Source organism: Rhodococcus sp. NPDC078407 (assembly GCF_044542515.1).
Classification (GTDB): Bacteria; Actinomycetota; Actinomycetes; order Mycobacteriales; family Mycobacteriaceae; genus Rhodococcoides.
On record NZ_JBITUQ010000010.1, the window covers coordinates 1 to 54,318 of the forward strand.

The 54,318-nt window shown below is 64.2% G+C and carries 58 protein-coding genes, 4 tRNA genes, 2 pseudogenes and 1 riboswitch (1 of these 65 only partly in view); of the genes and pseudogenes, 20 read left to right on the forward strand and 44 right to left on the reverse strand.

Features of this window, described 5'->3' with window-relative positions; genetic code table 11:
- Together ACIGGF_RS12215 and ACIGGF_RS12220 are read right to left on the reverse strand one after the other, a co-directional pair.
- On the reverse strand, positions 1–167 hold a 167-nt coding region (locus ACIGGF_RS12215), incomplete at its 3' end, for an acyl-ACP desaturase (protein ID WP_397521735.1).
- A 443-nt stretch (positions 168–610) separates the two neighbouring features.
- The gene (locus ACIGGF_RS12220) at positions 611–1,390 is read right to left on the reverse strand and encodes a hypothetical protein (protein ID WP_397521587.1); all 780 of its coding nucleotides are present in this window, start codon (positions 1,388–1,390) and stop codon (positions 611–613) included.
- Positions 1,391–2,090: 700 nt separating this feature from the next.
- Here ACIGGF_RS12220 and ACIGGF_RS12225 point away from each other — a divergent pair.
- The gene (locus ACIGGF_RS12225) at positions 2,091–2,336 is read left to right on the forward strand and encodes a hypothetical protein (RefSeq protein ID WP_397521588.1); all 246 of its coding nucleotides are present in this window, start codon (positions 2,091–2,093) and stop codon (positions 2,334–2,336) included.
- Between the two features lie 5 nt (positions 2,337–2,341).
- On the opposite strand, the gene ACIGGF_RS12230 is transcribed toward ACIGGF_RS12225, so the two are convergent.
- From ACIGGF_RS12230 to ACIGGF_RS12300, 15 genes are all read right to left on the reverse strand, one after another.
- A complete protein-coding gene (locus tag ACIGGF_RS12230) occupies positions 2,342–2,605 on the reverse strand; it encodes a hypothetical protein (protein ID WP_397521589.1) in 264 nt (87 codons plus the stop codon).
- A complete protein-coding gene (locus ACIGGF_RS12235; RefSeq protein WP_397521590.1) occupies positions 2,602–4,800 on the reverse strand; it encodes a phage minor capsid protein in 2,199 nt (732 codons plus the stop codon). Before ACIGGF_RS12235 ends, ACIGGF_RS12230 begins: the two co-directional genes overlap by 4 nt.
- A gap of 238 nt (positions 4,801–5,038) precedes the next feature.
- On the reverse strand, positions 5,039–5,662 hold the full coding sequence (locus ACIGGF_RS12240) for a hypothetical protein (protein ID WP_397521591.1): 624 nt from the start codon (positions 5,660–5,662) through the stop codon (positions 5,039–5,041).
- Positions 5,655–5,852 carry a hypothetical protein gene (locus tag ACIGGF_RS12245; RefSeq protein ID WP_397521592.1) on the reverse strand — a complete coding sequence of 66 codons (198 nt, stop codon included), beginning with the start codon at positions 5,850–5,852 and terminating at the stop codon, positions 5,655–5,657. The genes ACIGGF_RS12240 and ACIGGF_RS12245 overlap by 8 nt, the downstream gene beginning before the upstream one ends.
- 8 nt (positions 5,853–5,860) lie before the next feature.
- A complete protein-coding gene (locus ACIGGF_RS12250; protein ID WP_397521593.1) occupies positions 5,861–6,412 on the reverse strand; it encodes a hypothetical protein in 552 nt (183 codons plus the stop codon).
- Positions 6,413–6,446: 34 nt separating this feature from the next.
- On the reverse strand, positions 6,447–10,250 hold the full coding sequence (locus ACIGGF_RS12255) for a hypothetical protein (RefSeq protein ID WP_397521594.1): 3,804 nt from the start codon (positions 10,248–10,250) through the stop codon (positions 6,447–6,449).
- Positions 10,240–10,581, reverse strand: a complete 342-nt coding sequence (locus ACIGGF_RS12260) for a hypothetical protein (protein WP_397521595.1) — start codon at positions 10,579–10,581, stop codon at positions 10,240–10,242. The genes ACIGGF_RS12255 and ACIGGF_RS12260 overlap by 11 nt, the downstream gene beginning before the upstream one ends.
- Positions 10,574–11,188 (reverse strand): hypothetical protein, encoded by a 615-nt coding sequence (locus ACIGGF_RS12265; RefSeq protein WP_397521596.1) that lies wholly within the window; start codon positions 11,186–11,188, stop codon positions 10,574–10,576. The genes ACIGGF_RS12260 and ACIGGF_RS12265 overlap by 8 nt, the downstream gene beginning before the upstream one ends.
- Positions 11,185–11,622, reverse strand: a complete 438-nt coding sequence (locus tag ACIGGF_RS12270) for a hypothetical protein (RefSeq protein WP_397521597.1) — start codon at positions 11,620–11,622, stop codon at positions 11,185–11,187. Before ACIGGF_RS12270 ends, ACIGGF_RS12265 begins: the two co-directional genes overlap by 4 nt.
- Positions 11,619–12,119 carry a WhiB family transcriptional regulator gene (locus ACIGGF_RS12275; protein ID WP_397521598.1) on the reverse strand — a complete coding sequence of 167 codons (501 nt, stop codon included), beginning with the start codon at positions 12,117–12,119 and terminating at the stop codon, positions 11,619–11,621. The genes ACIGGF_RS12270 and ACIGGF_RS12275 overlap by 4 nt, the downstream gene beginning before the upstream one ends.
- A gap of 339 nt (positions 12,120–12,458) precedes the next feature.
- Positions 12,459–13,601, reverse strand: a complete 1,143-nt coding sequence (locus ACIGGF_RS12280; protein WP_397521599.1) for an AAA family ATPase — start codon at positions 13,599–13,601, stop codon at positions 12,459–12,461.
- Positions 13,592–13,792 (reverse strand): hypothetical protein, encoded by a 201-nt coding sequence (locus ACIGGF_RS12285; RefSeq protein WP_397521600.1) that lies wholly within the window; start codon positions 13,790–13,792, stop codon positions 13,592–13,594. Before ACIGGF_RS12285 ends, ACIGGF_RS12280 begins: the two co-directional genes overlap by 10 nt.
- 156 nt (positions 13,793–13,948) lie before the next feature.
- Entirely contained in the window at positions 13,949–14,146 is a 198-nt protein-coding gene (locus ACIGGF_RS12290) for a hypothetical protein (RefSeq protein ID WP_397521601.1), read from the reverse strand.
- A gap of 1 nt (position 14,147) precedes the next feature.
- Positions 14,148–14,555, reverse strand: coding sequence for a hypothetical protein (locus tag ACIGGF_RS12295; protein WP_397521602.1), 408 nt, complete (start codon positions 14,553–14,555; stop codon positions 14,148–14,150).
- Between the two features lie 184 nt (positions 14,556–14,739).
- On the reverse strand, positions 14,740–14,967 hold the full coding sequence (locus tag ACIGGF_RS12300) for a helix-turn-helix domain-containing protein (protein WP_397521603.1): 228 nt from the start codon (positions 14,965–14,967) through the stop codon (positions 14,740–14,742).
- 248 nt (positions 14,968–15,215) lie between these two features.
- Between ACIGGF_RS12300 and ACIGGF_RS12305 the strand changes: the two genes are divergently transcribed.
- Positions 15,216–15,773 carry a hypothetical protein gene (locus tag ACIGGF_RS12305; protein WP_397521604.1) on the forward strand — a complete coding sequence of 186 codons (558 nt, stop codon included), beginning with the start codon at positions 15,216–15,218 and terminating at the stop codon, positions 15,771–15,773.
- A pseudogene (locus tag ACIGGF_RS12310) lies at positions 15,770–16,930 on the forward strand (tyrosine-type recombinase/integrase); the annotation flags it as partial. The gene ACIGGF_RS12305 and the pseudogene ACIGGF_RS12310, both read left to right, overlap by 4 nt.
- Before the next feature lie 221 nt (positions 16,931–17,151).
- Here ACIGGF_RS12310 and ACIGGF_RS12315 read toward each other — a convergent pair.
- Positions 17,152–17,227, reverse strand: a tRNA-Lys gene (locus tag ACIGGF_RS12315).
- Positions 17,228–17,295: 68 nt separating this feature from the next.
- Positions 17,296–18,549 carry a lipase family protein gene (locus ACIGGF_RS12320; protein WP_397521605.1) on the reverse strand — a complete coding sequence of 418 codons (1,254 nt, stop codon included), beginning with the start codon at positions 18,547–18,549 and terminating at the stop codon, positions 17,296–17,298.
- A 592-nt stretch (positions 18,550–19,141) separates the two neighbouring features.
- Here ACIGGF_RS12320 and ACIGGF_RS12325 point away from each other — a divergent pair.
- From ACIGGF_RS12325 to ACIGGF_RS12350, 6 genes are all read left to right on the forward strand, one after another.
- On the forward strand, positions 19,142–19,810 hold the full coding sequence (locus ACIGGF_RS12325) for a TetR family transcriptional regulator (protein ID WP_397521606.1): 669 nt from the start codon (positions 19,142–19,144) through the stop codon (positions 19,808–19,810).
- Positions 19,811–19,889: 79 nt separating this feature from the next.
- Positions 19,890–19,962 (forward strand) — tRNA-Glu (locus ACIGGF_RS12330).
- A gap of 125 nt (positions 19,963–20,087) precedes the next feature.
- A tRNA-Asp gene (locus tag ACIGGF_RS12335) sits at positions 20,088–20,161 on the forward strand.
- 56 nt (positions 20,162–20,217) lie between these two features.
- A tRNA-Phe gene (locus tag ACIGGF_RS12340) sits at positions 20,218–20,294 on the forward strand.
- Positions 20,295–20,409: 115 nt separating this feature from the next.
- Positions 20,410–20,985: a DUF6584 family protein gene (locus tag ACIGGF_RS12345; protein ID WP_397521607.1), complete on the forward strand. Its 576-nt coding sequence runs from the start codon at positions 20,410–20,412 to the stop codon at positions 20,983–20,985.
- An 85-nt stretch (positions 20,986–21,070) separates the two neighbouring features.
- The gene (locus ACIGGF_RS12350) at positions 21,071–21,373 is read left to right on the forward strand and encodes a hypothetical protein (RefSeq protein WP_397521608.1); all 303 of its coding nucleotides are present in this window, start codon (positions 21,071–21,073) and stop codon (positions 21,371–21,373) included.
- Between the two features lie 14 nt (positions 21,374–21,387).
- On the opposite strand, the gene ACIGGF_RS12355 is transcribed toward ACIGGF_RS12350, so the two are convergent.
- From ACIGGF_RS12355 to ACIGGF_RS12385, 7 genes are all read right to left on the reverse strand, one after another.
- Complete coding sequence (locus ACIGGF_RS12355; RefSeq protein ID WP_397521609.1) at positions 21,388–21,687, reverse strand: ANTAR domain-containing protein; 300 nt, start codon at positions 21,685–21,687, stop codon at positions 21,388–21,390.
- A gap of 90 nt (positions 21,688–21,777) precedes the next feature.
- Complete coding sequence (locus tag ACIGGF_RS12360) at positions 21,778–22,362, reverse strand: helix-turn-helix domain-containing protein (RefSeq protein ID WP_397521610.1); 585 nt, start codon at positions 22,360–22,362, stop codon at positions 21,778–21,780.
- 31 nt (positions 22,363–22,393) lie between these two features.
- Complete coding sequence (locus tag ACIGGF_RS12365; RefSeq protein WP_397521611.1) at positions 22,394–23,314, reverse strand: pseudouridine synthase; 921 nt, start codon at positions 23,312–23,314, stop codon at positions 22,394–22,396.
- A 91-nt stretch (positions 23,315–23,405) separates the two neighbouring features.
- Positions 23,406–24,401, reverse strand: coding sequence for an NADP-dependent oxidoreductase (locus ACIGGF_RS12370; RefSeq protein ID WP_397521612.1), 996 nt, complete (start codon positions 24,399–24,401; stop codon positions 23,406–23,408).
- Between the two features lie 11 nt (positions 24,402–24,412).
- Positions 24,413–24,838 (reverse strand): organic hydroperoxide resistance protein, encoded by a 426-nt coding sequence (locus tag ACIGGF_RS12375; protein WP_397521613.1) that lies wholly within the window; start codon positions 24,836–24,838, stop codon positions 24,413–24,415.
- Positions 24,835–25,293: a MarR family winged helix-turn-helix transcriptional regulator gene (locus ACIGGF_RS12380; protein WP_397521614.1), complete on the reverse strand. Its 459-nt coding sequence runs from the start codon at positions 25,291–25,293 to the stop codon at positions 24,835–24,837. Before ACIGGF_RS12380 ends, ACIGGF_RS12375 begins: the two co-directional genes overlap by 4 nt.
- A gap of 99 nt (positions 25,294–25,392) precedes the next feature.
- Positions 25,393–26,439, reverse strand: coding sequence for an ABC transporter substrate-binding protein (locus tag ACIGGF_RS12385; RefSeq protein ID WP_397521615.1), 1,047 nt, complete (start codon positions 26,437–26,439; stop codon positions 25,393–25,395).
- 250 nt (positions 26,440–26,689) lie between these two features.
- Here ACIGGF_RS12385 and ACIGGF_RS12390 point away from each other — a divergent pair, with 250 nt between their 5' ends.
- Positions 26,690–27,781 (forward strand): 3-deoxy-7-phosphoheptulonate synthase, encoded by a 1,092-nt coding sequence (locus ACIGGF_RS12390; RefSeq protein WP_397521616.1) that lies wholly within the window; start codon positions 26,690–26,692, stop codon positions 27,779–27,781.
- A gap of 98 nt (positions 27,782–27,879) precedes the next feature.
- On the opposite strand, the gene ACIGGF_RS12395 is transcribed toward ACIGGF_RS12390, so the two are convergent.
- Positions 27,880–28,500, reverse strand: coding sequence for an alpha-ketoglutarate-dependent dioxygenase AlkB (locus ACIGGF_RS12395; RefSeq protein WP_397521617.1), 621 nt, complete (start codon positions 28,498–28,500; stop codon positions 27,880–27,882).
- A gap of 58 nt (positions 28,501–28,558) precedes the next feature.
- On the opposite strand from ACIGGF_RS12395, the gene ACIGGF_RS12400 reads away from it, so the two are divergent.
- A complete protein-coding gene (locus tag ACIGGF_RS12400) occupies positions 28,559–28,984 on the forward strand; it encodes a VOC family protein (protein WP_397521618.1) in 426 nt (141 codons plus the stop codon).
- Here ACIGGF_RS12400 and ACIGGF_RS12405 read toward each other — a convergent pair.
- Both ACIGGF_RS12405 and ACIGGF_RS12410 read right to left on the reverse strand, forming a co-directional pair.
- Entirely contained in the window at positions 28,977–30,002 is a 1,026-nt protein-coding gene (locus ACIGGF_RS12405; RefSeq protein WP_397521619.1) for an AraC family transcriptional regulator ligand-binding domain-containing protein, read from the reverse strand. The two genes, ACIGGF_RS12400 and ACIGGF_RS12405, sit on opposite strands and share 8 nt — an antisense overlap.
- Positions 29,999–31,102 carry a pyridoxal phosphate-dependent aminotransferase gene (locus tag ACIGGF_RS12410; protein ID WP_397521620.1) on the reverse strand — a complete coding sequence of 368 codons (1,104 nt, stop codon included), beginning with the start codon at positions 31,100–31,102 and terminating at the stop codon, positions 29,999–30,001. Before ACIGGF_RS12410 ends, ACIGGF_RS12405 begins: the two co-directional genes overlap by 4 nt.
- 131 nt (positions 31,103–31,233) lie before the next feature.
- On the opposite strand from ACIGGF_RS12410, the gene ACIGGF_RS12415 reads away from it, so the two are divergent.
- Complete coding sequence (locus ACIGGF_RS12415) at positions 31,234–32,220, forward strand: LLM class F420-dependent oxidoreductase (protein WP_397521736.1); 987 nt, start codon at positions 31,234–31,236, stop codon at positions 32,218–32,220.
- On the opposite strand, the gene ACIGGF_RS12420 is transcribed toward ACIGGF_RS12415, so the two are convergent.
- The 3 genes from ACIGGF_RS12420 to ACIGGF_RS12430 form a co-directional block, all read right to left on the reverse strand.
- Positions 32,201–32,890 carry a DUF3239 domain-containing protein gene (locus ACIGGF_RS12420; RefSeq protein ID WP_397521621.1) on the reverse strand — a complete coding sequence of 230 codons (690 nt, stop codon included), beginning with the start codon at positions 32,888–32,890 and terminating at the stop codon, positions 32,201–32,203. The two genes, ACIGGF_RS12415 and ACIGGF_RS12420, sit on opposite strands and share 20 nt — an antisense overlap.
- A gap of 40 nt (positions 32,891–32,930) precedes the next feature.
- Complete coding sequence (locus ACIGGF_RS12425; protein ID WP_397521622.1) at positions 32,931–34,586, reverse strand: DNA repair helicase XPB; 1,656 nt, start codon at positions 34,584–34,586, stop codon at positions 32,931–32,933.
- An 89-nt stretch (positions 34,587–34,675) separates the two neighbouring features.
- Positions 34,676–36,967, reverse strand: a complete 2,292-nt coding sequence (locus ACIGGF_RS12430) for a helicase-associated domain-containing protein (protein ID WP_397521623.1) — start codon at positions 36,965–36,967, stop codon at positions 34,676–34,678.
- A 61-nt stretch (positions 36,968–37,028) separates the two neighbouring features.
- Here ACIGGF_RS12430 and ACIGGF_RS12435 point away from each other — a divergent pair, with 61 nt between their 5' ends.
- Positions 37,029–37,217, forward strand: a complete 189-nt coding sequence (locus ACIGGF_RS12435; RefSeq protein ID WP_397521624.1) for a hypothetical protein — start codon at positions 37,029–37,031, stop codon at positions 37,215–37,217.
- 78 nt (positions 37,218–37,295) lie between these two features.
- Here ACIGGF_RS12435 and ACIGGF_RS12440 read toward each other — a convergent pair whose 3' ends face one another.
- The 3 genes from ACIGGF_RS12440 to ACIGGF_RS12450 all read right to left on the reverse strand — a co-directional run bounded on the left by ACIGGF_RS12440 (position 37,296) and on the right by ACIGGF_RS12450 (position 38,988).
- Positions 37,296–37,907 carry a transglycosylase family protein gene (locus ACIGGF_RS12440; protein ID WP_397521625.1) on the reverse strand — a complete coding sequence of 204 codons (612 nt, stop codon included), beginning with the start codon at positions 37,905–37,907 and terminating at the stop codon, positions 37,296–37,298.
- Between the two features lie 8 nt (positions 37,908–37,915).
- Positions 37,916–38,123: riboswitch (cyclic di-AMP (ydaO/yuaA leader) on the reverse strand.
- Positions 38,124–38,392: 269 nt separating this feature from the next.
- Positions 38,393–38,767, reverse strand: a complete 375-nt coding sequence (locus ACIGGF_RS12445; RefSeq protein WP_397521626.1) for a YccF domain-containing protein — start codon at positions 38,765–38,767, stop codon at positions 38,393–38,395.
- Between the two features lie 2 nt (positions 38,768–38,769).
- Complete coding sequence (locus tag ACIGGF_RS12450) at positions 38,770–38,988, reverse strand: hypothetical protein (RefSeq protein ID WP_397521627.1); 219 nt, start codon at positions 38,986–38,988, stop codon at positions 38,770–38,772.
- Between the two features lie 202 nt (positions 38,989–39,190).
- On the opposite strand from ACIGGF_RS12450, the gene ACIGGF_RS12455 reads away from it, so the two are divergent.
- A complete protein-coding gene (locus tag ACIGGF_RS12455) occupies positions 39,191–39,607 on the forward strand; it encodes a cold-shock protein (protein WP_397521737.1) in 417 nt (138 codons plus the stop codon).
- A gap of 12 nt (positions 39,608–39,619) precedes the next feature.
- Here ACIGGF_RS12455 and ACIGGF_RS12460 read toward each other — a convergent pair whose 3' ends face one another.
- From ACIGGF_RS12460 to ACIGGF_RS12470, 3 genes are read right to left on the reverse strand one after another with little or no spacing between them, the layout of a single operon-like run.
- Positions 39,620–40,132 carry a DUF2771 domain-containing protein gene (locus ACIGGF_RS12460; protein ID WP_397521628.1) on the reverse strand — a complete coding sequence of 171 codons (513 nt, stop codon included), beginning with the start codon at positions 40,130–40,132 and terminating at the stop codon, positions 39,620–39,622.
- Positions 40,129–41,880: an MFS transporter gene (locus ACIGGF_RS12465; RefSeq protein WP_397521629.1), complete on the reverse strand. Its 1,752-nt coding sequence runs from the start codon at positions 41,878–41,880 to the stop codon at positions 40,129–40,131. Before ACIGGF_RS12465 ends, ACIGGF_RS12460 begins: the two co-directional genes overlap by 4 nt.
- Before the next feature lie 3 nt (positions 41,881–41,883).
- Positions 41,884–42,714: a glutaminyl-peptide cyclotransferase gene (locus ACIGGF_RS12470; RefSeq protein WP_397521630.1), complete on the reverse strand. Its 831-nt coding sequence runs from the start codon at positions 42,712–42,714 to the stop codon at positions 41,884–41,886.
- Positions 42,715–42,755: 41 nt separating this feature from the next.
- On the opposite strand from ACIGGF_RS12470, the pseudogene ACIGGF_RS12475 reads away from it, so the two are divergent.
- The 3 genes and pseudogenes from ACIGGF_RS12475 to ACIGGF_RS12485 form a co-directional block, all read left to right on the forward strand.
- A pseudogene (locus ACIGGF_RS12475) lies at positions 42,756–43,598 on the forward strand (DUF3027 domain-containing protein); the annotation flags it as partial.
- A 332-nt stretch (positions 43,599–43,930) separates the two neighbouring features.
- Complete coding sequence (locus tag ACIGGF_RS12480) at positions 43,931–46,660, forward strand: sacsin N-terminal ATP-binding-like domain-containing protein (protein ID WP_397521738.1); 2,730 nt, start codon at positions 43,931–43,933, stop codon at positions 46,658–46,660.
- Positions 46,650–47,201 carry a phosphatase PAP2 family protein gene (locus ACIGGF_RS12485; RefSeq protein ID WP_397521631.1) on the forward strand — a complete coding sequence of 184 codons (552 nt, stop codon included), beginning with the start codon at positions 46,650–46,652 and terminating at the stop codon, positions 47,199–47,201. Before ACIGGF_RS12480 ends, ACIGGF_RS12485 begins: the two co-directional genes overlap by 11 nt.
- Here the strand turns inward: ACIGGF_RS12485 and ACIGGF_RS12490 are convergent.
- Together ACIGGF_RS12490 and ACIGGF_RS12495 are read right to left on the reverse strand one after the other, a co-directional pair.
- Entirely contained in the window at positions 47,170–47,313 is a 144-nt protein-coding gene (locus ACIGGF_RS12490) for a hypothetical protein (protein WP_155289340.1), read from the reverse strand. The genes ACIGGF_RS12485 and ACIGGF_RS12490 overlap by 32 nt on opposite strands.
- Before the next feature lie 141 nt (positions 47,314–47,454).
- Positions 47,455–47,694 (reverse strand): DUF2530 domain-containing protein, encoded by a 240-nt coding sequence (locus tag ACIGGF_RS12495; RefSeq protein ID WP_397521632.1) that lies wholly within the window; start codon positions 47,692–47,694, stop codon positions 47,455–47,457.
- Between the two features lie 81 nt (positions 47,695–47,775).
- Here ACIGGF_RS12495 and ACIGGF_RS12500 point away from each other — a divergent pair, with 81 nt between their 5' ends.
- From ACIGGF_RS12500 to ACIGGF_RS12510, 3 genes are read left to right on the forward strand one after another with little or no spacing between them, the layout of a single operon-like run.
- On the forward strand, positions 47,776–49,227 hold the full coding sequence (locus tag ACIGGF_RS12500; RefSeq protein ID WP_397521633.1) for an NCS2 family permease: 1,452 nt from the start codon (positions 47,776–47,778) through the stop codon (positions 49,225–49,227).
- Between the two features lie 49 nt (positions 49,228–49,276).
- Positions 49,277–49,708 carry a MarR family winged helix-turn-helix transcriptional regulator gene (locus tag ACIGGF_RS12505; protein ID WP_397521739.1) on the forward strand — a complete coding sequence of 144 codons (432 nt, stop codon included), beginning with the start codon at positions 49,277–49,279 and terminating at the stop codon, positions 49,706–49,708.
- Between the two features lie 57 nt (positions 49,709–49,765).
- Positions 49,766–51,037 carry an MFS transporter gene (locus ACIGGF_RS12510; RefSeq protein ID WP_397521740.1) on the forward strand — a complete coding sequence of 424 codons (1,272 nt, stop codon included), beginning with the start codon at positions 49,766–49,768 and terminating at the stop codon, positions 51,035–51,037.
- 6 nt (positions 51,038–51,043) lie between these two features.
- Here ACIGGF_RS12510 and ACIGGF_RS12515 read toward each other — a convergent pair whose 3' ends face one another.
- The 4 genes in view from ACIGGF_RS12515 to ACIGGF_RS12530 are tightly spaced (at most 37 nt apart) and all read right to left on the reverse strand, a layout consistent with a single transcriptional unit that may run on beyond the window.
- Positions 51,044–51,649 (reverse strand): response regulator, encoded by a 606-nt coding sequence (locus tag ACIGGF_RS12515; RefSeq protein ID WP_397521634.1) that lies wholly within the window; start codon positions 51,647–51,649, stop codon positions 51,044–51,046.
- The gene (locus tag ACIGGF_RS12520; protein ID WP_397521635.1) at positions 51,646–52,782 is read right to left on the reverse strand and encodes a sensor histidine kinase; all 1,137 of its coding nucleotides are present in this window, start codon (positions 52,780–52,782) and stop codon (positions 51,646–51,648) included. Before ACIGGF_RS12520 ends, ACIGGF_RS12515 begins: the two co-directional genes overlap by 4 nt.
- 37 nt (positions 52,783–52,819) lie before the next feature.
- Complete coding sequence (locus tag ACIGGF_RS12525; protein ID WP_397521636.1) at positions 52,820–53,593, reverse strand: ABC transporter permease; 774 nt, start codon at positions 53,591–53,593, stop codon at positions 52,820–52,822.
- Positions 53,590–54,318: the 3' portion of an ABC transporter ATP-binding protein gene (locus ACIGGF_RS12530; protein WP_397521637.1), read on the reverse strand. 207 nt of this gene lie beyond the right edge of the window; only the last 729 of its 936 coding nucleotides appear in the window; its start codon lies beyond the right edge, outside the window; it ends in the stop codon at positions 53,590–53,592. Before ACIGGF_RS12530 ends, ACIGGF_RS12525 begins: the two co-directional genes overlap by 4 nt.

Sequence of the window (54,318 nt, forward strand, 5' to 3'; positions counted from 1 at the left end):
GGGTCGTAGTCCGTGCCGCCGAGGGCGGCGAAGTTGCGGCCTTCGTCCCACGGCACGTAGTCGTGGGGATGCCATTCGCGCGCCATCGTGATGTGACGGTTCACGTTGTCTTCGGCAGTGGGTACCAGCTCCTGCAGAAGCTCGAGCTGTGTCAGATCCCTCGCCATTAGATCGCCTCCATAGATTGCGTACGACCGGTCCAGCTTACGGCACCGTAGGTTCGGTGTGAACCGTGTCGCGCCTGTTCACTTGCTGTTCCGGCGCTCGTGGTGTCCGGTGTCGACCGACGCGACTCCCCGAACGCCGATCGACCGGTCGGCCCGCGCGGCCGTTGCAGTCCCCCTGCACGTCGCTCTGTCTCGGCCGATCGTTACTTCCGAGTGTACGGACCGGACAGGATCGGTCACCGTCGCCCGGAACGTGTGTGGTGCCCCCAGTAGGACTCGAACCTACGACCTGCGGATTAAAAGTCAGAACGAGTCCGTGACACCTGATGACGGTGAAACCCAGTGAGTGACAGTCAGTCCTGGTCGGCGGCGCTCCTCGTGTCAGTTGGTGATGGCTGGTTACGTGGTCACACGGTTCCTCTGTGACCACTTTGAGGACGCGGTCACCAGGTGTGCAACTTGGTTATGTTGTCCACAACAAGCTCTTCGGGAGGGATGACCTGATATCCCATTTTTTGGAGTGCATCAACCGCTTCAGATGGTGCGTCGCGGACAACAGCGCGGGTTTGAATCCGCCGCCAGCGCTCGCGTCCCTCGGTTACTGCGTCTCGCCAATCTGGCTTGTGATCGAAGTTGCAATCTTCGATCAGAAACTGAACAAAGTCTTCCAGGCATGGCCGGAATCGATCGCCCCCCAGGGGCAGATGCAGGGACTCCAGGCTATGTGGGGTCTTGTGTTTCAATCGCGAAAGAATGTGAGAAAACGCGCCGCGGTGTGCATGGACGTGAAGGTGGGCCGCTGGTTTCCGTCGCGACCCTCGCTCGTACTCGACTCTCACCATCGGTGTCTTGTCGATTGATGCAACCAGCCTGTACGTCGAATTTTCGACGGCCAGATACTGCCCTTGTGAGTCGAGGCAGCACTTGATCGTGACGCCCAAGTGCGCGAGCGGATTGGGTGTAGTACCACCACGAGGTGGAGGCTGAGTGAGTGGGACTGTTGCCTGTATGACGCTCCGGGCGCTGTCTGATCGGGCACTCACAGTCACCTCCCACTCTGTGGAAGGGAAGGATTTCTCGATCAACCGTGCGGTTTCAAGACCAAAAGAGTTGGCGCGGTCGTGAAAGTCCGAGATAGCTAAGTTTGGATCGACCGGTTCGCTAGCAGTCGGCGAGGAGGAACTCGATTGATTCGAGGTCTTCCCATGCTTGCCATTCGTCACCCACAAGAGAGTACTGACTGGCCTTCTCTTTGAACTCCGAAAGAGACATTCCGTGCCTGGCGAGAATTGATTCCCGCCGCGCGATCAACTCAGCCGGTGTGTACTTGGTAACTGTCGTCATCGGTTGTCCTTTCCGGTAGTTCGGCAACGCCGATTCTGTCTCGGTTTGCTCAGTGTCGCACGAGCGACGTGAGCGTGTAGACGAAGTATGCATTGTGATACCGACATGTTGCATCGGTGCTGCTCAAGGCCAATTTTCTGCCGGAGGAACGCGCTCAACTTGCCACAATGCTGGCGTATCCCGTGGAGTGGAAACGGCCTCGTCTTGGAGTTACGGTCGCGTCATGACAGAGGAAGAGCAAATGCCAGAGTCGGGTGTTTCGTCTGCGGCGTTAACAATGTCTGTAGCGGAGGGTGCTGAGCGTCTCGGTGTGAAAGAGGGCTGGTACGCGACGCAGTTGCGTGCGAGCAAGCTGCCAGGCCACAAGATGGGGAACCGTTGGCGATTGACTGAGGATGACTTACAGCAGGCTTTGCAGTTGACGTCTCGGCCTGCGCGGGTCGTGCCGCCAGACCCAGCTGGTCTTACTCCGGGCTCGCGGCGACGTCTCAATCGAGGCCGTTGACGAGTCCCTGCTTGGAAGCGTCGCATGTTGCAGGCGGCAGGCGGCAGGCGGGGTAGATGGGCACAATGGCGTCCATGAACATCACATCATCTGTTCGCGGCGATCTCGACCTTCGGGTTACGTCGATTCCGCCGCACAGTTCGGACGGAACCCACTACGACGGGAGCATCACGGTCAACCTGGAGAAGGGAACCAGTAGCGTTTCGATCTCGATGACCGTGGGTGAAGCGCTGGCAGTCGCCGAAGCCCTTGGCGCTACGGCAAAGCGGGCGGCAGACGGGCGTTTCGATGATCGTGGATACGACATTCTGAACAGCTAGAAGGCTCAGTAGATGCGGCCGGGGACGCTGGGGAACGCAGGGTACGGCGGTATCTCGCCAAACAGGTCTGCGCCGGGGATGAGTCGCCTGGCTGCGGCCATGAGGGTGGATTCGTCGCTGATGGCGACGACCGGGCCGGTTGGGGTGAGGGGGAAGGCGTAGCCGGGTTGGGTGAGGTAGGCCGTGGTTTCGGGGTCTGCTTCCCATGTGTCCCCGGTGTGGGTGAGCCAGCGGTCGGCATCGGTCTTCGACGTGATCTTCCAGTTCATAGCAGCGCCAACACTCCTAGTACGAATGCCTGTAGTTGCCCGGTCTCGTCGAACTCACCGCGTGCGTCACTCCGTCCGAGCGTATCTTGTAGGCCGACCTGGAACACCTCTGCTGGTTCTCGTGCTGGGTCGGCCTGTGAGTCAGTGGCGTAGGTCTTGCCGGCGTACTTGTTTCGCCACTGGTCCTCGTAGCCCATCTCGTGTTCGAGACCATCGACACCCTGGTAAATCCCGGCAGGTTCTTCGAGGGTGCCGTTGGTGGTGGATCGTGATCGAACAAGGGCGTATTCGAGCTGGGTGAGTCCGGGGATGGCTTGTTCCATGCGGTGGCCCAGTTCGTGGACCATGACTTCTTCGGGGTAGTTGCTGAATGCGCCGCGGTAGTTCGGGAGTTCGTCGTGGGATGCTGCCGCGAGGGTGTCGTTTTCGGTTCCGCGGCGGAAGAATGCGCGTTCGGCGATTCCGACCCTGAGTGTTCCGCGGCCGGCAGCGGCGACGAGCCAGTCGGTCGGGAAGTACTGTTCCGCGGCCCGGAGTTGAGCCAGCGCGGCGGCTGTACCGGGTTTGAGACCGCCCGTGGCTGTGGTGATGAGAGTGGCACTTTGCGGTGCACCGCCGAAGTCTCGGACCTCGGAGAGCGCGGACTGAATGATGGACTGTTCACGTTGAGCGAGGTCGCGCTGAATCTCGTTGCGGCGCGGGGAGAGCCACTGCGCTGCGTCGGTCAGTTGCTTGTCCTCGGCTCGGAGCTTGAGGACGGTCGTGTCCTTGTCGATGAGCGCGCGGGTGTCTCGTTGGATAGCGGTTCCGACATCGAGAGTGGTGTCGAGGTGGCGCTGTAGCTTCTCTGGGACGAGTTTCGCGCCGTTCTTGTCCTTCGGGTACTTGAGTGTGGTGTCGAGCCATCCAGCGCGGTCCTTTGGGATGGACGATCGCGCATCAGCTATGACGTCACGCGTCGACTGCGACAGGGACGCTGCGGACTCCTGGGCGGCAGGCGAGTCCTGGCGAGTGAGCTTCGGGACGTTGGTCTTCGATGCACTCGCGCGGGTCGCATTACCTGCACCGTAGACGCCCGTAATCTGTTCGCGGTCACGGCGACGGCCAACGCCAGACTTCTCGGTGTGCTCACGGATCTGCTTCTGCCAGTCCTTCACCTTCGCGTCGGCGCGCTTCTTTGCTTCCGGTGTGAGAGAGGTTGCTGCGCGGCGTTTCCACTCGCGAGTCTGACGTTCGAGGTAGCGCAGCTTCTGCGTGTCCTCGTAGCCCTCATCGTTCGCTTTCGTGGGCGTAGTGTCCGTGACACCGGGCAGCCAGATACCGCTCGTGTGCCTACAGTTCGGATGGAAAAGCCCACGGCTCGTAGCGGTTTCGACTGACGCCTTCACGCGGATGCGTGTCATCTTCCCGGTGAGAGCGTTCTCGACTTCAACGACCCCGATGTTTCCGCCGGACAACGACAGAACTTGCCGCTCGTACGGTTGGCATTGCGGTGCCGGCCGCGGATGCGAGGAGATCACCACGAGGTCATATCCACGTTCCAGCAGCCGGTCCTGGTGGGATTGGGTGAGCGCACGCGTAGCTGCTGTCCGCGTTGCCATCTCGGCGTAAGCGGTCATCGACCACGTCCGCCCGCCCTTGTCGGTGAAGCCCTTGATGCCGTGTCTCGCGAACTCGTCGAGGGCACGCTGCGTGGATTTCACGCGCGTCTCCACACCAGAGATGACCGTGGGGACGGTCTGGGCGACTACCTTGCGGTATAGATCTTCGGTCGCGCGGAGGATGCCGGTGTTGAGCGTGTTCAGCGCAAAGCTGGCTTCGTGATGGAGGAGTGCGATTGCTCGGGAGTCGGTTGCGAGCGCAACGCCGGCGGTGTTGAACCGCATGTTTCCGGACGCTCGCTCACCGGCTGCCTCGATGTCCGAGTTCGCTACGGCTACACCCCTGCGCGCGGCTTCGCTGATGGCGTTGTCGAGCGTCCGCGGGTGGCCCTTCACCATCGAACCAATGTGCGCGGCAGCGGCCTTTGGTAAGGCCGTGATCTCGTTGAGTCGTTGGTTGACCCAGTCGGGGGCGTTCTCGTTTTTGCGGAGCCGTGAGGCGACTTCGTCCAAGAGGATCAGTTCGAGGCGTTCGTATTCGGCGATCAGCAGGCGGGTGTGCTCGTTGTCCGCCTGCTGCGCCTGTAGCGGCATCGAGGTCAGATTTCGCGTGTGAAGTACGGGCGGGCTCAGCCTGGGCGTGGACTCGGCGTCTACAAGTTTCGAGTTCGCTGAGACGTATGCTGGCAGTCTCGATCTCGTTGATAGTCACGGACGTATCACCAATGAGAACCCGATCCTCTAGAGCGACAAGTAGCCGCGAAGCTTCCGCGATCTGAGCGTCGATATCGGTGATACGCATCTGCCGACTCCTAGGTTGTGCTGCTGGTGGCTACGCGAGTTCGCTGTGGGTGGTGAACTGCGCCATGTATCGCGCCTGTCGCTCTTCTTCGGCAAGGTGGGTTTCGGCCTCACGCGCTGCGTATTCCTCACGTGTGGCGTCGCTGTGAAGACCGTGCACCTTGGTGACCGCCTGGCCGGAGGCTTCCTGTGTCGCCAGCTTCAGGTAGGCGCTGCCGTCGCTGTCTCGGTAGTGGCTGAAGTCGAACAGCCACCGGACGTCCTGCGGCAGTTCGACGCCCAACTCACCCGCGCGGGTACCGATCGTCGAGTAGGCCGCGTCCATTGCAGCGACCTCGTTCTGGAACGTGCGGATGGCATCGACGAGTCCGGCGTACGCGCGCTGTGCTGGGACCACACCGGCGCTGTAGAACTCCTCACGCTGGGCAAGGGCTTCGTCGTAGGCCGACTGTCGTTCCTGCTGCACGCGGTCGGCCTCGCGCTTCTCAGCGCCCTTACGCCGCAACCGCAGGAAACCGACGTGGTCCTTGGCCTTCTCGACCGCCTCGGGAGTGACATCGGTGTCGCCGTCGATGACGGCCTGCTCCAGGTCGGATACTCCGGCCTCTGCTTCGCGGATCTCGCGGTCGACGTCGTCGATGGTCAGTTCAGGCATTGCGGTTGCTCCTCTTGTAGTCGGCTTCTCGGCGGTTCTGTTCCATTGCTCGTTGGACGCCTTCGCTGAGTCCTATGAAGCCCTCGTGTTGACTTCGTTCGCTGGTGTCTTTCGTTGCTTCGCGGATCTTTTCGGCGTCGGCCTGTTGCTTCTTGTAGTGCTCGTCGAGGGCGTCGCGGAGGTTCGTCATGCGATCTCCTACCGGTATTCGATGGGGGTGAAGGGGTTGTACGGCGAGCCAGGATCGGTGTACGGCGATGTCCCCTGGTGGCGTTCGGGGTGGGTACGCCGGCTCTCTGCGACAGCGGCATCACGCGCCGGGGAGTCGACCTCGTACGCCCTCACTTCCGGGCTGTGCGGGTCCGCACCGAGACCGCCACTCATCGGAAGGATCGGGTCGAAGTCGACCGGTTCGACGACCGGGGGACCACCGACCACTCCGAACTCCGCGAGGTCGTAGGCGTCCTGGCGCTTGGTGTCGACGCAGTGGAGCCGTTGCAGTGCCGAGTCGACGGGGTCGGCGGCATCGGGAGTTGGGATCGTCGAGGGCGACCCGTCTTCACGGACGACCAGCGTCATGCCTCCGAGCTGGTGGGTTCCGTCCGGTGACGTAATGCCTCCGCTGGCGGGCAGGAAGCTGCCGTTCGGGAAGTAGTAGACGCCGTCCTTGTCGACGTAGCCGAGGCCGGTGTAGCTGCGATCGTCGGGGTTGTGGCTGCCGAAGATTCGGCGAACGTTCGGTGGATTCATAGCATGTACTCCTAATGTGTTGTGCTGCTTTGGTTTACGCGATGACCGTCGACAACAGATCGAGGGCAACACTGCCGTTGCTGGTGTCGACGTTCACGTCGGCGGTGATCAGCCCGCCCTTTTGGAGCGTCTTGATCAACTCCTGGTTCTGTTCGACAAGTGTGCTGAGGAATGCGAGGGCGGCTTCGGACCCGGGGATGTCGTTGGAGCCGGTGTCGAACTGCGGCATTAACTGCGACAGATCCACTTGCCCGGACTGGGCCATCGACAGGAACCCGCCGACACCGGAGGCTGCGGTGAACCCCAACCCGGCTGCGAGGGATGCGGCTTCGTAGAGGTTGGTGGGGCGCATGTAGTCGCGGGCCTTCGGTTCGGTGTAGCCACCGAACCCGCCATCAGCGAACTCCGTGACATTCAGGCGCTTGCCGGTCTCACGCCAAATGTCAATGGCGCGTGCACGTTTCCCAGGGTCGCCGGGAATGTATGCCTCCCACGGTCCTGCTTGTGGTTCCGCCCACATGCGGATACCTGCGCTGGTGTCTGCGATCTGTGGGTTCTGGGATTCGATGCCGCCGTTCGCGAACACCTTCAGATTCCCGACCATCTTCGGGGTACGCCCATCAGGTGCCGCGCCACCGAGATCAGAGAAGTTCACGACCCGCACATCCACCGGACCCGACGACGACGAGAGCGTGCCCGCGCGGGTGCTTCCACCCGATCCACCAGCAGTGCCACCACCACCCGCAGTGCCGGCGTTCATTGCCCCGACAGTGCCCGTATCGAAGGTGCCGGGATCGGGGTCGCCCTGCATCGGCAAGTGCATGATGTTCGGGAACGACTTCGCCGACTTCGCTTGCCCGCCGTATTGGCCGTTGCCGCGCGCCCCACCCATCTCCACAGACACACCGTTCGGCTGCGTATAGGTGGTGTGCCCGCCACCGGGGCCACCGTTGAGCCAGCCGACGTTCAGGGCACCGTCCATCCAACCCGGCTGCAAGCCACGCGCGGTCAGTGCTTCCTTCTGATTGCCGGTAGCGAACCTGCCGGGTGCATCAGGGTCGCCCGTCGTCGCATAGTTCACGCCACGCGATGCAGCACCGGAGCAGTCGGTATCCCACGTTCCGTTCCAGCCACCCCACGTGTAGTCCGCGCCTTCGATACCGCGGGAGAACGAGTCCAGATCCTTCGGCGACACAATCCCGCCGTCAGCCATCTGCACCAGCCCATACCCGAACCGGTCAGCGACATCCCGGAGGATGCCAACTGCGCGGGGACGCTTCGACTCAGCCCCAGGGATGAACGCTTCCCACGGGCCTGCGCCTTCCTCCGCCCACTGCACCAACCCTTTACCGCCAGCGGACTTGATGAGTGCTTCCTGCGGGAGTTTCCCGTCAGCGAACCCACCGCCACCAAGCGTGCCCGGTGCAGAGCGAGCGCCGCCGGCTGCATTGACGCCGAGGACCGGAGTCGGACCCTGCATCGACGGCGCATCATCTGGGGAGACTCCCCGCGATTCCCAATACCCGATCTGCCGCTGCCGGAGATCGACGAACATGTCGACGGACTTGCCCTGGTTGGCACCGACGAACGCATCGATAGCGTCCTGACCTTCCGCAGTGTTCGCAGTGACCTTGAACTTGCCGTCAGGCAGAGTCTCGACTTTCAACCCGAGGGCCTTGAGCTGCTCCGTCTGCTCGGGGCTGTTCGACTCAATGACGATCGTCTTGTCGTCGGGAACGGATTCCACCGAGCCACCAAGAGCCTGCATCAGCCGTGCCGATGTCTGCGCCCGATCACCGGCTGCCGCGACATCGTCCCGCAAATCCTGTAGACCGGGCCGCGCATCGTCGATGTCATCTGCGAGACCACGCATCTTGTCGGCCGCGCCCTGCATCCCGTCCTGAAAGCCGATCATCCCTTCACTGACGCCTTCGAGCTTGTCCGCGACACCATCCATACCCAGTGCGCGCGCCACCTTCGAGGAGGCACCGACCAGGTTCCCCATGCTGCCGATCATCAGGCCGACGGATTGCCCGGTACCGGACGCAAGTGTCGCCAGAACCCGCAATGAGGACGACGAGAACGCCATGATCGCGTCGAGGGTGGCAAACCCTGCGTCCGCGAGACCGGTGAAGAATCCGATGATCTCTGGCTTGTTGTCCTTGACCCAGACGGCAAGGTCGGTCAGAACGGGACCGAACGCCCCCGCCAGTGCCAGTTTGATGTCAGCCGAGGACATTTCGATCGAGTTCTTCGCCGCAGTGAATGCGGACGCGGTGTTCGAGGACATGGTGTCACCGGCCAACGCGGCTGCGCCGGCGACGTCTCCGAACTCGGTGACCGCTGTGTCCAGGTTCAGCTTGAATGCAGCGCCTTGGATGTCCTCGAACTTGGTACCGAACAAGGCCAGGGCAGCGGCATTCTTTTCCGTTGGATCGGTGATCGCATTGAGCCCACGGAGCGCGTCGGCCATGGCGTTCCGCGACGCCTCACCACCCTCGTTCATGGCAGTCGTCCAAAGCTCCGAGTTGAGGCTTAGCTTGTCGAAACCATCAGCCGCAGCCGCAGTCCCGTCGGTTGCACGCAGCTTCATCTCTTTCAGTGCGTCGATGACGACGTCGGTGTCGCGGGCACCACCCTTGACGCCCTGCGCGACCAGAGCCCAACCCTCAGCGCCTTCGAGACCCATGGCCCGGAGCTGGGTGGAGTACTCGATCTGGGAGTCGAGAAGATCCTCAGACACGTTGAGACTGCTCTTCTGCGACTGCACCAACAGATCGAACGCGCCGGTGGCATCCTTCGCTATGCCGTTCTTCACCGACTGGCCAGCGGCACGTGCAACCGCGGGTATTTCCTCGCCCATGATCTCGGAGACAATGTTGAGCTGCTCGATCGTCGACTGGAACGTCCCAGTGTCTTCCTCACCTGTGAGCAACCCGGATTGGATCGCCGCTCGAAGACCATCCATGTTCGAGGCTGCCGACTCACCCCACGCGTTCGAGTACGCAGCCCCGGCCGCCTCACCGATCCGACGTGCCGTGGCTTCGTCGATCCCTAACTTCGCCTGGATCAGATCCTGCGTCGCTTCCTGCTCCATCCCGTCTGCGAGGGCGTTCGCAAGAACCGCGCCCGCCGCGAGACCGAGGACGGCGACACCTGCGAGGGCGACTCCGATGGGTCCGGCCTTGGACCCCAGCCCGGCTACCCGCGGCGCGAACCCCGCAATGAAGGAACCACCGGTTGAGCCGCCCGCGTTTTCGGCGGCACCCGACAGACCTTCCAACCCGCCTGAGAAGCGATCTGCGAAGCCCGAACCCGCTGCCTCGCCGGAACGTTCCGCCTCCTGCGCGGTCTCGCGCATGGCACGCTGAGCCCGTTCCATCGCGGTCACCGCATCGCGGCCACCCTGCTCGGCTGCACGAGCCGCACGACGGTGGGATGCCTCCATACGGTCGTTCGCCTGCTCAGCCTGCCGGATCGCGGTCTCAGCGGCACCAGTCGCAGTCGCCACACTTCGCTGTGCCGCTTCGAGCTGATCCGCAGACGTCGTCGAATCCCGCTGCGCCGCATCGAGACGACCCTGAGCCACCCGTACTGCCTCGGTCGCATTCTCGGCGCGGGAGTTCGCCCGCTCCGAAGCCGTCGCATACGTCGTGGCTTCACGCTGCAACTGCTGGTAGCCCTGCGCCATCCGAGCCGTAGACGCCGTAATGCCTGTGGCAGCCTGACTGGTGACCTGCTCCGTACGACGAGCCGACTGCTGCGCCCCATTCAACGCCGTCGTGAGCTGATCCTCAGCCGACAACCGGACAGACAATTCACCGAGATCAAGCGCCATCAGGGGCCTTCTTTCCGAATACGTCCTGCATCCGCACTCGAGCGCTATCGAACTGGTCCGCGGCCGCCGAGACATCCGGCCGCAGAACGCCGAGTTCACGCATCTGAGTCACGAGGGGGATCAAAAGGTTTCCGGCCGCGATGAAGTGCTCCATTGCGGCCTCCTGCGCTGCGTTGAGCGCGTCGAGCAGGGCCAGGGTGACCAACATTCGACTCTCCTCATCCATCGACGCGAGGAGGAAGACCGCCGTGGTGTAGTCGCCGTCGAACAGAAGTTCACGGAGTTTGCGGATCTCTGCCGACACATCGGCGTCGGGGACGGTGCTACTCATGGTCGATCACCTTGGACCTGTGGATTGAGAGTCCGCTGTCCGCCGTATCGCCGCTGGTCAACGCTGGCGTGGTCACACGTTGGTCACCGAACAGTTCTGCTTCGTTCTCGATTGCGTATTTCGCGAGGTCGTTTTGCAGCTGCATGAGCATCGACTTGGCGTGGTCCTGGTTGGACCCACCGCCTAGGCGAGTGAGGTTCTCGTGCGCCTTCACCAAACGCTCTATGCCGGCGGCGATGTCGGCTACACCCTTCGCATCGGGGAGGTCGAGGTAGACGCGTTGGGGGCCAGTGGGGGTGTTGACCACCATCGTGTACTCAGACCAGAAGCGTTCGCGGATCGACTTGACGTCAGCCAGGAACTGTTCGGCCAGCTCGAAACGCGCTGCCTTGATGCGTTCACGGGCAGCGTCGTTGGCCGCAACCGTGCGCTTTGAATCCCAAAGCAGGCCCATTCGCTTGGACCAGCGTGAGATGTTGGGTTGGGGGACACCTAGTTGCTTCGCAATCTGTAACTGGCTGAGGCCCTCTGCGTGTGCGGTGCGGATGGCCGATTGCATGACGTCGGTCAGCTCTGTCGGCGGCGTGTCGGTGTCCCCGCTTGTCATGCAAGGTCCGTGGCGGGCAGGGGGGAGCCGAGTGCCGGCACGGTGACCGGGTGACCGGATGGGGTGAAGGCGTGCTCGATGATGGCCTGCATGTCGAGGAGCCAACGACCGGCGATCAGCTTGCCGCCGAGCTTCGGCGCGAGACGGCGGGTCTGCCGGTTCGATAGTCCGAGCATCATCGCTGCCTCCTCGATCGGGATGGTGGGCCGTTCCTCCAATGATGTTGCCGGATCAGGGTTATCGCGGACGTCCGCATGTCCGCGCACGGCCATGCACGCCTGAATGAGCGCGTTCAGATCACCGGATACCGGCAGTGCGTTGCTGCGCCTCGCCCGTTGGGTGTTGATCGCAGCTCGGAGTGCGACTTCCACTCCCAAGCCTGTGAGGATGACGGCTGTTCCGATGACGGTGATGGGTGGCTGAGGGTTCGTCATGCGCTGACCCCAACCCGTTGGCTCGAAACCGCTCGATAGGCACCATGTTCCGATCGCTGGATGAGTCCGGCTCGGGCTGCTCGTGTCAGCGCAGCCGTGGCCGTGTGCCGACTGATACCTAGTGCATCGGCTACGTCCGAGGCGGTGGTGGTTCGAGCGGCTCGGTCGACGACCACGCGGACGGCAGGATGGTGTCGGTAGCTGACCTCGTAGGGCGAGATCCGAGCCAAGTGCGGCGCGGCTTCTCTGACGACGCCGGCCACAACGCCCGCGAGGACGCCGGGGTCGGTGTCGTTCGCCCACGCGCGGCAGGCTTCGAGAGCTGGGCACTGCAAGCAGATGGCCTTGGCCTCTTCGTGCCGCTCGGCGCGTTGAGTGACCGTCTCGGCCCGGATGTCGTCGAAGTCGGCATCGAACAGTGGCGCGTTGGAATGGCAGCGAGCGCCCGTCAGCGCGGGAGCGGCCGCAAGGGCGGCGACGAGATCTTCCCAGTTCATGAAGTCCTCCTGATGTACCTGCGGATTAGATATCCGATGACATGTGAATTGCTGCTGGTGAACAGTGCTGTGGTCACGCGATGGTCACCGCGCTCGCGCGCATCATTTCCACACATCGACACGTGTGGAGCGACAGACCGATTCCCGCGCGCGTGGCAGGGGACTGCCGAACGTTCGACCTGACTCGGAACACAGGTCGCGTATGCGCACACGCGGATAGATACAAGCCCGCGCGTAATCGGTAATTCCGTACGTCCGCACTCCTTAGGAGTTGGAGTGCGGACGGACTTACGGCTGGGGTCTGGAAATGCCCCGGAATTAGTGCGGAATTAGCGGACATCAGCTCTCTTCCCCTTCGGTCCAGAGAGCGGACGTCCTGACGTAGTGGGTGAGTCTGGCGCTTCCGGTATTTCGGAGTGCGCCACGCTCTACCAGCAGTTTCAGGGCTTCATAGAAGGACGACTTCCTCATGCCTTCTTCTTCTGCGAGGTTGCGGATGGCTGCTCCTGAGAGTCCATCGGCTGTCATCTTTGTCCGCAGTATGTCCATGAGCCGAGAGGCGTTTTTCTCGACTGCGAGGGCGTTATTCCGGACGCCTCCCGCGGACATACTGTCGTTGCCGACGAGGACTAGGGTATGGCGCTGTTGCTCGGATGCTTCCGGCATGTTCTTGCTGGTGACGACGTGTTCGATCAGCTTGAAGTGGTAGTCCATGCCCGCGGGAACGTCCTTGTGCTTCTCGACGTGCATCTTGGCCATGAGTTCGGAGCCTTCGAGCCTGAGATCGGACCAGACGGCTCCGTCCCACGAGTTGCTGCCTCGGCCTGCGGTGCCTGCGCGTGAGCTGTGGTGGACGCCCAGGATGGTGCATCCGGCTGCCGCCTGGATCTTCTCGGCGGCGTGGATAGCCTTCCCCTGTTCGGTTGCCGAGTTTTCTTCGAGGCCGACGGTGCATCGTGCGCGGGTGTCGAGGATGAGGAGGTCGGCGTCGATGTCTTGAACGAGGTCGATGGCGTCGCTGATGTCGAGGAGGTTCCCGAGCTGGATGGGGCACGGGAGGATGTAGAGCCACCCGTCGAGGTCGGTCGGATCGACACCGGACAGTTCGCACCATGCGATGAACCGGGCACGTAGGCCTGTCGCACCCTCTGCCGCGACGTATACGACTTTGCTGCGTCTGGGGATGCGGTGGCCTTCCCAATTGCTCATCCCGGATGCAAGCGCGCATGCCATCCCGCCGGCGGCGAACGATTTGTATGAGCCTGGGGCACCGGAGAGTTGAGCGAGGGTGTCGCGATACAGCACGCCGGAGATGAGCGGCTCGACGGACCCGATCGTGCTGAGATCGGATACGGATAGGAGCCGTTGCCGGAGGGTCGTGCGTTCCAGCTGTCGTTCTTCGTCGTCCGGTGGTTCCGGGGGTGACCCCCAGTCGTCGAATGACGACTGGGGGGACTCCGGTATAAAAACGCTCACGGCCACCTCTGGTCCTGTTTCTCCGCGCGGCTGAGCCGAGCGTCGATGGTGCTCAATGCTTCCGCGATTCGGAACATCGACGTCGTCTTGATCAATTCGAGGTCCGCCCTGTCCCGATGGTCAGGAACGTAGGTGGGGCTCTTGAATCTGCGGTGCATGTTCTGCAAGAGCTCGAAGGATGAGGCATCGTCAAGCACGACCATCACTCCTTGCGCGCAACGGATCTCGGTGGCCGCTTGCCAGTGGGGGGAGACGGACCGCCGCGCTCGCTCGTCGAGACCGTCGCTCGATGTACTCGGTGAATGGGCAGTGGGCAGTGTCCGGGTCTTCCCGGACATCGGAAGTTACGGACATCAGGCCCCCAGAAGTGGGTCGGGTTCGGGAATCGAACCGAGGGTGGTCGCGAGTGCATCGACGAGGTCGACGGCTTCGCTGATCGTCAACGTCAAAGTGGTTGCACCGTAGGAGATTCGGACTGCGTCGCAGAAACCTTCTGCTAGATGCTTGACCGACGGTGGTTCGCTCGTGTGCTGATCGATAGCTGCGTACATGTCAGCCCTCTGTGATTCCGCGTGCGAGATCGATGGCCGCGAGGACGGTGTGCGCCAGTTGCGCGGCCTCGTCGAGGGTGAATCGTTCAGTGCTGGTGACTCCGCCGTCGCCGTCGGGATTCGCCCGCCTGCTAGTGAGTGCAATGTGCAGTTCCGCGTCCCCGGTGAACTGCGAGACGTTCACGGCAGTCGCGGCCGCTCTCAGGATTTCGACACCGTCTTCTTCGACAGTCCAGCCGAATCGGTAGGTGTGCGGGATGTCGACCGCCACCGAATTCCATGAGGAGTTGCGCCGGTTGTCGGCTGCCTCGTTCTTCTGGGTCGCAGCCCAACTCGGCATGTGTGCGTCGAGCCAGAGCAGGATGGCGTCGTACTCGTTGTGCCGGTAAAGGGTTTGGTCGGTGCGCATCTTTTCCCACCTGATGCGAGGGGTGGCGGCGCGAGCGGGCCGGCGACGCGATGCGACGGCAGGGGTGGCGGTCTGTCGTGTCGTGTCTGTAGTCTTCACAATGATTCCGTTCTTTGGCGAGGGTGGGGTTGTTGGCCTCGGTGGGTTTTGTGGCGAAACCCCCGGGCCGTTTTTTCTTTGGCGTTCAAGCAGCCGGAACTGGTTGGCTGGTGGGCAAACCCAGCGCCTCCATGAGGCCGTGAACCGGAACGACATACCTTCTGCCCAGTCGAAGAACCGGGAATGGCAGCTCATCTCGTTTTGCGAGTTCGTAGACCATCGCGCGGCTGATCCCGAGGACCTGTCCTGCGGTGGTGAGGTCGGTTCGGACACCTAGCGCCTGAACTTCATCTTGTGACCATTGTGTTGCCATCGCGCAAATCCCTTCGATGTTGTTTTGTGACTACTCAGTACTACCACGTTAGTTTGCGTCCACGCAATAGTTGACTAAGCTGTGTAACCATGACGCAAAACCGTCCCCGCCAGGCTTCGACGTCAAGTACGTGGGCTATCTCGTTGACCGCTTCCGTCGGAGAGAGAATCCGCGCGCTCAGGGGATCGATGAGCGCGCAAGCGCTATCCGATACATGTGAGGCAATCGGGTTATCGGTACCTCGGAACGTGATCACCAACATCGAGAACGGCCGGCGCGCCGATGTCTCGGTTGCCGAGCTACTCGTGCTCGGGAGAGCCCTCGGTGTTCCCCCGGCGTTGTTGCTGTTCCCCATCGGGGCGGCCGAGGAGGTTGAGATCCTTCCCGGCAAACCGGTTCAGACATGGTCGGCCTACAAGTGGTTCATTGGGAACGAAGCATTCCCGTCGTCTTTCTCGAACGATCTCGAAGAACACGGAACCGGGCCTGTCGACCCCGTAAGCGGGATGCATCGGTGGTACGACGACCCAGAGCAGAACTGGCATGACGGTGCAGCGCCGGTCGCGCTATTCCACCGGCACGAGCAGCAAATGGAGGCCTGGTTCGACGCCAACATTCGAGCGGCTCGGCTGCTGGGAGACGACCCCAGCAGGACAAGCGAAATGGGCGAGCTGGTTTCAACTTGGCGGAAGTCCGCCGAGCGCGAACTGCTCGACGTCCGGACTCGAATTCGAGACCTCGGCTTAACCCCACCGAAGCTCGACGACCGTTTGGAGCAGATCATCGAACAGCTGGATCGACGATGAAAGGGTCGGTGTCGAAGCGGTGCAAGTGCCCGGTCGAGTACGACGCCCGCGGTCGACGGAAGTCGTGCCGGAAGCCGCACGGCTCCTGGACATTCCTCGTCGACATGGGTGCGGACCCGCAGACAGGGAAGCGTCGGCAGGTTCGGAAGTCGGGGTTCAGGACCAGCGACGAGGCGGAAGCGGAACTTGCGAAGTTCCTCGTAGACGTCGGCAATGGGCAGGTGGCCCACGATCGACAGCAGACCGTCGAGCAATACTTGCGGGCCTGGCTCGAATCGAAACGCAACGGCGACACCCGCCCGACGACACTGCGCAGCTACGAACAACACGTCAACGCCTACCTCGTGCCACACCTCGGCCGCATCCGCCTCGGTGACCTCCGAGCGCAGCACATCGAGAACATGCTTGCGGCGATCGCGCAGCCGAAGACCGCACCGACAGATGGGGAGCGGATCGGGAAGGGAAAGCGTCGGCACCCGCGCACGCTGTCGAGCGCGACCGTGCGTCGTGTCCACGCGACCATTCGGAGTGCATTGACGTCGGCGCGCAGGAAGCGCCTCGTGGCGTTCAATGCCGCTGAGAATCTCGAACTGCCTCGGGCATCCCGCCCGAAGGTGAGGCCGTGGGAGGCGGAGGAACTTGGGACGTTCCTGGACGCGGTCGGTACGGAGCGGTTAGGTGCGTTGTTCGAGGTGTCCGCGATGACTGGGCTGCGCCGCGGGGAAGTGTGCGGACTGCGGTGGGACGACGTCGACATGACGAATCGCTCGATCACCGTTCGTCAGCAGATCGTCGAGATCAGCGGCGACGGTATCGAGTGTGAGTATTGCCACAGCGAGCATCGGCAGTTTCAGTTCGGCAAGCCCAAGACGGCATCGGGGGAGGACAGGGAAGTCGACCTCGATCAGCAGACCGTCGGCGTGCTCCTGGCCCAACGGTTCGCCCAGGACGCCGAACGCGCGCAATGGGGCGACGACTATCAGGACCACGGTCTGGTGTTCGCCCGCGAGGACGGATCACCGATACCGCCTCAGAGCGTCACAGAGCGATTCAAGAAGTTCTGTGCGGAGTTGGGGCTACGTCCGATCCGGTTGCACGATCTGCGGCACGGACAGGCCAGTCTTCTACTGGCGGCCGATGTACCGCTGGCGATTGTCTCAAAGCGTCTCGGTCATTCGTCGATCACGATCACCGCGGACACGTACTCGCATCTGCTCAAGGGAGTTGGGTCGAAAGCGGCGGAAGCGGCTGCCGCGTTGGTGCCTCGTGCGGGCCGTGACCAGGGGTTGCGTGATGGCGTTCGTGACCATTCGGTGACCACTTCGGGTAATTCTGAGGCTCCCGATGATGCCTCTGACCAGGAATTACCTGGTCAAGATGGTGCCCCCAGTAGGACTCGAACCTACGACCTGCGGATTAAAAGTCCGTAGCTCTACCAACTGAGCTATAGGGGCGCGGCTCGAAAGTGTAACGGGCCGCGCAGCGCTCACGGGCATGCACCCCCGACAGCGCTACCGGTGCGTCAGCGTCCGAAGCTGCTGCATCCGCTCGGCGCGGGAATGCCGGCCAGACGGTCGTCGATCCAGGCGTACGCACCCGGGATGCCGCTGATGGCGACGATCAGATGTTCACCCAGATATTCCTCGAGTCTGACGTCGGCTCCGAGAGCGCACCACTCGTCGTACAGGGTCTCGGCCCCCTCCTTGGGGATCCAGAACTCCTGTTGCCCCTGGTAGATCATGGTCGGAATACTGGGTGCCAAGTTGCCGCCCAGTCGGGTGGCTGCGATGACTCTCTCGGCGATCTCGGTGCGATCCACGTCGGGTACGTCGGAGAGGGCCTGCGCGGGAATGGGTGCCACCGCTCCGCCCGGAGCGAGGAGGGTGATGCACAGGTCTTTGGCGACAGTGGCCAGGCGCAGGCCGTTCGCGTTCATGAGGGTGAACATTTCGGGGTACTCGCGGGCCACTCCCAGCGCTGCCGACAAGAACAGCGTCGACGCGACGGTTCCGTTCATCGACGTCAGCAAGATCCGATAGTCCGTCGGCGGGCCGCCGAACGCCGCACCGACCAGGTTGACGTCGGGTGCGTACGTGGGGGCCAGTTGCGCGGCCCACCCGGTCGCGATTGCGCCACCCGAGTACCCCGTCATCGCGATAGGAGACGACTCGAGGAGGCCGAGCTCAGGTAGTCGAACCATCGCGCGCAGGGCATCGAGCACGGCGTGCGCGGCCATGCGGCCCGCCGCGTATGCCTGCCGGGGGCCCTCGTGATCGGTGACGACGACGGCATAATTCTTGGCCAGGAAAGCCTGGACGGCGGGGATTTCGCGGGCAATGCCCCGCGGCAGCGTCCACGACGGCGCGCATGTGTTGCCCAGCGAGTTGATGGCCATGTTGTAAGCGACGACGGGGCGGCTTCCGGTACCGGTCCAGGGTGCGGCGGGCACGATGACCGTGGTCGTCGCTGCGACGGGGCGATCCTTGGAATCGTTGGTGCGGAACAGGATCTGGGTGGATCTGACCGGAGTGAACAGCGGACCGACGGTGACCTGCCGAGTGGCCAGAACCGCTCCGGGCGGTTGCTGTTCGTACCCCGCGGGCGGATCGAACCAGGGGTCACCGAGTGGGGTGGGTAGATAGAGGGACGGATCGGGAACGGGGTTCAGCAAGTTGTCGACGGGGTTTGCACTCGCGGTGCCGGTTATCGAGAGCAGCAGAATGGTAACTGCGAAAAGCGTTGACAAAGAACGATATACGCGGATCGAGACCGTCATGTCATGCACTCGTTTCCGATGGATACGCCCGGTTGTGTGATCGAAGTTCACGATAATCCTCAACGGTTGTGGAAGCGTGCGCGACGCGAGGATAGTGTCGAAACCGTTACTCGGGCTGTTCTCGATATCCGTTATCCGACTGGGAATTTGGTCGGCATCCAGATTGATTGAATCGTAAACGATTGGTGTACAGCAGGTTTGGCTCGCTAAGGAGCAAGGCGAACTAATTGGACTCCAGATGTGTTCCACCGAGGAGTGATTCGGCCTTTCGGGGGACGCGCGATGCGGGCCGTCACCGTTCGGGCAGCTCTGGGTCCGGCTCGGGTTCGGCGAGAAGCGCACGGTGTGGCAGGTGTGTCGCGCGGCGGAGACACCGGCAATGGAGGGCTCGAGTGCGCACCCCCTGCAGCGCACTCGAGCCGCGCAGATAATACCACCCGGCTTGGTTCGGGTGTCCAATCCAAACTTTTGTCGGCGCAGCTCGTCGAACCGAACCGCTGGTGAGTCGACTCGCCCGTCGTTCGGGTGACGTACTCTCTATCTGTACTACCTGTGGATATGCAGGGCGCTTGGGCTCGGAGGCACGAAGTAAATGGCACAACAGGAGCGCGCACGGCGGACCCGGGCGGCCATCGTTGAGGCGGCGGCGGCGGAGTTCGCCAAACGCGGATATGCAGCTGCATCCGTCAACACCATCTTGGAGGGCTCCAACGCCACCAAGGGGGCGATGTATTTCCATTTCCAGTCCAAGGAGGACCTGGCCAGAGCGGTGCTCGCGGCCGGGCTGGATCGGTACGTGGCAATCACCGAGAAGTGGGCCGACACCACCGCGCATCCCTTCTATGTCATCCGCGGGATCGTGGACGACATAGCGCAGAACTTTCAGAACGACGTGATCGTGCGTGCCGAATTCCGGCTGATAGTCGAGCCGGAGTTCTATGCCGAGGTTCATTCCGGCGGCGGCAGGGTGTGGGGAGCGCAGGGACACAGGCAAGCCGAGCGCGCTCTGGCAATGGGAGACCTCAAGCCGGAGTTCGACGCCGTCAAGTTCGTCCGCGTGCTCGCCGCATCGATGGCGGGTCAGCGTTACATGTCCGATCTTGTCGCAGACAACGCAGACCTTCGTGAACGGTTCGAGGAATCCGTCGAGGTCGTGCTGCTGGCCATGGCATCGGAGCGATGGCTTGCGGAATTCAAGCTGCACGGGTGGGAACAGTTCGGCGAAAACTACTCGAAAAGCACGTCTGACCTGCCGGTTTGAGATTTGCCGGGAAAGTGTCCTAAGCTATCCCAGCTCCCAACGGAACGCCGTTGAGGGTAGCGTCGAAGCAATTCGGCGGGCCCCCTTCGTCTAGCGGCCTAGGACGCCGCCCTTTCAAGGCGGTAGCGCGGGTTCGAATCCCGTAGGGGGTACGCAGGAACAGATCGGTTTGACAATCCGGTCGGCATTACAGGCAGTCGTATTCTCGGTCTTGGCGGGACAACGATTTGCAGTTCGGAGAGTTACTGCGCTAGAAATAGCGCGGCAACAACAGCAAGGCCCTGTGGCGCAGTTGGTTAGCGCGCCGCCCTGTCACGGCGGAGGTCGCGGGTTCGAGTCCCGTCAGGGTCGCAACATCGGTGAGTGATCACCGACATTGCGATGGCATTGTTTCACCGGTGCCGCCCGGCCAGGTAGCTCAGTTGGTACGAGCGTCCGCCTGAAAAGCGGAAGGTCGCCGGTTCGATCCCGGCCCTGGCCACCACGGTGTGGATCGAAATGCACGCTGAAGGCCCCCCGGTTGTCCGGAGGGGTCTTTTTCGTGCTCACGACACCTCCGGGCCGAGACGGCAGCGGTCACCGAGCGATATGGTCGACGGGTGGACGTGATCGATCGAGCGCAAGAGGATCTGGGCCGTGGGGACACCATCGGTGCTCGGGATCGGCTCGTCCGCGCCCTGCGTCGAAACCCTGCCTCGCCGGGCATTCTCGAACTGCTCGCCTACACCCAACTGGTTCTCGGTGATCGAGCGGCAGCCGGTGCGGCATGGTTTCTCACCGACAAGTCCGACGACGATCCCACGGCGTCCGGTGCATTCGCTGCCCTTGCGAGCAAGTACAGGTCACCGTTGGCACTTGCCGAAGCACTTCCCATTCACGCCCCGTCGGACTGGTATCCGGCCAGGGCTCGAAACCGTCTCGAACGCCTCGAGGCCGCTGTCGAGGCCAACGGTCAGCGCTGGGTGCCGCCGCGTGACGTCGTCTATTTCTACGAAGACGGATTGAACTCCGACGACTTCTACGATCCGACGGTCGACTACGACGATGCCGAATTCGACGACGGTCGAGCCGGGTCGAGCTACCGGTCGGTGCGGCAGCGTGCGATCGCGGCGACCATCGTCATCGCCATCGCTGCCACTTCGGCGTCGGTAGTCCTGGCGCTGATCTTCGGGTGACCCCCGGTCACGAGACGAGCGATTGCGCGCTGAGCGTAGTGTTCACCAGGACATCACGGCCGACGACCGAGGGCGATTTGTTTCCATGGGCACAGTGAACGGCGCACCCTCGCCTGCACCGAGGGACGACAATTACGCCGTCAACCTCGAACAGGCAAGGGTCTTCGCCCGTGGCTTGGCCGAGCACATCCGGACCTGTTCGGCAGCCATCGAAAGCGCGCAGTCCAAGGCGTTTCGAGCGCGAGCGGACCGCGCCGAGTCCAGGGCTCGGGCCTTCGAGTCGGAGGCGTCGACTCTGCGAACCGAGCTCTACGAGATATACCGGCACATCGACGCGATGACGGCACGGTTTCCGGAACTGCTCACCGATCCGGCCGTGCGCAATTAGCCGGTCGGAGTCGTTCAGACCGCCGCGGAATCGGTGACCGAGCCGAACGTTGCTTCGGCCCCCCGCCGGCCGAGGGCCGAGCCCCACACTGCGTACACGGCATCGGTGGCAGAGGATCGCTCGGTATCACGACCCTCGGCGACGGTGATGAGCGTGCGTGACAGTTCGAACAAGCTGACTCGATGATGCCTGGCTGTCGTGAACAGCTCGTCGATGGCGTCGGCCACGGACCCACCGTGGATGCCGATGAGCACTCCGGTTGCGATGTCCACATCGGTGCGAGACGCAGGTGAATCAGGCAGTCTGTCGGTCATCTTTTTCCTCGAGATGGTGTGGTCGGTACGGATGACCGAGGCGAATTCTGGCGTCGAGCGGGCTTCACTGTCTCACACGGACATGACATTTCATACCGTCGGTTTTGCCCGCACGTGCATCCGCTCGCCCTGGGGCCCGAACAGGCTCAGCAGCTCCACCGGACGGTTCCCGACGGCACCGAACCAGTGCGGCACCCGGGTGTCGAATTCGGCTGCCTCACCGGCCTTCATCGTCAGATCGTGCTCGCCGAGAATCAGGCGCAGGGTGCCGTCGAGTACGTAGAGCCACTCGTACCCCTCGTGGGTCCGGGGACTCGGCTCCGAGCCGTCCGGGCGGATCACGAGCTTGAACGCCTGCAGGCCGCCCGGGCGCAGTGTCAGAGGAAGAATCGTCGAGTTCTCGCGCACCGTGGCCGTGGTGCGTACCCGAGGGTCGGCGACCGGCGGGGCGGTGACCAGATCGTCGAGCGCCATCTGATGGGCCCTGGCGATCGGCCACAGGAGTTCGAGGCTCGGTTTGCGGTCGCCCGATTCGAGACGCGAGAGGGTGCTGATCGAAATACCCGTGGTCTCGGACAGGGACGCCAGGGTGGTGCTTTTCTCCATCCTGATGCGTTTGAGGCGGGGACCGAGACCGGCAATCACCTCGTCGAGACTTGCACCTGATTCCGTCATCTTTCTATTGCAGTTTCAGCAAACGATTTTGTCAAGCGTGAGGGTGGAACAAGGGAGTGGGCGGATCGAGAGTCCGATTGCTCTCGAACCGTCGAATCGCACCGGTGAGTGGATCGACGAATTCGATCGAGCGCGCCAGCAAGCGCAGCGGATCGGAGTAGTCGTCGTCGGCCACCTCGCGGAACGACGGGTAGAAGTTATCGCCGACTATCGGGATTCCCAACGAGCACAGATGGACCCGCAGTTGATGAGTCTTCCCAGTTCGTGGATGCAATCGATACCGGCCGTACGATCCGAGTGTGTCGACCAGGTCCACCACGGTCTCGGCGTTGGGCTCTCCCGGTACCTCGCGAGCCTGAAGAACGCCGCGCTCCTTGATGATTCGACTGCGCACCGTCACCGGGAAGCCCGAAACCCGGGCAAGCGGGGCGATCGCCTCGTAGTGCTTGGTGATAGTCCGCTGCGCGAACAGCTCCTGGTAGGGCCGACGAGCCTGCTGCCTGACGGTGAACACCAGAACCCCGGCGGTGAGCCGGTCCAGGCGGTGCGCCGGGCTCAGTTCGGGCAGATCGAATCGCCGTCGGAGCAGGACCAGTGCGGACCGTGCGACATACGCGCCGCGTGGGGTGGTGGCGAGAAAATGCGGCTTGTCGACCACCAGCAGATTCTCGTCGCGATGGAGGACGTCGAGAGAGAACGGAACCGTCGGCTCCACCGGCGGGTCACGGTAGAGATAGACATCCGCTCGTGGCTTCGCGACGGTGTCCGAATCGATGGGTATGCCTGCCGCGTCGACGATTTCACCGTCCGCGACTTTCTCGGTCAGCCTTGCTGCGTCCTGCGGAAACCGTGCACACAGGTACTCGAGCACGGTGGCTCCGGTTGCAACATCGGGCATCCGAACGCGAGTGGGGTCGAGGCCGTCGCGCAACGGAAGCGGGGCGGCGGGCATGTATCGACCTTAAACGGTCCGAGCATGGAAACACCCCGGCCGGAAATTCCGGCCGGGGTGTGGTCTTGCGGTGGAACCGTTCGGGTCCGATCTAGATGGTGACGACCATCTTGCCGGTGTTCTCGCCCTTCATCAGGCCGATGAACGCCGAGGGGGCGTTGTCGAGACCATCGACGACCGTCTCGTCGAATTCGATCGCGCCGGTACCGAGCCAGTCGGTCATCTTCGCGCGGAATTCTTCGACGACGTGCGCGTACGAACCGACGATGAAGCCTTTCAACGTCAGCTCCTTGCCGATAGCAAGTGCGAGGTTGCGCGGAGCCGGAGTCGGTTCGGTGGAGTTGTACTGAGCGATGGCTCCGCACATGGCAATTCGGCCGTACTTGTTCATCGAACCGATGGCAGCTTCGAGGTGCTCGCCGCCGACGTTGTCGAAATACACGTCGATGCCGTCCGGTGCCGCCGTGCGGAGCTGCTCGGCGACGGGGCCGTCGTGGTAATCGAACGCTGCGTCGAAACCGAGCTCGAGCAGGCGGGCGACCTTCGCCGGAGATCCGGCACTGCCGATGACGCGGGAAGCACCGAGTGCCTTGGCGATCTGGCCGACGAGCGACCCGACTGCGCCGGCAGCGCCGGACACGAAGACGACGTCACCCTCCTTGAACGAGGCAACCTCGGTCAGCCCGGCGTACGCCGTCGTTCCGGTCATTCCCAGTGCGCTCAGGTAGGCGGATGCCTTCGCCGCGTCGAGGTCGACCTTGCTTGCGCCGTTCGCCGGAACGATGGCGAGATCGCGCCAGCCCTTGCCGTGCAGAACCGCGTCGCCGACGGCGAAGCCCTCGGCCTTGGACTCGACGATCTCACCGACGGCACCGCCGTCGAGCGGGGCGTCGATCTGGAACGGAGGAACGTAAGACTTGACGTCGTTCATCCGACCGCGCATGTACGGATCGACCGACATCACGATGTTGCGGACGAGGATCTGCCCGTCCTGCAGTTCGGGAAGGTCGACGACCTCCGCGCGAAAATTGTCGTCGGTCGGACAGCCTTCTGGGCGGGACGCGAGGTGAATTTCGTGTGCCTTCATGGTGTTTCCTCTTACTCGTCTTCGGTGACGGTGACGGTGACGTCGATGTTGCCGCGGGTGGCGTTGGAGTACGGGCAGACCTGATGGGCCTTGTCGGCCAGTGCCTGTGCGTTCTCGCGGCTCAGGTTCGGCAGCGTCACCTCGAGGGTGACCGCGAGCTTGAACTCGGCGGCACCGTCGGACAGGATGTCGACGCGAGCGCCGACGGCGGAGTCGGTGATGTCGGCCTTGTCCTGCCGGGCGATCATCTGCAGTGCGGAGTGGAAGCATGCGGCGTAGCCGGCAGCGAAGAGCTGCTCGGGGTTGGTGCCGTTTCCGCTGCCGCCCATCTCCTTCGGGATGGCGAGGTCGAGGTCGAGCCGCCCGTCGGAGGTGCGGGCGTGGCCGTCCCGGCCCGCTCCGGTGGCGAGTGCTTCTGCGGTGTAAACGGTTTTCATGATGCTCCTTCTGTTGTGCTCGAATCAGTTCGATGCAGAGCGCTCGTCAATGCGTCGAGCGCCTCTTTGAGCCGCATGAGATCGTCTTCTCCCATGGCGGTCTTCTTGGCCAACTTGTTCGGGATGTCGAGTGCCTCTGTGCGCAGGGCACTTCCGGTCTCGGTGAGATGGATTTCGACGCGGCGCTCGTCGGTGCTCAGGCGTCGACGCTCGATGAATCCGAGCCCTTCGAGTCGCTTGAGCAACGGCGAGAGTGTGCCGGTGTCCAGTCCGAGCGCGGCACCGATGTCCTTGACCCCGCGCCCATCTCGTCCCCACAAGACCAGCAGCACGAGGTACTGCGGGTACGTGACACCGAGCTTGTCGAGCAGCGGACGATACGCCGCAGTGGTGGCCCGCGATGCGGAATACAACGCGAAACACACCTGCTGATCGAGTGCGAGTTCGTTGGTCACTCAGAGAACGGTAGTGCACGTTTGAGTTGTGCGCAACCTACCTGTCGTCGTGAGCGTTTTGCGTACCCCTGGGGGCGCACAACGCGCACGAGCGAGGGATCAGTTCTGCAGGGCGTTCTTCAGACCGTCGAGCACGATGGTCGCCGCCGTCGGACCGGCGTTGAGGTACCACGGATCGTCGTCGACGGGCACGATGTGGTTGTCGGTCGCCGCGCTCATACCTGTCCACAACGGGTTGGTCGTGTACGACGCGGCGTTCGACTCCGCGTCGGCGTCCTGGCTAGACACGAACACCCAATCGGCATTCGCGAGCTGGATCTCTTCCTCGCTGAAATCCTGCGAGGTCTTGTCGAACTGCTGGCTTTCGGGCCGAGGCAACCCGGCGTCCCAGGCGATGTAGCCGGCGAACGACGGGATGCCGAACACCCGCGCCCGATCCGCAGTGAAGCGAACGAAGGAGACCGTGGGTGCGCCGCCGGCACCGCCGACCGAGTCACCCAGTGCCGCAGCGTCGGCAGTGAAGGTATCGAGGAAGGCCTGTGCTTGCTCGGTTCGGCCCAGCGCGTCGGCGAGCAGTAGGAAATCCTGCTTCCAGTTCACTCCGGTGCCTTCGGTGAGCACGGTCGGGGCGATCGCCGACAGCGTCGAGTAGATATCCTCCGAGCCGGTCTTGTTCGCCAGAATCAGGTCGGGTTCGGCGGCAGCGATGGCCTCGATGTCGACACTCTGGCGGTTGCCCACGTCCACCAGTTGCGTCAGCTGGTCCGTGTACTCGGAGAACGAGAAGCTGATGTAGTCGGGCACCAGGTCGGCACCGTCGCCGTAGGCGGCTCCGGTCGGAACGACGCCGAGGGTGAGGGCCGCGTCGAGCTGACCGGTGGCGATCACAACGACCCTGGTCGGTTCGGCCGGGATGTCGGTGGATCCACCGAAATGTCCGACGGTGCGGGGAAATTCGCCGTCGGCGGCCCCCGAGCCCATGCCGTCGGGGATGCCGGTCGGTCCCGGTGGGGTCGGCTCGGCGTTGTCGCCGCCGGATTCTGCGCTGGTGAAGGGCGTGGCCGGCTGTTCGTCGGCACCGCCGCAGGCAACAGTGGTCAGCATGGTGACTGCGACGATCGTGGAGGCCGCGAGTAGACGTTTCACTTCGTTCTCTTTCGCAGAATCGGGTGTAGGCAGGTAACCCTAGCCTCGATCCGGTGGGGGTCGAGGCTCGCGATCCACGCGTCTGTTACGGTGCTTTCCATGCAGCGCACGTATTTCTGGTTTAGCAGGCCGGCCCCGGGTGGGTCTGCCAGCGACGCCATGCGCTGACCCCCACCCCACGAGCCGGAATCAGACCGGCTCGAAGTGCGCGTGGAGCATGCGGAGCCGGCCTGGGAACAGGAACCCTCTCATGACGCTTTCTCTCGATACCCCGTCACTCGACGAGCAACGCACGATCAGTATCAGTCCACTGGTCGCGCCCTCTGTGCTGCGCCGCGAGCACGCCGTCGACGACGCGATCTCGGCGACCGTCCGCACCGGGCGGGCCGGTGTCGTCGACATTCTCGACGGCCACGACGACCGGCTTGTCGTCGTCGTCGGCCCGTGCTCGGTGCACGACACCGACGCGGCCCTCGACTACGCCCGACGCCTGGCGGCCACGGCGGCCGAACTGGGCGATCGACTGCACATCGTGATGCGGGTCTACTTCGAGAAGCCCAGGACGACTCTCGGCTGGAAAGGCCTGATCAACGATCCGCACCTCGACGGCAGCTTCGACATCAACGAAGGCCTTCGAGTGGGACGCCAACTGCTGCTCGATATTTCGGCGCTCGGCCTGCCCGTCGGATGCGAATTCCTCGATCCCATCACTCCGCAGTACATCGCAGATCTGGTGAGCTACGGAGCAATCGGTGCGCGGACGGCCGCGAGTCAGGTGCACCGTCAGCTGTGCAGTGCGCTGTCCATGCCGGTGGGAATCAAGAACTCCACCGAGGGCGACATCCAGGTGGCGGTCGACGGCACTCGCGCCGCCGCAGCGAGCCATGTCTTCCCCGGAACGGACCTCGACGGCCAAGCGGCCCTCATCCGCACCGTCGGGAATCCGGACTGTCACGTCATTCTCCGCGGCGGTGTCGACGGACCGAACTACGATGCCGAGTCGGTCGCCGATACCGTTGCACGGCTGCGTAAGTCGAACCTGCCGGAGCGCGTCGTGATCGACGCCAGTCACGGCAACAGCCGCAAGGACCACAACAAGCAGGTCGACGTGGTCACCGACGTCGCGGCCAGGGTCGCCACCGGCGAACACGGCATCGTGGGGCTCATGCTCGAGAGCTTCCTGGTAGCGGGGCGTCAAGATCTCGACCTCGGCCACCGTGACGACCTGGTGTACGGCCAGTCCATCACCGATGCCTGCCTCGACTGGGACACCACGGCAACGCAATTGGCCGTTCTGGCGGCAGCCGTCGAGAAGCGTCGGGCCTCGAACCCTGTGCACTGAAAAACCCTGTGCACTGAAAAACCCTGTGCACTGAAAAACCCTGTGCACTGAAAAACCCTGTGCACTGAAAAACCCTGTGCACTGAAGAACCCAGCGCGCTAACGAACGCCGCGCGGTCGAAATTGCACGCTGATGCGTGGGCCGACCGCGCGGGTGGACTTGGGAATCGCGTGCTCCCACGTTCGTTGGCAGGATCCGCCCATCACCACCAGATCACCGTGCCCGAGGGTGAACTTGAGGGAAGCGCCGCCGCCGCGAGGCCGAAGCATGAGTTGCCTTGTCGCGCCGAGCGATACGATCGCCACCATGGTGTCCTCGGTGGCGCTGCGGCCGATGTTGTCGCCGTGCCACGCGACGCTGTCGGAGCCGTCGCGGTAGTAGCACAGCCCTGCGGTGGCGAAGGACTCTCCGAGTTCGTCTCGGTAGTGGTCGTCGAGCGCGTCTCGGGCGTCGTACAACGCGCCGTCAGGCCAGCGCTCGCGTTCGGCGTAGAACCGAACCAACCGCGGCACATCGACCACGCGGTCGTACATCTGCCGACGTTCGGCGCGCCAGTCGACGCAGTGGACCAGTGAATCGAAGAGACCGGTATCGGACAACCAGCCGGGGCGAACGTCCACCCAGGCACCGTGTGTCAGCTCTCGTCGAGTGACGGACTGCAGCGACCCGACGCCACCGTCGTCGTCACCGAACAACGAGCCTTGCATCGCGAGCGACATCACTCGACTGTATCGAACAGGTGTTCCCATTTCCAGCGCACGGCGGTACCGTGCCGTCATGGGATACGGATTTCAGGTGGTCGTGGACAGTGCGAACCCGCATGCGCTGGCGAAATGGTGGGCGCAGACGCTGGGTTGGCAGGTCGAACCCAGCAACGAGGACTTCATTCGAGAGATGGTTACCGCAGGCCACGCCCGAGACGAGGATACGACGGTTTTCGAGGGTGTTCTGGTGTGGCGAGCCGGCCAGGGCATCACCGATCTTGATTCGCCCGGCAGCCCGCGGGTGCTGTTCCAGTCGGTGGCCGAGCCGAAATCGGTGAAGAATCGGTTGCACTTCGACATTCGCGTGGGCGACGAGCGCGAGACGGTGGTTACGAAATTGGAAGCGCGGGGAGCATCGGTACTGCACCGCGGACATCAGGGCCCCAGCGTCTGGATCACCATGACCGATCCCGAGGGAAACGAGTTCTGCGTCAGCTGACCCGGTACGAGCCGGGGGTCTGGCCGGTCCAGCGCTTGAATGCGCGGCGAAACGCGCTGGGCTCGGAGAAGCCGAGTCGAGCCGAGATGTCGTCGACGCTGTCTCCGCGGCTCAGTCCGGAGATCGCCGCATCGCGTAGCACTTCTTCTCGCAGTTGGTTGATCGAGGTGCCTTCCTGTCGAAGGACGCGTCGAAGATGCGGTGGGCTGATGTTGAGCATCGCCGCGATGTCCTCCGTTCCGGGAGCGCCGCCTTTGAAGCCGGTTTCGAGAGCTCGGCGAACTTGGCTCGATGCGGTGCTGTCGTAGTCCCGGGACGAGAACAACAGATTCGGTGACTCGGCGAGATACTCGGCGAGGGTCTCCTCGGTCTGCACGATCGGTGCTCGCATCACAGCAGTGTCGAATTCCAGTGCGGCAGTCTCGGTTCCGAACTCGACATGCGTGCCGAAGATGGAGTCGTACATCTTGCCGGCCTCGGGACCGGGAAGCGCATAGGGCACTTGCACCGACAGCAGTTTCACCCGGTTGCCGATGAGCCACGCCGCAAATCGGTGCAGCAGAATCAGCAGGAAGTCCGTCAGCAGACGTTCGGCAAGTGCGTTCGCTTCCGCACTCAGATGAGTCGTGGGCGTGACGGGCACCGTCAACACCGTCGACTCCTCGTTGCGGTCCAACGTCATGGTTTGGATCGGAATGAGCACCCGCATGGTCTCGGACATTCTGATCAGAGCCGCCCCGAGGTTCTCCGAGTGGATCAGGGTCTGACACACCACGCGAAAACTGCCGCGCCGAACCGGCACCGCGGCGAGGCCGAACAGTTCGTCGCCGGTCATCGCCCAGACCGCCTGGGTGAAGGCGGTCACTTGGCGGGTGGTCAGACGTTCGGCCGGGTTCCCGAGAATGGTGGGCCCTATCCCGGCCATCGACAACGGGTAGGTCAGATCCATCCCGCCGCTCGTCGCGAGGTCGACGGCCTGTCGGACGAAGTATGCCGGGATCGTCGGTTGCGGAGTCACAATCTCCGTAACCTCTCGGCCGCGTCGGCGAGTACGTCGTCCTGCTTGCAGAAAGCGAAGCGTACCAACGAATTCCAGGAAGCGGGTTCGTCGACGAATGCCGTGACCGGTACCGCCGCGACGCCCACCAGATCCGGCAGGGAGCGGCAGAACTCGTACGCGTCACCCCGTCCGATCGGCGCGATGTCCGCGCAGACGAAGTATGTTCCTGCGCTGTACTTCACGTCCGCTCCGGCGGCGGTCAGGGCCGCCGACAACGTGCCCCGTTTGCGTTGCAGGCCGTCGCGCATCGAGGCGATCCACGGCTGCTCGTGCTCGAGTGCGTGAGCGACGGCAGGTTGAAACGGCGTGCCGCCGACGAAACTCATGAATTGTTTCGCGGCGCGCACGGCGTCGATCAGTTCGGCCGGGCCCAGCGCCCAGCCCGTCTTCCACCCGGTGGCGTTGAAAGTCTTGGCCGCACTCGACACGGTGACGGTGCGCTCGAACATCCCCGGCAGTGTCGCGATCGGCGTGTGCACTCGTCCGTCGAACACGAGGTGCTCGTACACCTCGTCGGTGAGAACCAGCAGATCGTGTGCGACGGCGATCTCGGCTATGCGGGCCATGGTGTCGCGGTCGAAGACGGTGCCGGTGGGGTTGTGCGGGGAGTTGACGATGAGCATCCGCGTGCGAGGACCGACGGCGCGGTTCAGGGCGTCGGTGTCGACGGTCCACCCGTTCCCTTCGGGCACCAGCGGCACCGCGGTGCGGGTGGCTCCGGCGAGGGCGACGGCGGCGGCGTAGGAGTCGTAGAACGGCTCGATCAGCAGTACCTCGTCGCCCGATTCGATCAGACCGAGCAGCGTCGCGGCAATCGCCTCGGTGGCACCGACGGTGACCAGTACCTGCGAATCGGGGTCGTACCGCAGCCCGAATCGCCGCTCCCGATCGGCGGCGACGGCGTTGCGCAGTACCGGCATCCCGGGGCCGGGTGAGTACTGATTGAGACCGTTCGCAATGGCCTCGCGCGCAGCCTCGAGCATGGCCGGCGGGCCGTCGGTATCGGGAAACCCCTGCCCGAGGTTGACGGCATTCTTCGCCACGGCCAGAGCCGTCATCTCGGCAAATATCGTCGATGAGAACGGGCGCAAACGCGCCACTGTGCGCGAGGGGAACGACTCGGACATTCCTGCAGCGTAGTTCACCGCGCAGAACCGGGTGTTCGCCCTGCGTCTGTACTGTGCCTGTCATGCGATTCGGACTGTTCGTTCCACAGGGTTGGCGCCTGGATCTGGTCGGTATCGACCCCTCTCGGCACTGGAACGTGCTGCGCGAGCACGCGCTCGCTGCCGAGGCCGGTCCGTGGGAGTCGCTGTGGGTGTACGACCACTTTCATACCGTTCCCACCGCGACCGACGAGGCGACGCACGAGGCGTGGTCGCTGATGTCCGCATTGGCGGCGAGCACCTCCCGGATCAGGCTCGGGCAGATGTGCACTGCGATGTCGTACCGCAACCCGGCCTACCTCGCCAAAGTTGCTGCCACGGTGGACATCATTTCCGGTGGCCGCGTCGAGATGGGTATCGGCGGCGGTTGGCACGAGCACGAGTTCCGTGCCTACGGTTACGGGTTTCCCTCTGCCGGTGAACGATTGGGGCGGCTCGACGAGGGTGTGCAGGTGTTCAAACAGGCATGGACTACCGGTGAGGTGTTCCTCGACGGGGAGCACTACCAGATCGACGGTGCCGTGGTGCGGCCCCTGCCGTTGCAGGAGGGCGGAATCCCGCTGTGGATCGCGGGCGGCGGCGAGAAGGTGACTCTGAAGATCGCCGCGAAATACGCGAACTACACCAATTTCGATGGAACTCCTGCCGGGTTTGCTGCCAAATCGGCTCTGCTGCGGGAGCATTGCTCGGCCGTGGGCACCGATTTCGATTCCATCGTCCGTTCGGCGAACTACAACGTCGTCATCGGCTCGACCGCGGCCGAGGTGGAAGACGGACTGCGCGCCCTCGAAGCTCGCCTGACCGAGTACGTGGGTGCAGAGAAGGCACACAACGCACTCGACGCGTACCGGGGCATGCCGGCCGTCGGAACCCCGGAACAGATCGCCCGAAATCTCACGGCGCTGCAGGAGCAGGGCATGACGTACGGAATCTTCTACTTCCCCGAAGCGGCTTTCGACCGCTCCGGCATCGAACTCTTCGAGCGCGAGGTCATCCCGGCTCTTCTGTAGGTCGTCTCGGATCGTCGGGAAGATCCGCCGGATCGATGAGCAACTGTTGGTTCTTGGCTGTGCGGACCTTCTCCCACAGGCCGATGTTCGCGTGCAGCAACGCCCATTCAGCCTCGGTGATCTTCTCGGCCGCGCGTGCGAGGATCGCCGGATCAGTGGTTCCCCAGGCGATGGGCATCGCCGACGCCAGCTGCCAGGTTCGTCCGCCGGTGTCACGGCCTCGATCCGCGAGAACCGACACCGCAGGCACCTGGGCACCCCGCTCCACGGCGTGCCCGGGCAGTGAACGCACGACGCGGGTGATCAACACGTAGTGCGGTTGGTCGACCTCCGGTTTCGCGATGTCGACCAGGGCCAGCAGAATCGCTCCGCTCGGCAATTTCTCGGCCACCACCGCCGGCACCAGATCGCCTGCGTCGTACTGCGATTGGATGGAACCCACTTTTCGGGGTGCCCACAGCATCACCCAGAGCGAGGTGGCCGCGCCGATCAGGAACACCGCGCCGAGGATGTACGACCACGGTGCCGCGATCCAAACGAACCAGGCTCCCAGTGCGATGAGGACCACCGCGGTGAGCGCCGCTGAAGCGCGCAACCGGCGAAGCTCGGTGAACGTCTCGTTCACCGACTTCGCATGGGCTACGTCTACTGGAAACTCGAATCGGCGCACACTGCTATTCCTAGCACGCCGCCGACACCCGGAAGAAGCCTCAGATCGCGGGGCCCAGCAGGTCGTCGGCATCGGTGATTCGGTATGCGTAGCCCTGTTCGGCGAGGAAACGCTGACGGTGCGCGGCGTATTCGGCGTCGAGAGTGTCACGGGAGACCACCGAGTAGAAGTGCGCCTGACCGCCGTCGTGCTTCGGTCGCAGGAGTCGGCCGAGGCGTTGAGCTTCTTCCTGCCTCGATCCGAACGTCCCGGAAACCTGCACCGCGACAGACGCTTCGGGAAGGTCGATCGAGAAGTTCGCGACCTTGCTCACCACGAGCGTCTGGATCTCGCCCTTGCGGAACGCGTCGAACAGCACTTCACGTTCTTTGTTCTTGGTCGATCCCTGGATCACCGGCGCGTTCAAGGCCTCGCCCAGTTCGTTCAACTGGTCGAGGTACGCGCCGATCACCAGCGTCGGAGCGTCCTGGTGTTTGGCGAGGATCGACTTCACGACGGCGATCTTGGTGTGCGCCGTCGAGCACAACTTGTAGCGCTCCTCGGGCTCGGCGACCGCATACGACATGCGCTCGGCGTCGGTGAGGGTGACGCGAACCTCGATGCACTCGGCCGGCGCGATCCAGCCCTGTGCCTCGATGTCCTTCCACGGCGCGTCGTATCGCTTGGGCCCGATCAGCGAGAAGACGTCGCCCTCGCGTCCGTCCTCGCGGACGAGCGTCGCGGTGAGGCCGAGTCGTCGACGCGACTGCAGATCGGCGGTCATGCGGAACACCGGCGCGGGGAGCAGGTGCACCTCGTCGTAGATCACCAATCCCCAGTCGCGAGAATCGAAGAGTTCGAGGTGTTTGTATTCACCCTTGGTGCGACGCGTGATCACCTGATACGTGGCGATTGTCACAGGTCGAATCTCCTTGCGCTCGCCCGAATACTCGCCGATCTCCTCTTCGGTGAGCGAAGTGCGGGCGATGAGCTCTCGCTTCCACTGCCTGCCGGCGACGGTGTTGGTGACCAGGATCAGGGTGGTCGCCTTGGCTCGGGCCATCGCCGCGGCACCGACCATCGTCTTGCCCGCGCCGCACGGCAGCACGACGACTCCGGAGCCACCGGCCCAGAACGAATCCGCGGCCATCTCCTGGTAGTCGCGCAGCGTCCACTTGCCGCCCTCGGTATCGAGTTCGATGGGGTGCGCTTCACCGTCGACGTAGCCGGCGAGGTCCTCGGCGGGCCAGCCGATCTTGAGCAACATCTGTTTCACGTGCCCACGCTCGCTGGGGTGCACGATCACGGTGTCCTCGTCCACCATCGCGCCGAGCATGGGCACAATCTTCTTGTGCCGCATCACCTCTGTGAGCACCGCGCGGTCGAGGCTGATCAACACCAGGCCGTGGACCGGGCTCTTGACCAACTGCAGTCGGCCGTACCGAGCCATGGTGTCGACGATGTCGACCAGCAACGGCTGCGGCACTGCATAGCGGGAGAAGTTCACCAGCGCATCGACCACCTGCTCGGCGTCGTGGCCGGCAGCACGGGCGTTCCACAGGGCCAGCGGGGTGATGCGATAGGTGTGTACGTGCTCGGGCGCACGTTCGAGCTCCGCGAACGGTGCTATGGCCGCCCGCGCTGCGCCAGCGAGTTCGTGATCGATCTCGAGCAACAGCGTTTTGTCGGACTGAACGATCAGCGGGCCGTCGGTCACGGTTCCTCCTAGAGACTTCCGCCACGCCCGAAAGAGCGCAACTTCTCCATTGTCCACAGGTAGGGACGCGCGTGCACGTGTGCGCCGAACTACTCGACCAGAGCGACCGACGTGATGCGATGCAGGGTGAACCGCCGAACCCCTCCGGTGGCGGGATCGAACGCGTCGAGTTGGCCGCCGCCGATGCTGATCGGATCGACGATCCGGTGGGTGGCAACCCCCTGTGCATCGACGTAGCCGATGCTGACACTGCGTTTCACCTTGGCTGCGGTCTGCAACAACGTCATCGTCGCGGTGCTGCTGGCGCGGGTACCGTCGGCCCGCACCACCGCGCCGCCGTTGCCTGCTGCCCGGTCGGCCGCGCGCATCCCACGCACCAGGGAACCCAGCTGCTCCTCGGTGGGGACGGCAGGGGTCCGAAACGCCTGGCGTGGCCTCCTCGCCGATACCCGCGACCCGCGGGCCCGCAGATCGACGATGGTGCCGGACGAGTCCTCACCGGCGGGAGCGAACCCGGCACCGGCCAACACCGACAGCACCTCGGCGAGCGGGGCCTGCGAGATCGCGACGGTGGGGGCCAGTGCTCTCAGGGCCAACGACTCGGCCGCCGGGGACGCCATCACCTCGGCCAACAACGCCGGGTCCTCGCATCGGACGAACGACGCGGCGACGCCCGCTCGCAGACGGCCGTGTCGACGTGCGACGTCGTCGATGAGGTAGGTCAGTGCCTGCGGCACCGGTGTGCGCGAGTGGGTCGCGAACAACGCATGCAGCTCGGAGGCGCTCAACCCGACATCGAGGGCGCGGCGCAGGCTGGTGTCGCTGATCCGATACATCGTCGCTGCGCCTGCGGACTCCACGTCCGCGACCAGCTCGATCCGATCGTGCAGGTCCGGCTCGAGCGGTCCGGGGGCCACCAACGTGAGGTCGGCCTGTACCAATACGTAGTCGATGGGTTCGGGGAGGGCTGCACGCATGTCGGCCTCGGCGTTGCCGTCGTGCAGCAGCGAGCGTCCCGGCGTCGACATCGCCCCACGCGCGACGATGCCCAGTGCGGTGGCTTCGGCGACGACGTGTCCGACAGGCGTGACTCCGAAGCGTCCGGACCACCGTGGTCGACGCCACGCCAGGGTTCGGGCGAGATCCGCGGGTGCGGCCGAGTGGCCGCTGCCGAGTTCGGCGAGCAGTTCCAGAATCATTCGCCGATCCCGCGGTGCCGCTGGAGAGCGGACTTCCTCGGACAGAGCGGCGATGGGCTTGTCGTTGGGGTCGCGCATCCCGATGACCCACGGTGCCCGTGGCACCTCGAGCCACGCAGAGGCGAGCGTGTGCCAGCGGGCGGCCGGAGCAGCGGTGAGCCAGGCGTCGACGGCGGGAGTCGGGGCCCAGTAGTCGTCGCCGGTATCGGAGGCGGGAACCGGGTCCGGTGTTCCACTGGAGATCAGATGGGCAGCGGCCAGCAGTTCGACGAGGATGCTGACGCGGTCGTCGTCGAGGCCGGTGGCCTTCGTGATCTTGCGGAGCTCACGTACGCCGAGCCCACCGGCCTTGAGCGCGGGGGCAGGCGATGCGGACAGAGCTTCGATGATCAGGACGCAGTGCCTACCGAGTTCGAGTGCCTCGCCTGCGGCCGCAGCGTCGACGTCGGTGAGCGACTGCGTCTTGGTGGCGAGCTTCGGCTCGGCGAGCGACCGTGGATCGGACATCGGCTCGCCGCGCAGAATCTGCCCCACCTGGACGGGCAGCTCGACGGTTTGCTCGTCCAACCAGATCAGCAGGCCTGCGGCAAGCAGCTTCTGAACGGGCCGATCCGGGGGAGTGCCCGGTGCTGCGTCTCGGGTGCGGCCGGTCGGTGACGATCGGGCGAGCGTGTCCAGCAGGTTGCGTTCCCCGTCGCCCAGTTCGGCGAGGGCCGAGGTGATGTGCGACTCGGTGAGATTGTCGACGGGATCGAGCGCGCGTCCGATGCGCCACGGCACCGCGTCCGCGGCGGCCGCACTGATCCGGAGACCGGACGCATCGCCCCACACCAACAGCCGTTCGCGCAGCTGGGCCAACGCCTTGTCGACGCTCTTGGCCGGTGCGCGTTTGTTCACGACGGTCAGTAGCGCGGCGCGCGTGACGGGCCGTTCGTAGGCCTCCTCGACGACGAGGATCTCGAGCACGGTCAGTGCCAGGGTGTCGAGGGTGTCCGCGGTGTGCAGAATCGACCGTCGCTGCTCGGCCCGCCCGGCGAGTACGGCCAGGGAGGCGGGCGGCGGCGCGGTCAGATCCGGACGCAACGACATGGCTCTGATCAGCTCGGCGTCGGAGCGAGCTGCGATCCACTGAGGAAGATCGGGGGGCATATCGGTGTGTCGAGGCACAGTCGTGTCGGTCATCGCCTATCAGATTAGAGACCTGGGCTGGTGCTCGCCGCAGTGCAGGTGTCAAAATGGGCGCATGGTGAACAAGTCGAAGAAGCCCTATGTCGATCCAGGCTGGCCGGACACCGCTCGCGGTGACCATGCGGTGACCGAACTCTCGTCCGCTCGATCGGGTGGCTTGTCGCCCTTCGGCGAGGACACGGAGTTCCCGCTGCCCGTCGAAAGCCTGCCGTATGCGCATCCGGTGACCGTGGTCAACCGCTAGCCGGCCACGCACCGACGAAAAAGCCCCCGACTCGAGGTCGGGGGCTTTTTTCGTACGAGGCGCGAAGCGTCGCAGGCCTTACTGCGGCAGGAATGCCTTGTTGGCCTGGTAGAAGCTGACGACCTGCGGGTCGAGCTGGATGCCCTGCGCTGCGTTCTGAATGAACGAGGCGATCGCCGGGTCGTTGGTGATGTTCTGGACGGCGGTGACGATGCCGTTGACGACCTCGGCAGAGCTGTCGACGGCCGGGATGGACGACAGATCGGGGAGGGCGGGAACTTCGGGTGCCTTGGGCGTGACCGGGACGCTGCGCTCGGTCGGTGCGCTGCTCAGGCCGAGGCTCGAGGAGCACGAGGGCCATGCGCCCCAGCCCTGCGAGTCGAGGACCTTCTCGGCCACTGCGATCTGCTCTTCGCGGCTTGCCTGGTTGGCCGTGGCCGCGTACTGCTGGCCGCCGTGCGCGTTCCAGGTGCTGGGGGAGAACTGCAGTCCGCCCTGGTAGCCGTTGCCGGTGTTGATTCCCCAGTTGCCGCCGGCTTCACACTGCGCCAGGCGATCCCAATCGGAATCCGGTGCTGCGTTGGCAGTGCCGGTGAAGGCGATGCTGGCGGTGCCCATGATGGCTCCGGTGACAGCGACCTTGGCGACGGTCTTGCCAGTGGTGCTCGGCTTGCGATGACGTCCGCTCATACGAGTTGAAATCCTCTCCACACGCGCCTGCGAGGTCAGCTGTCGGGTTCGGGCTGAGAGGTAGCCCGGCCGTTTTGCTCACTCCTGAAAGTGGGCAATTGGGCTTCACCCCAAGGGAAGTCGAGGCAACGTGGTGAGCTGCTACAACTTCCCGGTTGTCCGTGGAGGACGTGGGTCCCCCGTCCTCGTCCCCTGGGTGATCGTCGAGGGTGTTCCGGTGTCCGCGGGACGAGGTTTGGCGCTGCGGACCGGAATGTGGCCGAACTTTCCGGCCGCTGCTGACCGTACTGAAATTCCCGCCTTACGTCACTATTTGGTAACTGTCGGTTTCGGGGTGCCGTCGCGAGCATGTTTTGTACCTCGTTCCGGTCTTCGGCGTCTGCCCAGCTAGCGACTGTGAAGGCCACTGAACCCCGGTCCGTTGCCGACCCGTTACCTCAGTGTTATGTGACGGAAGTCACATTCACCCTCAGGCGTCCCGAAGGTCACCGAATCGCAACGATGTCCTTGCCGAGAGGCATCAGTGACACCGGAATCAATTTGAGGTTCGCGATCGCGAGTGGGATTCCGATGATGGTGATCGCCATCGCGATCGCGGTGACCACGTGGGTCAGCGCCAACCACCAACCCGCAAGGATCAACCACAGCACGTTCCCGACGAGCGCGCCGGACCCCGCTCCCGGTTTGTCGACGATGGTCGACCCGAACGGCCACAGTGCGTAGACGCCGATGCGGAACGACGCGATGCCGAACGGAATGGTCACGATCAGGATGCACAGAAGAAGTCCGGCGAGAAAATAGCCCAGTGCCAACCACAGGCCGCCGAAGACCAGCCAGATGACATTCAGTATCAATCGCATGGTCAACGCGCCCGTCGTCCCGATGCGAGCGCGTAGACCAGGGCCAGTACGAAACCGGCCGGTGCCGAGAACATGGCGGTCAGGTACAGCGCGAGTGGCGGCTTGGCGTCGGAGAAGATCGGAAACAGCAGGATCGCGACGATGGCGACGAGGCCGATCGCGAACAGCGCAAGCGCGATGCGCAGCAGAACGGTGCTGCTCTTACGGGTCGATGTGTCCACGACACCACGGTAGTGCGAAGGGCGGTGCTGTGAAGAACCGTGCGACGAACAACTCGAGTGCCCTGTCGGTTTCATCGCGCTAGACTGGTGTATTCGCGCTCTACGTTCTCGTGGGGCGCGAAACTTGTGCAACCCGCAGGTCCGAACATCGGGCATGCGGACATCGAAACGACCGACAGCAACAGATGAACGGGTGAGCTCAGTGCCGACCGGCAAGGTGAAGTGGTACGACGTCGACAAGGGATTCGGATTCCTCTCTCAGGAGGAAGGCGAGGACGTCTACGTGCGATCGTCGGCGTTGCCGGAGGGCGTCGAGGGCCTCAAAGCCGGTCAGCGTGTCGAATTCGGAATGGCCGCGGGTCGTCGCGGACCGCAGGCGCTGAGCCTCAAGGTGCTCGAGCCGGCACCCTCGGTGCGTCAGAACACCGGCACCACCCGCCGCGAGCCCGTCGAACGCAAGCACACACCCGATGAGCTGCACGGGATGGTCGAGGACATGATCACGCTGCTCGAGGCGACGGTGCAGCCGGAACTCCGCAAGGGCAAGTACCCCGATCGCAAGACCGCGCAACGCATCTCCGAGGTGGTTCGGGCCGTCGCCCGCGAGCTCGACAGCTGAGCTCGGGGCCCACTACGGGCGCGTGCCGATCGACCAGATGGCGTGGCTGACGAAGCCCTCCTGATTGGTTTCGGGGTCGATGATGCCGGTGGGCAGTCGGATCTCGATCCCCAGCAGGGTCCGGTCGCTGTCGTCCGTGGTGGGCACCGTGACGCTCAGCTTGGTTCCGGGTTCGTTGAATTCGCCTACCTCGACGACGTTGCCGCTGTCGTCGCCGTACACCAGGGCGAGTACCCACGGTGCCGAGTACACCGCCTCGGGAAGCGAGAGCTGCACCGTCGGGGCCTCGCCGATCGCGATCTCGGATGTCTCACCGACGTTGGTGCACAGCGGGTCGCTGATGGCGCAGTACAGGTACGGCTCCACGTCGACAGCCCGGCCGTTGGAGTAGGCGGAGACGATCGGTTCCTTATCCGGCGCGTTCCCGATCAGCAGGGCGAGCACCGCCACGAATGCGACGGCGATGACGACGAGACCGGCGGCGATGATCGCCGCGATCTTCTTGGTGCGAGGAGCGAGTTTCACTTGGTCACATTTTCGCCGAAGGAGCCGTCGGACATTTCTTGTCCGACGTGATCGGGGCGGTTGCCGCCGAAACCGGGCAGCAGCGATCTGCCGCGATGGGTGAGGAATGTCTGCACGAGGCCGATCGTAAGCAACACCGACACCACGGTGAAACCGAGCCAATATTCAGTGGGCAGCAGCACGCCGAGCGTGCCGCCCAGGACCCAGCACAGCTGCATGACGGTTTCCGAGCGGCCGAATCCCGACGCAATCGATTCCGGCGGCAGATCGGCCTGTAGAGACGCATCCAGCGAGACCTTGGCCAGCGCGCTGGCGCTCGACGCCACCAGAGCGGCGAGGGCTGCGGTGAGCAGACTGTCGGTGATCGCGGCGACGACGGCCACCACCGTCACCGCGATGGTGCATCGCAACACGACCATCGACGGACGGCCGAGCTTGATCCTGGCACCGAGCGCGTTGCCGGAGAAATTGCCGAGTCCGGCGGCGGCCCCGACGAGACCGAGCATCGCCGCTTGCTGCAGAGGCTCGTGTTCGGTGCGAGACTTCGCGACGAAGGCGATGTAGAGCGTCAGGAATCCGGTGAGGATGCGGATGGTGCCGTTGCCCCACAGGCCCACGATGACGGCGCGTCCCAGAGGCTGCCTTCGGTTCTTGGCGCTGCCCAGGTTCTTGGTGCTGCCCAGGTTCTTCAGGCTGCGCTGGTTCTTGTTGCTGCGCAGTGGCGTGCGGCGCAGGTTTTCCGTCGGGGCACTGTTTCCGGCGAAGTCGCCGCCGCCGTGCTGGTCGGCGTGGTAGCTCAGGGTGGCGGGTACTTCGCCCTCGGTGATCTCCACCCAGGACGGGATCCGCATGCTGAGGTAACCGCCGAGAACGGTGATCGCGGCGACGAACCACAGGGCCCCGGACGACCCCGCGAAAAACGCGATCCCACCGGCGACGGCACCCGCCACGATGGTGCCGCCGAGCAGGCCGAACACCGTGAGCCGCGAATTGACGCGGACGAGGTCGATCTCCGGCGGCAGCACTCGCGGCGTCACCGCGCTCTTGAGCACCGCGAACGACTTGCTGAGTACGAGCATGCCGAGCGCGGCCGGGTAGAGCACCCAGCTGTCGAAGTTGAACACCAACACGACCGCCAGTACGGTGCGCAACCCGAACGACGTGGCCAGCGCGATCCGGCGACCGTGTTGGAGCCGGTCGAGCAGCGGTCCGATCAACGGCGCGATCAGCGCGAACGGCGCGATGGTGATGAGGAGGTACAGCGCGACCTTGGTCTTGTCCTCACCGGTGGCTGCGGAGAAGAAGAGGGTGTTGGCCAGGGCGATCGCCAACGCCGCATCGGAGGCGAAGTTCGCCATGGTCGCGTAGGTCAGCGCCGTCAAACCGGACTTGTCGGCACCGTCGGCTTTCGCAGCTCGCTGGAACGATGCGATTCCCTTGCCGGTGAGCTCGCGTCCGCGCATGGCGGCCACCCGAGTGACGGTCAGCTTCTTCGGCATCGGCGGTGGCTTGCGAGTGCCAGGGCGTCCACGCGGAGCGGTGATCTTCTCGGTGCGCGGTGGATGCAGCGGCGGCAACGGCTCGCGGCGACTCGGAACATGAGCGGAGAACGTGGGTGCAGTCGGGTAGTTGGCCAGGCCTGGGTGATCCGGTAGATCAGGAGTGGAGCCTGCGGAGTGATGTTCCGGGTCGTCCTGTTCCGAATCGTCCGCACCCGGTGGGGTGTGGGGGAGACGGGGATCGGTCACGGATCAATTCTGTCCTACGGGCGCAGTTTCGGTGAATCGCACCTCGAAGATCGTGGGCCAGAATTTGCCGGTCACGAGAAATCTGTCGGTGCCGGGGATCTGGGCGATGCCGTTGAAGACGTCGGCTCCGGTGCGGTCCGCGGCAGACATCGAATTCCACAGTGGGGTTCCGTCGATGACTGCCGTCACGTTTCCGGTGTCGGGGTCGATGCGCATGATGTCGAACGTCTGCCACACGTTGGCGTAGATCGAGCCGTCTTCGGCGCATTCGAGTTCGTTGAGCTGTTCCACCGGCTCGCCGTCGAGCGTGACGTTCACGGTTCCCTCGGCATCGAACGACGCGGGGTCGCGGAAGGTGAGGGTGGACGAACCGTCGCTCATCACGAGGCGGTCTTCCGATCTCTGCGTGCAGAGTCCCCAGCCTTCGCCCTGGTAGCTCACCCGGCGTCGTTCGGCGAGTGTGTCCGGGTCTCGGGCGATCGCGACACCGTCCTGCCAGGTGATCTGCCACAAGGTGTCGTCGTCCACGGTGATGCCTTCACCGAACAGGTCGGACTGCAGATCCACGCGGTCGAGTTCGGCCATGTTTTCGAGCGATGTCCGCCTGACGAACGACGAGCCTTCCAGCCCGGTGCCCTCGTACAGAATGTCGCCGTCGATCTCGAATCCCTGGGTGAATGCGTCGTTGTCGCGGTTGTATTCGCGCACGACCTCCGTGGTCAGTGCCGGAACCGAGTCGGACGTCACCGGGGTCGGCTGCGTCGTCGACGAGCATGCGGTGACCGCCAGTGCAGAGGTCAGGACGGCAGCGAAGGTGCGAGCGCGGACGGTCATTGCGTCAATGATGGCAGCCCGAACTGGGCGTCACCGAGTCGATGCGGCAAACTGAATGTGTGAGTTTCGTATCTTCCCCAGAGCTCGATTCCATCCGCCCCGTCTTGGCCGATGCCGTGGACCTCGCGCGGCAGGCTCTGCTCGACCTGGGGGAGGGCGGAGTCGGCGAGTACCTCGGGGTCACCGTCGAGGACGCCAGTGCGGCCACTCACCGGTTCGCCAGCGATCTCGAGGGCTACCGCGGATGGCAGTGGGCCGTCGTCGTCGCCGCCCCGGAGGACGCGGATCACGCCACGGTCAGTGAGTTGGTTCTGCTTCCTGGACCCGACGCTCTCGTGGCCCCGTCCTGGGTGCCCTGGGACGAACGCATCCGTCCCGGCGATCTCGGTCCGGGCGATCTGCTGTCCCCGCGCCAGGACGATCCGCGGCTGGTGCCGGGCTACGTCGAATCCGGTGATCCCGCAATAGACGAGGTCGCCGGCGAGATCGGCCTCGGTCGAACGAAGGTCACCAGTCTCGAGGGACGTCTGGATGCGGCACAGCGCTGGCACGACGGCGACTTCGGTCCTGACACCGAGATGGCCAAGGCTGCGCCGTCCACGTGCGGGCTCTGCGGCTTCTACCTGCCCCTCGCCGGATCGTTGTCTGCGGCATTCGGGGTGTGCGGCAACGAATTCGCTGCCGACGGCCACGTGGTGCATGCCGAGTACGGCTGCGGCGCGCATTCGGACACCGAGCTGCCCACCGGAGCAGGATCACCCCAATTCGAGCCGTACGACGACGCAGCTCTCGACGTCACCGCAGCGCCGACGCCTCGAACCGAAACGGCTCCCGCCGAGACGACATCTGCTGACACGACATCTGCTGAGACGACTCCTGCTGAGGCGGCTCCCGTCGAGACGAGTGCATCGGATGAGGCCGCTTCAGCGGACGCGACCCCCGGTGGCTCGGAACCCAGCGAAGCGCCCGTAGACGCAGCCGATGTGCCGTCCGACGTCGCGGAAGTTCCCGTGGACACTGCCGCTACGCCCACCGACGCAGTCGATACCCAAGCAGGCGATGTGGCAGCGCAGAACGGTGCACCGGAGGCAGCCGACCCAGCGGCCGCGGCAGTTCCCGACTCCGATGTGGTCGATTCCGATGTGGCCGATTCCGATGTGGCTGATTCTGATGTGACCGAAAGCGCTGCGCGCGAAGAGGATTCGATATCACCGAACTGATCGACCCGTTCGATACCGGGTCGCTGCGCGAGTCGATTCTCGCGGCCTGGGGGTCGTCGCCCACGCGGCTTCGTGAGGATGCGGCGTCCGAGGCGGATCTGGTACGCAGTGGCTATCGCGACCGGCTGTTGACCGAGCTCGCACAGAATGCGGCCGATGCGGCGGGTAGAGCCGGAGTTCGCGGCCGACTCGCGGTGTGGACCGATAGTGAAGGTTGCCTGCACATCGCCAATACGGGTGCACCGCTGGATGTTTCGGGCGTACACGCATTGACGGCCCTGAGGGCTTCGGCCAAAACTGCGGTGCACGGAGGCGTCGGGCAGTTCGGAGTCGGTTTCACTGCGGTCCGATCGGTGGCCGACGAGATCGAGGTTCGATCGCGGGACGGCGGCGTGCTGTTCGGTGCGCGGCGCACTCTGTCTGCCTTGCGCGAACGCGGGATCACGGTGCCCGAAGCCGGAGTGCCGGTACTGAGGTTGGCATGGCCGGTGGAGCAGGCACCGAAAGCGGGCTTCGACACCGAGATCGTCCTGACGCTGCGACCCGATACGAACGCAGAGTCTCTGGCATCAGGATTCTCGGACGAGGCCGTCGATCTGCTTCTCGAACTCCCGGCGCTGGACTCGATCGACATCGACGGCAACGTGATCGACTGCGTCAGAACAGCGCTCGATGCCCGGAGTGCGGACATAGTGATCGGATCGCGACGGTGGCGAGAGTTCACCGTCCCTGCCGCGCGGTGGTTGGCTCCGGTCGTCGACGGTCTACCCGTGCCCGCGTCGCCCGACGTGCTGCGGGCACCCACTCGATCGGACGAGCTGTTGTCGTTGCCCGCGTTGGTGATCGCCGACGTACCCATGCAGCCGGATCGGCGGCGCGTGCTGCCGGGCGTCTCGTTCGACGCGGCGGCAGACGGATACGCGGACTTCGTGGCCTCGTTGCCTGCCGCGTCCAGGGTGTCGTTCGTGCCCGAGGCCGGATTCGCACGCAGTGAGGTCGACGGCAAACTGCGGGAGCTGATCTCCAGCCGATTGTCCAGCGCGCCATGGCTTTCCGGTGTCGGCGGACGCGACCTGGTGCCCGAGCGATCGAACGTCGTCGCGGACGCCTCCGAGGAACTGGTCTCGGTACTGATCGATGTGGTGCCGCACCTGGTCGACTCGACATTGTCTGGGGCGCGCCACGCGTCGGCGCTGTCGGCGGTGGGGGTGCACCGGATCGGATTGGCCGGGCTGGCGGAGATGGTCGGTGGTCTGAGCCGCGAGCCGCAGTGGTGGCAGCAGCTGTACGACGCGTTGATACCCCTCGTCGTCGACGGTGTGGCCGCGGAAGAACTTGCCGCGCTGCCTGTTCCGCTCGCGGACGGTCGGATGGTCACCGGCCCGCGGACGGCAGTGATCGGGTCCGACGCGTCGGCTGCGGTGACGTGGGTGCGTCTGGTGCATCCGGATGCGGTGAGTCCGCTGCTGACGCGGCTCGGTGCTCGCGAGGCAACTGCGGCGGATTTGCTGACAGACCCGGCTCTCGAGGCTGCTCTCGACGATCTCGACTGGGACGACAGTGACGACGTCGAGATTCTGGTGAATGCCGTTCTCGCTCTGGCAGGAGAGGCGGGTGAACTACCGGGTTGGATCGGCGGTCTGCCGCTCGAGGACGACCACGGCGAACTGCGCAGTGCCGACGAGTTGTTGCTACCCGGAGCGCCGTTGGCGAATCTGCTGGTGCAGGACTCGCCGTTCGGCGTACTCGCTCCTGCAGTGGTGGACAGGTTCGGTGAGCGGGCACTGCGTGCGGTCGGCGCCGGGTGGGGTTTCTCGGTGGTGCGCGACGAACTGCCGACCGGTCCTGATCACGATCTCGACGACGAGGCCCGGTGGTGGTCGAGCTTGTCCGCAGAACCGGAGACGCTGCTCGCGGTTCGAGATCTGGATCTCGTTCGTTCGGACGCGTGGTCGGAGGCGCTGACCGTGCTGCTCGATGATCCGAGTACCCGTGCGACCCTGACCGATCGCGACGGCTACACCGCATGGTGGATCAGACGTCATGCACAAGTTCGTGATTCGCGTCTGCTGGCGTTCCGAGCGCCGTCCGACGAGACGTTCGCCGGCCTTCTCGACCCGCTGGACCATCCGCGTGCGGACGAGTTGGCGGCCGTTCTCAGCCCATCGACCTGCGCCGACGACGAGACCGCCCGACAATTGCTGCTGGCCCTGTCGGACCCACGGCGGAGTCCGACACCGGCGGTGATCGCCCGAACCCACACACTGATCGCAACCGCAGTTGCGGACGGCCGCATCGACATCGCCGACATCGACCCACCGGATCGAGTTCGTACCCTCGGCGGGGACGTCATCGACGCGTCGGAGGCGTTGGTGATCGATCTGCCGTGGTTGGCAAGCGTCGTACCGCCGGAGGTTGCAGTTCTCTCGGACATGGCTACCGCTGCCACTCTGGCCGATGTTCTCGACATCACGCCGGCGTCGGAGGCAATAAGAGGAGAGGTGCTCGGAAGCGGACGCGTCAGCTCTTGGGACCGCGAACCCGGAGCGGTCGCGGCCTGTGCAGTGATGGGGTTGCCGTTGCCCTCCGGAGGGGTGGTGGTCCACACCGAATTGCATGTGCGGCTGTCCGGAGATGTCGACGGCGAGCGAACAGTGCCGTGGTGGGTGACCGCCGACGGGACGGTCCACAGCGCGCAGAGTTGGGAGCGCCCTCGTGGGCTTTGACGCCACAGTGCTGGACTGGATGGTCGATCATCGAGTCGACTGGCTCACCACGGTCTTCTGGATCATCACCACGCTCGGCAACACTGTCTCGATGTTTCTGCTGTCCGCGGTGGTCGTCGTGGCGGTGCTTCGCGTCGGACGCAGATCGGACGCCGTTGTCGTCGCGGGTTCGATGCTCACGGGCTGGGGTCTGATGAATGCGCTCAAATTCGCGTTCGCGCGGGAGCGACCACCGATTCCGGAGCGGCTGGTGGAGATTTCGAGCCATTCGTTTCCGTCCGGCCACGCGATGATGTCGATGTTGCTTGCCACGGTGGCGATCGCGGTGGTGCTGCGATCGCCGGCTCCCTGGCTGCATCGGCCGGCACTGCTGTCGCTACCGGTGGTCGCGGCCCTGTGGATCGGATTCTCTCGGATCTATCTGGGCGCTCACTGGACCACGGACGTACTGGCCGGCTGGGTGTTCGGTGCCCTGTGGGGGCTGGGGTGGATCTATGCCGTCAGGCGGATCAGCGCGAGAAGTCCGAGCGCTGGGCGATAACGAGCAGCTCGTCGCGCATGGCCGGGCTGGAGACAGCATTGGCGCGTGCGTAGAGGGCGCGGAGCGAGCGGACGTGGTTGCGACGGTTGCGGTACTGAGAGACGAGCTTCATGGCCTGGCTTTCGTGGATCAAGAGGTTGTATTGACTGACATAACCCATGGTCCACGTTAACTTTGTGTTACTCAACCGGCTGAGGGGTTAGTTTGCCCACGTCAGGGGCGGTGTGGTGATCGAGCTAACGTGATGCTGATCTCAATCGAGGCCGCGCTGGGCGGTTTTGCTTCCGCGACGTGACGCCGCTCTCTGAAGCAGGAAGATTCCGAAGCCTACGGCACCCACCGCGACTCCCGACCAGCACGTGGCGAGGGCGTCGTCGCTGCGGTCGCCGGTGGCGGTGAACACCACCAGTGCGACGATCCAGCCGAGGATGCCGATCGCCAGCACCGGCACCGGATCGGTAAGGCTGCGCGGGATCTGCGGAATGTCGGCCACGAAAACACGCTACGCCACGCGGCCGTCTCGGCTACGCCGTTGCAGTTACCGAACTGCTGCAGTGTGCTTTATCGTTCGCTCATGCAATTGTCGTCGCGGCTACTCGACAACTACTTCAAGATCACCGAGCGTGGCTCGACGGTGGGGTCCGAGGTGCGGGGAGGCGTGGTCACCTTCGTGGCCATGGCCTACATCGTCGTCCTCAACCCGCTGATTCTGGGCAGCTTCTCTGCCGACGATGCAGCGGCGAAGACCGACGTGCTCGGCAACATCCTGCCGGTGGCCCAGGTTGCCGCCGTGACAGCGCTGGTGGCCGGGTTCATGAGCATCGCATTCGGCATCATCGCGAACTATCCCTTCGGTATCGCAGCAGGCTTGGGGATCAATACGCTGCTCGCTGTCACCATCGCGCCTCAGGTGACGTGGCCCGAGGCGATGGGGCTGGTGGTCATCGACGGCATCATCATCGTCTTGCTGGCCGTCACCGGGTTCCGCACAGCGGTGTTCAACGCGATCCCGGCCGAGCTGAAGGCAGCGATCGCGGCCGGTATCGGCGCCTTCATCGCCTTCATCGGACTGGTCGACTCCGGGTTCGTCCGCCGCGTCCCCGACGCCGCAGGTACGACGGTTCCCGTCGGCCTCGGTATCGACGGGTCCATTGCGTCGTGGCCGACGGTGATCTTCGTGTTCGGGCTGCTGCTGATGGGTGTATTGGTGGTACGCAAGGTGCGCGGCGGTCTGCTGATCGGCATCGTCGTCACGACGGTGTTCGCAGCGATCGTCGAAGCTGTCACCGATATCGGTCCGTCCAACGGGGTCGACCCCAAGGGGTGGAATCTGTCGGTCCCGCAGCTACCGACTCAACTGGTCCAGTCTCCGGATCTGTCTCTGGTGGGCAACGTCGACCTGCTCGGGGCCTTCACTCGCATCGGCGTCCTGGCCGCCAGCCTGCTGGTCTTCACCCTCGTCCTCGCGAACTTCTTCGACGCCATGGGCACCATGACGGGTCTGGGCAAGGAGGCGAAACTGGACAAGGACGGCACACTGCCGAACATCGGCAAGGCGCTCGTCGTCGAGGGTGCCGGAGCGATCGCCGGTGGCGGCGCGTCGGCGTCGTCGAACACCGTGTTCGTCGAATCGGCATCGGGTATCGCAGAAGGTGCCCGCACCGGACTCGCCAACGTCGTCACCGGGTTGCTGTTCTTGCTGGCCATGTTCTTCACCCCGCTCACGGCCGTCGTTCCCATCGAGGCGGCCGCACCGGCACTGGTCGTAGTGGGTGCGCTGATGATCGGGCAGGTGCTCGACATCGATTTCCGACGCTTCGATTACGCACTGCCGGCCTTCTTGACCATAGTCGTGATGCCGTTCACGTTCTCGATCGCCAACGGGATCGGAGTCGGTTTCATCACCTGGGTCGTGCTTGCAGTCGGGTCCGGCCGTGTGAAGTCGGTACATCCCCTGTTGTGGATCGTCGCGCTGCTGTTCGTCGCATATTTCGCCGTCGGACCCATCACCGAGGCGGTTACATGACGCGCGGTCGGTACCAGGGCGTATCCTCGGCGCTGTGACGTCGGGAAACATAGTTAATGACAATCGGGCATTGGCAAGCGATCTGTCGCTTGCGGTGGTGAGGCTGACTCGCCACCTTCGGGGTAGGCGAGTGGACTCGCAAGTATCACTGACTCAGCTGTCGGCCCTGGCCACGCTGAGTCGGGAGGGCGACATGACGCCCGGTGCGTTGGCTGCGCGGGAGAGGGTGCAGCCGCCGTCGATGACGCGAGTGATCGCGTCCTTGGCCGAACTCGGCCTCGTGGTGCGCACGCCGCATCCCACCGACGGCCGCCAGGTGATCGTCTCGCTCTCGCCTGCGGGTAACGAGCTGATCGCCGACGAGGCGAGTGCGCGTGAGGCATGGATGACCGCGCAGCTCTCGGGCCTCACGCCCGAGCAGCTCGACATCTTGCGTGACGCGGTGAACATCATCGGTGCCCTGGTGAGCGACTCCGAGTAGTTACCTAGGTTTATTATCTGAGTGGTGGCCCCTGCTTCCCGTTCGTCTCGGTCGACGATGTTCGCTGCCCTGAAGACTCGCAACTATCGATTGTGGGCGTCGGGGCAGATCGTCTCGCTGGTCGGAACCTGGATGCAGCGGGTCGCCCAGGATTGGCTCGTTCTGACGCTGTCCGGCGGCAACGGCCTCGCTGTCGGTATCGTCATGGCCCTGCAATTCGGGCCGACGCTGTTTCTCTCGGTCTGGGGCGGAGTACTCGCAGACCGCTACGACAAGCGCAAGCTCCTCATGATCACCCAGATCTTCGCTGCCGTCTGCGGCCTGGTGCTCGGTGTGCTCGACGTCGGGAACGTGGTCGAGCTGTGGCACGTCTACGTCATTGCTTTCGTGCTCGGGTGTTCGTCGGCCATCGACGCGCCGGTGCGGCAATCGTTCACCATCGAAATGGTCGGCAAGGAGACTCTCTCCAACGCGATCGCGTTGAATTCGATGACGTTCAACATGGCGCGAATCGTCGGACCCGCTGTGTCCGGAGTGCTCATCACCCTCGTCGGCACCGGCTGGGTGTTCTTGATCAACGCCGTGTCGTTCGCCGCGGTGTTCGGCGCTCTGGTGGCGATGAATGTCGGTCAGTTGTTCCGAGTCGAACCGGCACCGCGGGCCAGAGGTCAGGTGCGGGAGGGCTTCCGATATGTCTGGGGGCGGGGCGATCTGCGCGTGCTGTTGGCGACGGTGTTCGTGGTCTCGACGTTCGGCCTCAACTTCCCCCTGAGTCTGTCGGTGTTGGCGCGCAACACGTTCGGCAGTGGAGCCGACGCATACGGCCTGCTCTCGACCACCCTTGCCGTAGGTACGTTGGCGGGAGCGACACTGGCTGCCCGGCGCGCTACGGCACCGCGATTGCGCCTGTTCATCGGTGCTGTCATCGGATTCGGTGTGTTCGAGCTGCTCGTGGGGCTGATGCCCAATTACGTTCTGGTGGCAGTGCTGCTGGTGCCCACCGGCGCGTTGACCCTGACGTTCACGACGTCGGCGATGAACATTCTGCAGATGTCGGTGCCATCCGACATGCGTGGCCGCGTCATGGGTATCTACATGCTGTGCTTCCTGGGTGGAACTCCGTTGGGCAGCCCCGTTCTCGGGTGGCTTGCCGACGTGCTCGATCCGCGCGCACCGCTCGTGTTCGGCGGTGTCATCTCGCTGGCCACAGGGCTGTTCGCTGCTGTCTATCTGCTGCGGCACAACAACTTACGAATCACCGTGGTGCCTCGCGGCGACGGTCACCGGCTGCCCACCCTGGATACGGTGACCGCAACCGCGAAGGTGTGACGGGAGTCAGATCCACCCGTGTCGTCGCGCCAGTGCGCAGGCTTCGTGCCGATTGGCCGCGCCGAGCTTGGCGGCAGCGGCGGACAGGTAGTTGCGGGTGGTCCCCGGCGACAGATGCGCGCGCTGGGCGATTTCCGCAATGGATGCGCCGTCGGCGGCGAACTCGAGTACATCGGCCTCACGCGGTGTGAGCGGTGAGTCTCCGGCCCCGATTGCCTCTGCGGCGAGCGTCGGGTCCACGTAGCGGCCGCCTCCGTGCACGGTGCGGACCACTTCGGCCAGAGTGGCGGCCGAGGTGGTCTTCGGCAGGAACCCGCGCACGCCTGCCTCCAATGCCTTCTTGAGATAGCCCGGTCGCCCGTGGCTGGTGACGATGATCGACGCGCATGTCGGCAGAGTCTCGGCGATCTTCTGGGCCGTCTCGATCCCGTCGATGCCGCCCATCTGCAGGTCCAGCACGGCCACATCGGGTGTGACTGCCGCCGCCTCGGTCAGTGCCTGCTCGCCGGAGTCGGCTTGCCCGACGATCTCGATGTCGTCCTCGAGATCGAGCATGGTCGCCAGAGCGGTTCTGATCAGATTCTCGTCGTCGGCCAGTAGAACTCGAATCATGGTGTGGTCCTCGGGCTCTGGGGCGAGAGCGGCAAGGCCGCCGTGAGGGAGAATTCTTCGGTGGTTCTCTCCGCGTCCAGGGTGCCGCCGACGGCAACCAATCTCTCGCGCAGACCGTTCAGGCCGGTGCCGTCGTCCCGCCCGGTGGGTGCACCTGGATTATCGTTGGTCAATCGAATGCTGTTGTCTGTCAATTCGATCCGGCAATAGGTGGCCGCGGAGTGGCGCAATATGTTCGTCACTCCCTCGCGGACCACCCAGGCAGCCGCCTCGGCGGCGCGCTCGGACAGGACGGAGGTCTCGCCGACCAATTCGGTGGAGATGCCCGCGGCGGACAGCAGCGATCGAGCGCCGTCGAGTTCCGACGCCACATCGACCGATCGGTAGCCGCGCACCAACTTTCTGGCGTCGGCCATGGATTCCTGTGCCAACATGCGAACCTCGTCCATCTGGCCCGCCGCTCGGTCGTCCCCTCGGCGAGCCAGCGTCGCGGCGAGTTCGCTCTTGACCGCGATGGCAGACAGGGCGCGTCCGACGACGTCGTGCAGATCTCGCGAGAACCGCAATCGTTCCTCGGCAACCGACAGCGCTGCTGCGGCGTCGCGGGTGGCGTCGAGTTCGGTCACGATGCGTAGCAGCCACACCGACAGTTGCACGGTGAAAGCCATGAACGCGATGAAGATGCCGAGTATCGCTGTGTCCACCGCCGGGGTTCCCAGTGCTGCGGCCAGCGCAGCGGCGGCTACGGCAGCCGCCATGGACCACCGCAGCGGAATCACGGTTCCGAACGCTACGGTGGCCAGTACTGCGGCCCAGAGTGCGTTGCTCGTGGTCCCCCCGGCAACCAACATCACGGCGGCAACGGCCGTGACTGCCAACGGGATTCGTGGGTTGGCAGTCGACTCTCCGCCGAGTGCGGGGGTACGCTGCACGACCATGAACGCGGCGGCGGCACACACCACTGCCGCCGCCGCGGATCGGTAGTCGTCGTACTGCAGCGTCGTCAGCATCGCGCCGACGGCGACACCGACGCTGATCAGCAGGAACGACTGTCGGGTGTAGACGCGTACCTTGTTCACTGCAGTGCTGTCGTTCCAGCCGTGCAATGGGTTGAGGTACTCGTACAGCTTCATGGTCTCCAGCCTTGCAGACGGGTGGCGGCGGTGTGGTCTAGGACCGCGGTTCCCAGCGAAAGTGCGTCCGGACGATCAGTACGCTGCCGACGATCCAGGCGAGCATCACCAGCGCAGGCATGGCGGCTTCGGTGAAGGTGGCAGCAAACCCGACCGACGCGTCACCGGGGGTGGTGGTGCCGAACCAACCCAGATTCAACAGGTCCGTCACCGCTGCCATCGGGGTCAGTTCGACGACCCTGCTGATCGAATCCGGAAGCACACCGCGCAGCGCGGACGAGCCGGCCAAGGCGAGCGCGATGATCGGCAGGCTGGTGATCTGTGCAGCTTCCGCGTTGCGCGTGAAGGCCGAGGTGATCAGCGCCAGTGCGGCGAACAATGCGGCACCGCCGAGCAGGGCGACGGCAACGAGCAATACGTTGGTGGGAACCGGGCCACCGAAGACCACCACCACAGCTCCGACGATCACACCCAGTGCAACGGTGAGCACCAGTGACGGTATCGCCGGTCCGAGCAGAATCTGAAAGTCCGAGCTTTCTCCGGTACGAAGTCGCTTCAGTACCAACTCGTCTCGGCGCGTGGCATAGACCGAGAGCATGTTGTAGTACACCAAGAGGACAAGCAGGAACAGTGCGAAGACCTCCAACGCACTCCCGACACCTGCGTCCCCCAGCCCGCCGTCGCTGCGGCTGCCGACGATCAGCAGCACGATGGGGAACACCAAGGGCATGACGATCGCGTTGAAGAGTAGTACTCGGTTGCGTCCGAGCAGTGTGAATTCTGCTCGCGACAGGGCGGTCATCGTGCTCATACGCTCATCACCTCTTTGCTGTCAGCAGCTGTATTGTCGAATTCGTCTGCGATGGAAAGGAACACGGTTTCCAGCGATGCCGCTCGGGCGTCGAGGCCGTGCAGGGTCACCCCGTTGTCCCGAGCCCACAGCAGTAGGTCGGTCAACGTGTCCTGTACCGAGGTCGTCTGAATCGAGATGGTGTCTCCCGAGACGTCGATCGATGTCCCGGGCAGGGACGGCAGCGCGGTACCCGGTGCTTTCAGTTCGATCTTCGCCGGGTGGTCGGCGACCACCTCGTCCACGGTGCCACTGCGCACCACTGCGCCGCGGTGCATGATCGCGAGTCGATCGCACAGTGACTCGGCCTCGTCCAGGTAGTGCGTCGTCAGCATGATCGTCACGCCGGAATTCTTCAGCTCCTGAATCAGACGCCATGTGTTGCGGCGACTTTCGGGATCGAGACCGGTGGTCGGCTCGTCCAGGAACAGGATGCGCGGACGGCTGATGATGGCGCACGCCAGGTCCAGTCTGCGTTGCTCACCACCGGAGAGAAACTTCACCCGGGTATCGGCGCGATCGGTCAGATCGACGCGGTCCAGTACGTCCGCTACCGGCAGCGGGTCACTGCAGGTGCCGGCCCACATCCGCAGACTCTCGGCGGTCGTCAGATCCTGGGGCAAGCCGCCCTTCTGCAACATGATGCCCAGGGATGGTCGGACCTTGCGACGATCGGCCACCGGATC

What these genes read in the sequence shown, in the direction of transcription:
- ACIGGF_RS12250 (WP_397521593.1), bottom strand. Translation starts at nt 6,412, where the DNA reads ATGAATCCACCGAACGTTCGCCGAATCTTCGGCAGCCACAACCCCGAC.
- ACIGGF_RS12355 (WP_397521609.1), bottom strand. Translation starts at nt 21,687, where the DNA reads ATGACCGACAGACTGCCTGATTCACCTGCGTCTCGCACCGATGTGGAC.
- ACIGGF_RS12295 (WP_397521602.1), bottom strand. Translation starts at nt 14,555, where the DNA reads ATGCGCACCGACCAAACCCTTTACCGGCACAACGAGTACGACGCCATC.
- ACIGGF_RS12395 (WP_397521617.1), bottom strand. Translation starts at nt 28,500, where the DNA reads ATGTCGCTCGCGATGCAAGGCTCGTTGTTCGGTGACGACGACGGTGGC.
- ACIGGF_RS12270 (WP_397521597.1), bottom strand. Translation starts at nt 11,622, where the DNA reads ATGACGAACCCTCAGCCACCCATCACCGTCATCGGAACAGCCGTCATC.
- ACIGGF_RS12370 (WP_397521612.1), bottom strand. Translation starts at nt 24,401, where the DNA reads ATGAAGGCACACGAAATTCACCTCGCGTCCCGCCCAGAAGGCTGTCCG.
- ACIGGF_RS12470 (WP_397521630.1), bottom strand. Translation starts at nt 42,714, where the DNA reads ATGACCGTCCGCGCTCGCACCTTCGCTGCCGTCCTGACCTCTGCACTG.
- ACIGGF_RS12265 (WP_397521596.1), bottom strand. Translation starts at nt 11,188, where the DNA reads ATGACAAGCGGGGACACCGACACGCCGCCGACAGAGCTGACCGACGTC.
- ACIGGF_RS12275 (WP_397521598.1), bottom strand. Translation starts at nt 12,119, where the DNA reads ATGAACTGGGAAGATCTCGTCGCCGCCCTTGCGGCCGCTCCCGCGCTG.
- ACIGGF_RS12365 (WP_397521611.1), bottom strand. Translation starts at nt 23,314, where the DNA reads ATGCCCGCCGCCCCGCTTCCGTTGCGCGACGGCCTCGACCCCACTCGC.
- ACIGGF_RS12435 (WP_397521624.1), top strand. Translation starts at nt 37,029, where the DNA reads ATGGTGAACAAGTCGAAGAAGCCCTATGTCGATCCAGGCTGGCCGGAC.
- ACIGGF_RS12390 (WP_397521616.1), top strand. Translation starts at nt 26,690, where the DNA reads ATGACGCTTTCTCTCGATACCCCGTCACTCGACGAGCAACGCACGATC.
- ACIGGF_RS12415 (WP_397521736.1), top strand. Translation starts at nt 31,234, where the DNA reads ATGCGATTCGGACTGTTCGTTCCACAGGGTTGGCGCCTGGATCTGGTC.
- ACIGGF_RS12515 (WP_397521634.1), bottom strand. Translation starts at nt 51,649, where the DNA reads ATGATTCGAGTTCTACTGGCCGACGACGAGAATCTGATCAGAACCGCT.
- ACIGGF_RS12440 (WP_397521625.1), bottom strand. Translation starts at nt 37,907, where the DNA reads ATGAGCGGACGTCATCGCAAGCCGAGCACCACTGGCAAGACCGTCGCC.
- ACIGGF_RS12520 (WP_397521635.1), bottom strand. Translation starts at nt 52,782, where the DNA reads ATGAAGCTGTACGAGTACCTCAACCCATTGCACGGCTGGAACGACAGC.
- ACIGGF_RS12360 (WP_397521610.1), bottom strand. Translation starts at nt 22,362, where the DNA reads ATGACGGAATCAGGTGCAAGTCTCGACGAGGTGATTGCCGGTCTCGGT.
- ACIGGF_RS12400 (WP_397521618.1), top strand. Translation starts at nt 28,559, where the DNA reads ATGGGATACGGATTTCAGGTGGTCGTGGACAGTGCGAACCCGCATGCG.
- ACIGGF_RS12445 (WP_397521626.1), bottom strand. Translation starts at nt 38,767, where the DNA reads ATGCGATTGATACTGAATGTCATCTGGCTGGTCTTCGGCGGCCTGTGG.
- ACIGGF_RS12260 (WP_397521595.1), bottom strand. Translation starts at nt 10,581, where the DNA reads ATGAGTAGCACCGTCCCCGACGCCGATGTGTCGGCAGAGATCCGCAAA.
- ACIGGF_RS12525 (WP_397521636.1), bottom strand. Translation starts at nt 53,593, where the DNA reads ATGAGCACGATGACCGCCCTGTCGCGAGCAGAATTCACACTGCTCGGA.
- ACIGGF_RS12255 (WP_397521594.1), bottom strand. Translation starts at nt 10,250, where the DNA reads ATGGCGCTTGATCTCGGTGAATTGTCTGTCCGGTTGTCGGCTGAGGAT.
- ACIGGF_RS12350 (WP_397521608.1), top strand. Translation starts at nt 21,071, where the DNA reads ATGGGCACAGTGAACGGCGCACCCTCGCCTGCACCGAGGGACGACAAT.
- ACIGGF_RS12490 (WP_155289340.1), bottom strand. Translation starts at nt 47,313, where the DNA reads ATGAAGCTCGTCTCTCAGTACCGCAACCGTCGCAACCACGTCCGCTCG.
- ACIGGF_RS12290 (WP_397521601.1), bottom strand. Translation starts at nt 14,146, where the DNA reads ATGTACGCAGCTATCGATCAGCACACGAGCGAACCACCGTCGGTCAAG.
- ACIGGF_RS12510 (WP_397521740.1), top strand. Translation starts at nt 49,766, where the DNA reads ATGTTCGCTGCCCTGAAGACTCGCAACTATCGATTGTGGGCGTCGGGG.
- ACIGGF_RS12410 (WP_397521620.1), bottom strand. Translation starts at nt 31,102, where the DNA reads ATGACGGCTCTGGCCGTGGCGAAGAATGCCGTCAACCTCGGGCAGGGG.
- ACIGGF_RS12320 (WP_397521605.1), bottom strand. Translation starts at nt 18,549, where the DNA reads ATGACGGTCTCGATCCGCGTATATCGTTCTTTGTCAACGCTTTTCGCA.
- ACIGGF_RS12230 (WP_397521589.1), bottom strand. Translation starts at nt 2,605, where the DNA reads ATGAACTGGAAGATCACGTCGAAGACCGATGCCGACCGCTGGCTCACC.
- ACIGGF_RS12300 (WP_397521603.1), bottom strand. Translation starts at nt 14,967, where the DNA reads ATGGCAACACAATGGTCACAAGATGAAGTTCAGGCGCTAGGTGTCCGA.
- ACIGGF_RS12240 (WP_397521591.1), bottom strand. Translation starts at nt 5,662, where the DNA reads ATGCCTGAACTGACCATCGACGACGTCGACCGCGAGATCCGCGAAGCA.
- ACIGGF_RS12225 (WP_397521588.1), top strand. Translation starts at nt 2,091, where the DNA reads ATGAACATCACATCATCTGTTCGCGGCGATCTCGACCTTCGGGTTACG.
- ACIGGF_RS12500 (WP_397521633.1), top strand. Translation starts at nt 47,776, where the DNA reads ATGCAATTGTCGTCGCGGCTACTCGACAACTACTTCAAGATCACCGAG.
- ACIGGF_RS12430 (WP_397521623.1), bottom strand. Translation starts at nt 36,967, where the DNA reads ATGACCGACACGACTGTGCCTCGACACACCGATATGCCCCCCGATCTT.
- ACIGGF_RS12245 (WP_397521592.1), bottom strand. Translation starts at nt 5,852, where the DNA reads ATGACGAACCTCCGCGACGCCCTCGACGAGCACTACAAGAAGCAACAG.
- ACIGGF_RS12235 (WP_397521590.1), bottom strand. Translation starts at nt 4,800, where the DNA reads ATGCCGCTACAGGCGCAGCAGGCGGACAACGAGCACACCCGCCTGCTG.
- ACIGGF_RS12375 (WP_397521613.1), bottom strand. Translation starts at nt 24,838, where the DNA reads ATGAAAACCGTTTACACCGCAGAAGCACTCGCCACCGGAGCGGGCCGG.
- ACIGGF_RS12325 (WP_397521606.1), top strand. Translation starts at nt 19,142, where the DNA reads ATGGCACAACAGGAGCGCGCACGGCGGACCCGGGCGGCCATCGTTGAG.